The sequence below is a fragment of the Ruegeria sp. N11 genome, assembly GCF_056531525.1.
The window spans coordinates 1-56,475 of sequence record NZ_JBQFLX010000025.1; the positions used below are offsets into that span (position 1 = coordinate 1).

A 56,475-nucleotide genomic window follows, 5' to 3' on the forward strand; every position below is an offset into this window, starting at 1 on the left:
CGGTCAACCAGAAAAGACCAGACATGTTCACCGCTCGTTTTTCAGCCGTGAATCATGCCGACCGCTGGAAATCAATGGGTCCTGACCCTAGAAAATGGATGACTAAGAACACCACCAAAAACAACAACATGGTTGACAACTAGATCAGGTCCTCAAAAAAGACGGAGGAAAACGGGTTAATGAAACTGGCGTCGCTGTCCGTCGCGACGCTTTTCCGTTCAACGAGATGGGCCTCAATTGAAAACCAACGCCTTGACGGGCAGCAAAATTGTCTGCGCGCGCAAGACGATCGCGTTTGCGATACCCATCCCGTCCACAATCCGTGCAAGAAAAGCCGAAAAACCCGTTATTTCACCGGCATCAATTTCCTTCGCCCGGCTTGTATAGGCAACGCCGACGCATGAACTTCCCGGGGGGATATCTTCCAGATGTTTCGGGAAGATTGGCGCAAGAAAGGCTGTCACAGTGCCGGGGCGCGCCCGATCCTGCTGATCCAGCAGCGCGTCCCCCGGCCTGAATTGCCCCGCAGCAATCGCGTCTTGCACCTCGTCCACGACCATCGGGATTATGGTCAAGGGTTTGGATGCGCAGGTGATTTCCACCAGCATGCCAGGCTTGAGCACGCTGGCTGAAATCTGACCGAAAGCCGCTATGAAACGCCCTTGTCCTGAGACGTCTGGCACCAGAATGCCAGCGGGACGCAGAATTGGGTTAACGATGTCGCCCGGCTTCAGGAGGAATTGCGTCACAACCCCGTCCACCTCGGCGAATACGGTTGATTTCGAGATCTCGTTTTCGGCCTCCCGAAGCACGGCGCGCGCGCTTTCAAGCTGCGCAGGAAGAAGTGAGGTTTGGCGAAGCTTGGCACCATCGAGTGCCGCGAGTGCGGCTGCGCGACGGCTCTCCGCCCCGGACACTGCCGTCTGCAACCGCTCCAGCTCCTGCTCGCTCACAACAGTATCGTTTCGCTCGGCAAGCTCTAGGCGTCGATCCAGATCGCTTGTGGCCTGCGCAAGATCTGATTCTGCCGCCTCAACACCAGCGGCGGCTGCCGCGATTTCTGTTGCGGTCAGACCCAAAGCGGCCTCGATCTCTTCTATACGGCGTTGAGCGGTATCTGCTGCTGCTTCCTGTCGGGTCGTGTCCAACCGGAAAATGGCGTCACCGGCATCAACCGCATCATTGTTGGCGACATACACCTCTGAGACGCGGCCACCGCGATCTGACAGTATGGTAACCGTGCGAAATGCGGCGGACACGTTCCGCGTTGAGGGGTGAAAATAGAAGATCACTGTGATCAGCGTAACGGCCAGTATTGCGCAGGCGGTCAAACCCCACCGCAATTCATACCAGACGTTGAACAGGGTTATTTCATGGCCCCATCTCTTGCCCTGCTTATAGCGACGGTACAGGTAATCCGGGACAATCGTGATCAATGCAGAGAATACCAACTCAAGCATCGTGGTTCTCCGAAAGGTCCACTTCGGTCCTGAGCGGGAATATCTCGTGCAGAGGCACAGCGGCAATCAGAATGGCGGCGATCCAGAAGGCATTGTTCAGTGTGAACAGCGAGATCAACCCAAGCACACCAACCAGTTGCATTTGAACCTTGTGCGCGCCTGCCGCCATGCGGTCGGGGATAGCCTGCACGGTAAAATACAATGCGCCGAAGCCCAGCAGGACAACGACAAGAAGAAACCCAACAACGATCAAAAAGCCGTCTGTTTCCCCCGGAGGTGTCACCCAAAACGGGAGCCGCGCCATCGCCTCATCAGAGATAGAGCTGTTCACGTGAACCTCCTGTTTCCAAATGATCCCCGGCAAGGATAAGCGATTGAAATCAAAAAAACCAATCCTGCACGAGGCAACTCTGATCAGCCCCCGGCCCGATAGCGTGAACATAATGACGGGCCAGTGCCCGATATGACGTTGGACGGAATCCAGTTCGAGGTTCTCAAGCCTCCTGAGAAAGTGGTGCGCACGTCACTTCAAGCCATTTCAAGAAAGCACCTACCTGATCGGAAATGCGCCCCTTTCGGTAGACCGCAAAGTAGCAGGCCACCCATTTCGGCGGCACGTCGATAGCTTCCAGTCTGCCTTTATCCAGGTACTTTTTGACGGTCACTAGAGGGCTTAGATGCAATCCGTAGCCTTGCAAGGCGGCGTCCAGCTCGAACTTCGATCCCCCCGGATCAACAAGCTGAACGTCGTCGACGCGCAGGCCGAAGTCCCGGACGACACCTTCAAAGACTTGGGAACCGATGCTCTTGTCCTGTATCCACGGCACATCGGTCAGGTTTTTCGCACCCAACCTGACAAGCTCTGGTGTGCCGCATAATACGAACGGCGACTTTAGAAGCAGTTTCTGGGCCGCGCCGCTCCAAACATGGTTTGGCGGGCCTCCGCGTATCGCAATGTCAAAGGCTTCGAGATCGACGTCCCACGAATTTCCTTCCGCAGCGAAGGACACCTGGATGCCGGGGTGTTCCGCCCAGAAGCCGCCAAGACGTGGCATGATGACCGCGTCGACAAATCGGACAGTCGTAGACACACTCACACCGCGAGCGGCCTCCTGAGCCGTCACATCATCAATGCCTTTTGCGATCTGCTCGAATGCGTCGTTGAGGGTGCTGGCCAGCGTCCGACCGGCCTCGGTCAAAGCAAGTCCACGTCCCTCTCGGCGCACAAGTGGAATCCCCAGATCAGCCTCAAGCTTTCGCACCTGTTGGGCAATTGCGGCAGTGGTTACGTTCAGTGAACGCGCCGCAGCAGAATAGCCGCCTAAACGGCCGGTCGCCTCAAACGCCCTGAGGGTCGAAAGCGGCGGCAACTTATGCCAGTCAATAAGGTCATTCAGTAGAAATACTTAATGATTGCTATTTTTTCCTGCCTCGCAAGGTACACCAAACGTAACTATTGTCGAGAAATACACCCGATACGAGTTGAACAATCAGTGGTGTAGCTATCTGAAATTGCGATTGCCCTAAAAGCCTGTCGAATTGCGTTGCAATACGATCGTCCTGCAATGCGTTTTGCGTTGATAGGCGGGTTTGAACAACCGGCAAGGTCCAATCGCCGCAAATGCTTGGAGGCCGATATGACTATCAGGATAACCATGCTTTTTACTGGAATAGGGTTGGCTATCGCGACACCGGCGCTGCCCGACACCAGAGCCGACACTCCGCAAGCCGCACACGTAGCGTATCTTGCAGCGATCAACTCGAACAAACTGGATCAATTCCTTGAGACGGTCACTGATGACGTGGTCTTCATCGCACCCGGTGCGCCTGTTATGGAAGGCAAAGCCAAGGTCGGGCCTTGGGTGCGCGGGTATTTCGACGCCGTTCACACCAGTTGGAAAAAGCAATCGCTGGAATTTGTTGTGGCGGCGGACTGGGCGTTTGAGCGTTATGAGTTTACCGCCACCGATGTTCCGCGTGACCCGGGCCCTGCCACTGTTTCCACGGGCCATGGCATCAATATCTACCATCTCGAAGATGACGGAACATGGCGCGTGGCGCGGGATATCTGGTCCAACGCGAATACCTTCAGCGCCGGCAGATCAATCGCGCCCGCGTGTTCGGGGCGTGCCGAACCTTGCTGATCAAAAGATTTGATTGGTTGGCACGCCGCCCAGATGGCTTGGACACATACTGGATCGGCCGCTTTTAACCGGGTTCCGTCCACGGCCAACTACATTGGCCTCAGGACGGAACCAGGCAAGTACTTTTCTCGGCAACCGAAAGGCCCAACCCGCAGACCGGGCATTAGCGAATTACTGGGCCACAACTTCCTTGCAGCTGCCTTTGCCCCATCCGGATTTGCTGCCCGAAGCCGAATAGTCAAACGTGCCAGTCTTGAGATTCACGTTGTAATTCAGGGTAAAGCCGTCACCGATATACAGGTAAGTCAGGGTGTCGAGGCCGGGATACACCTCAGCCTTATTGTCAATATCACCAATGGTAATATGCCCTTTGTTCTGGCCTTCGTATTTGACCAGCGTGGCCGCCATTTCCGGATATTTTGCATCCGGCGCTTCACACTCGAACACCCGGTCTTCCGCAACTGCAGCGACGGGTAAGAACACAAGAAAAGCTGCTAACTTTTTCATTTTTTTGTTTCCTGGCATATTCTGTTCGCCGACGCCCGCTAAGGACAGTTTGAGGCATAATTTTGCAAAAATTCTGGCTACTCTGTGCACGGCAAGACGGCCATCAGATTCGATCTCGAAGCGGTCGTTTTTGCCGGGTCTTGCGCGAATACTGAAATGGAGTACCCCGAGCCGGTCGGAACGGCGGCTACTTAATCAACGAAACCCCAATCCCTCGGTTTAGCGATGCTCGGAGATGACGGTCGATTGGTCGCCGCAACGTCCACACACGGCCTGCCCCAGTGGCTCTGAAGCCGAATCTGCCCCGCCTGGCCGGGTCCCGCCGACCCCTTCCAAAATCAGCGAACATCACACTGAACCCCTCAATCACGCAGGATTTCCGGCGCAGCAAGCGCCCGGCGATGCCGCTGAGTGACCACCTCAGGTCGCTTTTCCCTTCCGGCGGCAAAACCGCGCATCCTGAAGCTTGACAAGTCCCCCGCCTGTGCCGCATGTCCGACCCGTTGGTGTCCATCCCTGGATGGATGAAAAGGGAATGCGTCAGCGGTTTTTCCGTCAAACGCAGCCGCCCCCGCGACCGTGACCGGAGAGGGTGCCCATAGCCACTGGCCGAAAGGCCGGGAAGGCGGGACATCTGCCAGAGCAAGCCTCTGACATCCGCAAGCCGGGAGACCTGCCAGCACCCGAAGAAGAAACCGGGCGGGGTGTTCCGGTGTCGGGTCCATGTGCAGACGCGTGGCCCGCATGAAACCCCGTCCCCCGCGAAGAGGATTTGGGGGGATGAGAGACATGACCGAGACCGCACCAGTCGAGTTGCTGGTCTGTACCACGTGCCGCCGTGGACTGCCCGTCGAGGATGATGAAAAACGCCCCGGCACATTGCTGCACAAAGCGCTGCAACAGGCCGACCTGCCCGAAGGCATCACGCTGAAACCCGTCGAATGCCTGTCGAACTGCGATCAGGGCTGCTCGATCGTGCTGCGCGGTGGACCGGGTCGCTGGACCTTTGTCTATGAGAACCTGAACGAAGCCGAACACGTTGACGTCATTGTCGACGGTGCGACCAAATATCTGGCGACCGAGGACGGCTTGGTCAAATGGCGTGAGCGCCCCGAACATTTCCGCAAAAACTGCGCCTCCCGCATTCCCCCGATTGGAGCCCTGAAATGAGCACTCTTGAGAAACTTCCCGTCACTGTGATCACCGGCTTTCTGGGCTCAGGGAAGACAACGCTGGTCAAGCACCTGATGCAGAACCCGCAGGGCAAACGTCTGGCGGTCGTGGTCAATGAATTCGGCGACGTGGGCGTCGACGGCGATATTCTGAAATCCTGCGCCATTCCCGATTGTCCGGCAGAGAACATCATGGAACTGGCAAACGGCTGCATCTGCTGCACCGTGGCCGATGATTTCATTCCGACCATCGAAGCGCTGATGGCGCTGGACCCGCGCCCCGATCACATTCTGATCGAAACCTCCGGCCTCGCCCTGCCCAAGCCGCTGCTGAAAGCCTTTGACTGGCCCGATATCCGCTCGAAAATCACTGTGGACGGCGTGATCGCTCTGGCCGATGCCGAGGCGGTCGCGGCAGGTCGCTTCGCTCCGAACGTCGAGGCGGTGGATGCCCAGCGCCTGGCCGATGACTCGATCGACCACGAAACGCCTCTTTCCGAGGTGTTCGAGGATCAGATATCCTGCGCCGATATCATCCTGCTGACCAAGCCCGATCTGGCAGGGCCAGAGGGTGTTGCCAAAGCCAAAGAGGTCATCGCAGCCGAGGCCCCGCGCCCGCTGCCCGTCGTAGAGGTTGCCGAAGGCGTCGTAGACGTCCGCGTCGTGCTCGGTCTGGAAGCTGCAGCCGAGGATGACATGGACGCGCGTCCGTCGCATCACGACGGTCATCACGACCACGAACATGACGACTTCGAAAGCATCATCGTCGAACTGCCGGAGCAAAGCGATCCACTCGATCTGGTTGCCAAGATCGAACGTCTGGCCAGGGAATTGAACATCCTGCGCGTCAAGGGCTATGCGGCAGTTGCCGGCAAACCGATGCGTCTGCTGGTTCAGGCTGTCGGTGCCCGGGTGCGTCATCAGTACGACCGCCCCTGGGAACCCGGCGAGGAGCGCCGCTCGCGTCTTGTGGTCATTGCCGAGCACGACGACATCAAAGAGGCCGAAATCCGGGATATCCTCGTGGGTGTGACCGAGGCCGCCGAGTAAGCCATGCACGTCGTCTTCCGCGAAAGCCACGGGCTTGAAGAAACCGAGACCCCGACCGATCTGGGCCAGAGCCCGGCGGATCTGGTGATGTTGTCCTTTTCGGACAGTGATCTCGGTGCTTTCGCGGCAGGCTGGCATCGCGGCGGTGGGCCGGAAGGGCGAATGCCGACGATGCGTTTGGCCAATCTGACGGCGCTGAAACACCCTCTGTCCGTTGACACATATGTGGAACAGACGCTTGACGGCGCAAAAGGTATCCTGATCCGCCTGATTGGTGGGGTGCCTTACTGGTCATACGGGCTGCAGCAGGTTCTTGCGCTGGCGCAGGCCAAAGGCATCGCGCTGGCGGTTCTGCCTGCCGACGGGCGTGAGGATACCCGGCTGGACGACTATTCCACCCTGCCCGTCTCGACCCTGCGGCGACTGGCGCATCTGTGCGACACCGGCGGCGAGGTCGCGGCGCAGGCCGCTTTGGCGCAGATGGCATTGGCGGCAGGTCTTTATGCCGGGCCGGTGATGGGGGCCAAAACCCTTCCGGAATGCGGTGTTTGGTGCCCTGACCGCGGCGTAACCCCGGTCGAAACCGCATTTACGAACGATGCGAAACGCATCATCGTCACTTTCTATCGCGCCTACCTGACCTCCGCCGACACCGCCCCGGTCGCCGCGCTGATCCACAGCCTGCGGGCGCGTGGGTTCGAGGCAATGGGCATGTTCGCCCCTTCCCTCAAGGCACCTGCCGCCGCCGATTGGTTGCGCCGAAACATCGTTGCACTGGAACCTTCTGCGATCATCAATGCCACCTCCTTCTCGGGCAAAGGTGCGTCGGGAACCTCTCCGCTTGACGCGGCGGGTGTGCCGGTTTTCCAGGTCGCTCTGGCAACTTCACGCCGCAAAGCGTGGGCCGAGGCCGAACGCGGTCTTTCCCCCGCCGACCTTGCCATGCACGTCGTGCTGCCCGAAGTGGATGGGCGGATCTCGGCAGGCATCGCCTCATTCAAGGAACCGGGCAAACGCGATCCGCACCTGGAATATTCCCGCTTTGCCCACCGCGCTGAACCTGAACGGATCGAAGCGATCATTGATCGTGTAACCGGCTGGCTGAATCTGAACGACCGACCCAAAGCGGAACAGGTGCCGGTTCTGGTTCTGTCCACCTACCCCGGCAAGGACTGGCAGATGGCCCATGCCGTGGGCCTTGACGCGCTGGCATCAGCCGAAGCGATGCTGTCAGATTTGCAATGCGCCGGGTATGATACAGCCCCAGCCGAACCGATCGCCGACACATTGCTGGGCGCCCGGATTTCCTGGTCGCTCGAAGATTACCAGGCCGCGCTTGCACACTTGCCGGATCAACTGAATACGGACCTGCAAACAGTCTGGGGCAAGCCCGAGGATGATCCGACCTTTGTTGATGGCGCGTTCCATTTCACCGCGCTGCACCGGGGCAAGGCGCTGGTCGCGCTGCAACCCGAACGTGGCACGCCTGAACTGCGCGATGACGACTATCACGACCTTTCGCGCACACCGCGTCACAGCTATGTCGCGTTTTACCTTTGGCTGCGCAAAAGCCTGCACGCCGACGCACTGATCCATATTGGCGCCCATGGCACTCTGGAATGGCTGCCGGGAAAATCCGTTGCCCTGTCCGCCAAGTGCTGGCCCGAAGCGCTGATCCGTGATTTGCCGGTGATCTACCCCTTCATTGTCAACGACCCAGGCGAAGCCGCACAGGCCAAGCGTCGCATCGGAGCCGTCACGCTGGGTCACATCCCGCCCCCGATGAAGGAGAGCGGCACGCCGGACAGGATGGTGCGGCTTGAATCGCTGCTGGACGAATTCTCGAACGCCGACGGGCTTGACCCCAAACGACGCGACCGCTTGCAGGAAGATATCCGGGAAGAAGCTCAGGCCATCGGGCTGGAAAGCGATCTTGGTCTTGACCAGGCCACCTGTATCGCCGAGGCAATCACCCGCATCGACCGCTTTGTCTGCGACATCAAGGAAAGCCAGTTTGGCAACGGGCTGCATATTTTTGGCCGCGTGCCTGAAGTGACCGGCAATTTCGACCCCGCGCCATCTGCACACGCCGAACGCACTGCCTTGCTGGACGCGCTGGCCGGAAACCGGATCGAGGCTGGCCCGTCGGGTTCGCCCTATCGCGGACGATCGGATGTGCTGCCCACTGGGCGGAACCTCTACACCACTGATCCCCGGTCGGTCCCGACCCGCGCGGCTTATACACAAGGCGTGAAACTGGCCGAGGAACTGGTTCGGCGGCACCTGCAGGAGGAAGGCGATTATCCGAAAGGCCTGATCGTCGATCTATGGGGGTCGGCCACCATGCGCACGGCAGGCGAGGAATTCGCGATGGCGCTGCACCTGCTGGGCGTGAAACCGGTCTGGGACAAGGGATCAGAGCGGGTATCAGGCATCGAAGTGCTTCCAATCACCGACCTCAGCCGTCCGCGTCTGGACGTGACCCTGCGTGTTTCGGGCCTGTTCCGGGATGTATTCCCAACGCTCTCCGCTCTATTTGGCCAGGCCGTTCGGGCGCTGTCCCAGCGGGACGAAGCGCCGGACTGGAATCCCTTCGCGGGGCAGACCCCGAACCCGCGGGTTTTTGGCCCGGCTCCGGGCAGTTATGGCCTGAACATGACACACTTGTCGGAAACCTACACCGACGAGGCCCGCGCGCAGGCGGGTGAGGCCTGGCTACAGGCCAGTTCATTCGCACTGGAAGGCGAACACGTCGCACAGGATATCGACGGCATTACCCGACAAGTCGCCAATGCGGACAGCTTCGTGCACCTTCAGGACCTGACCGAAACCGACCTGCTGCTGGCCAACGACTATGCCACGCATGAGGCCGGTTTTGCGGCGGCCAAGAAGATTACCGGCGGCGGGGTGCAACTTTACCATCTCGACAACACCAATCCGGATAAACCCCGCGCCCGCACCCTGCCGGAAGAGATCAGCCGCGTCGTCCATGCCCGGGCCGCCAATCCCGCCTGGATCGCGGGGATGCAGCGCCACGGTTTCCGCGGGGCGGCCGAGATCGCGGCGACGCTGGATCACATGGCTTCTTTTGCCCACCTGTCCGGTACGGTCGCGCCACACCTCTTCGACCTCTACCATGACGCGACGCTGGGCGATGCCGAGGTGGACGCGTTCCTGCAACAGGCCAACCCGCAAGCGCATCAGGCCATGCAGGACCGGTTCCGCACGCTGCTGGAGGCCGGGCTTTGGAACACGCGCCGGAACTCGATCCGGGCCGATCTGGAGGGGCTGAGATGAGCGCGCCGATCGTACAAGGCTGGTGCCCCGGGGCGCATCGACCGATGATGTCCGGCGACGGGCTGGTCGTTCGTGTGCGCCCTCGGCTGGCGCGGCTGGATGCCAAACAGGCATTGGGCCTGTGCGATCTGGCAGGGCAATTCGGCAACGGCACCATCGACCTGACCAACCGGGCCAACTTGCAATTACGCGGCGTGAGCGAAGCTGATCACCAGCCTCTGCTTCAAAAACTCTCTGCACTGGACTTGCTGGATGCAGAGCCCGGCATTGAAGTGCGGCGCAACATACTCGTCTCGCCGTTGTATCAAACCGGCGATCGGACCAGCCGTCTGACTACGGAGTTGATTGACCGGCTGGGTCAATTGCCCGACTTGCCCGCCAAGTTCGGCTTTGCCATCGACACCGGCCCGAACCGTCTGCTTGCAGCGGATTCAGCGGATATCCGGCTGGAGACCGGTCCTGACGGCCTGATCCTGCGCGCGGACGGGTCTGACACCGGGCGACGTGTCACCGAGGCCGAAGCGATCGACCAATTGATCGCGTTGGCACAATGGTTCTCAGGGAATTTCACCCCGGAAAATCGCCGCATGTCGCGGGTCGTGGCAGCACTAGGCCTGCCGCAGGAGTGGCAGGGCAGCAACCCTGCCCCGACTGGCGAACCGCTTCAGCCTGGCACTCACGATCTGGGTACATTCTATGGCGCGGCGTTCGGGCAACTGCCCGCCCAGCCACTTGCCGAACTGATCGCGGTGACTGGCGCGACTGCTCTGCGTGTCACACCCTGGCGGCTGATCCTGCTGGAAGGCGGGGCGTCGATACCTGCTGCAGAATTTGTCACCGATGACGCCGACCCACTCATGACCACAGATGCCTGCCCCGGTGCGCCGTTCTGCCCTCAGGCGCAGGCAGAAACCCGCGACATTGCCCGTGCCCTGGCCCCGCGCGTGGCCGGCACACTGCACGTGTCCGGCTGCGCCAAGGGATGTGCCCGCATGGGCCCGGCCGACGTCACTTTGGTTGGCCGGAACGGCCGATTTGATCTTGTAAATCAGGGCCGCGCGGGGGATGAGCCCAGCCAGCGCGGGCTGAGCCCCGAAACACTCATGACTATGGACCTGACCTGATGCCCTATGAATACGAAACCGATGGTGCGGCGATCTACAAGGAAAGCTTTGCCACCATCCGCTCTGAGGCAGATCTGGCCCGGTTCGACGCTGACGAGGAACAGGTCGCCGTTCGCATGATCCATGCCGCCGGAATGGTGGGGCTGGAAGAGTTCGTGCATTTCTCGCCGGGATTCGTGACCGCGGCCCGCACGGCGCTGGAAAGCGGCGCCCCAATCCTGTGTGACGCGCGCATGGTCAGCGAAGGCGTGACCCGTTTTCGCCTGCCCGCCGACAACCAGGTGATCTGCACCCTGCATGACGAACGCGTGCGCCCGTTGGCCGCCGAGATGAGCAACACCCGGTCTGCCGCCGCGCTGGAATTGTGGCGCCCTCATCTGGAAGGCGCTCTGGTCGCCATCGGCAACGCGCCCACCGCCCTGTTCCATCTGCTCAACATGCTGGAAGACCCCGGCTGCCCCCGTCCCGCCGCCATCATCGGCTGCCCCGTGGGGTTCGTCGGCGCGATGGAATCCAAGGACGCCCTGTGGGAAGCACAGCCCGTGCCGTCCTGCATTGTCAAAGGCAGGCTGGGCGGCAGCGCCATTACCGTGGCCGCAATCAACGCCATCGCAAGCCGGGCGGAATGAAGATGGGCACAATATACGGTGTGGGCCTTGGCCCCGGCGATCCCGACCTGATGAGCGTTCGGGCGGATCGCCTGCTGCGCAACGCAAAACACGTCGCCTTTTTCCGCAAGCCGGGCCGCAGTGGTCAGGCCCGCAAGATCGTAAACGGGATGATCCCGGAAGGGGCAGTTGAATTCCCGATGGAATACCCCGTCACCACGGAAATTCCCGTCACGGACCCGCGCTACAACGAATTGCTGTCTGAGTTCTACGAAGACTGCACCGCGCATCTTAAGGCGCTGTCTGAAAACGGCGAAGACGTGGTGGTTCTGTGCGAAGGTGACCCGTTCTTTTACGGCTCGTTCATGCATCTATACAGCCGCTTGCGCGACAACGCTCCGGTCGAGGTGGTGCCCGCCATCACCGGCATGTCGGGCGCGTGGACCGCAACCGGCGATCCGATCACCTGGGGCGATGACGTGCTGACAGTACTGGTCGGCACCCTGCCCGAGGACGATCTGGCCCGGCGCATGGCCCAGACGGATGCGCTGGTGGTGATGAAAATCGGCCGCAATATCGACAAGGTAAAACGCGCACTGCAGACAGCCGGGCTTTATGACCGTGCCTGGATCGTCGAATACGCGCAAATGCCGAACCAGACCGTGTCTAAGCTGTCCGAAGCGTGCGGCAAGATCACGCCCTATTTCTCGATCATCGTTGTACATGGCCAGGGTCGCCGTCCATGAGTGGCTGGGTCAAAATCGCGGGGCTGGGCCCGGGCAATGCGGATCTGGTCACACCCGAGGTTTCGGCGGCATTGGCCGAAGCGACCGACGTTGTCGGGTACATTCCCTACGTCGCCCGGGTGGCAGAGCGCACCGGCCTGACGCTGCACGCAAGCGACAACCGGGTCGAGATCGACAGGTCGCAGCACGCGTTGCAGATGGCGTCAGAGGGCAAGCGCGTGGTGGTTGTGTCCTCGGGCGATCCGGGTGTCTTTGCCATGGCCGCCGCTGTGTTCGAGGCATTGGAAAACGGCCCCTCGGAATGGCGTGAAATTCCGATTGACGTGCTGCCCGGGATTACGGCGATGCTGGCCGCTTCGGCCCACGCTGGAGCGCCGCTGGGCCATGATTTTTGTGCCATCAACCTCAGCGACAATCTCAAGCCGTGGCCTTTGATCGAAAAACGTCTACGACTGGCCGCGCAAGGGGACTTCGCGATGGCGTTTTACAACCCTCGCTCCAAGTCCCGCCCCGAAGGCTTTGTAAAGACACTGGAAATCCTACGCGAGGAATGTGAGCCCGAGCGGCTGATCCTGTTCGCCCGAGCGGTTACGCGGCCCGACGAGGCCATTCGCATCTCGACCCTTGCCGAGGCGACACCTGACATGGCCGACATGCAGACCGTGGTGATTGTCGGATCTTCGCTGACCCGTGTGATTGACAGGGACCACGGGCCAATTGTCTACACGCCCAGGTTTACTCAGGCCAGCGATCAGGCCAGGGATCAGGAATGACCCAGCCAGTCCAGAACGTCAGCAACATTCGACAATTCGGTTCGCTGCGGCAGGACCGGACGGTCGATCATCAGCACCGGCAGGCCCAGCGCCCGCGCGGCGTCCAGCTTGGCCCGTGCGCCGGTTCCGCCCGCGTTCTTGGACACCACCAGTTCTGTACCGTGCTGCGCCATCAGCGCCCTGTCGTCCTCCACCGTAAACGGTCCGCGGGAAACGACGACGTCGCAATCCGGCAGCGGCAGGGAGTCAGGCTTATCCACCAGCCGCAGCCGGTAATGATGCTGGGGCTGGGCGGCGAAATCCCCGAGATGCATCCGGCCTACCGCAAGAAAAACGCGCTGAGACGCCCCGGACAGGGCATCCACCGCCGCGGCGATGTCTGCCACGTTTGTCCAGCAATCCCCGTTTTGCGGGGTCCAAGCTGGCCTGGTCAGCGCGGCCAGCGGAATACCTGTTTCATCACATGCCTGAACCGCATTCCGGCTCATCTGCGCGGCAAAGGGATGGGTGGCATCAACCACATGGCTGACACCGTGATCACGAATGTAACGCGCCAGCCCTTCCGCCCCGCCAAACCCGCCCACCCGGACCGGCAATGGCTGCGGTCGCGGATTGTCCACCCGGCCTGCGTAGGAGTAGGTTGCAGCTATGCCCCGGTCGGCAACCGCCTTGGCCAACGCGTTGCCCTCGGTCGTGCCGCCAAGGATCAGGAGGTGGGACATGCATGAAGCTCCGTGGCTGACCGTTCTTGGACTGGGCGAAGATGGACTGGATGGCCTGTCGCCGGCAAGCCGTCAAGTGCTGGACCGCGCCGAAGTCGTCATGGGGCCACCGCGCCATCTGGCGCTGGTTCCCGAAAACGGGGCCGAGCGGATCGCGTGGCCCGTGCCATTTGCCGATGGGTTGCCCATGCTGACCGGGCTGCGCGGTCGCGCCACCGTGGTACTGGCCTCGGGTGATCCGTTCTGGTTCGGTGCCGGGTCGGTGATCGCGCGCAATTTCGATCCCGGTGAGTGGTTGGCCTTGCCTGGTCAGTCGACTTTTTCCCTGGCTGCCGCGCGGCTGGGCTGGCCCTTGGAAAGCACTTTGACCTTCGGGTTGCATGCCGCCCCTCTGACCCGCTTGCGCCCGCATCTGTCCCCGGGATTGCGTGCAATCCTGCTGCTGCGCAATGGCGCGGCGGTGGCCGAATTGGCCAATTACCTGACCGAGACCGGCTTTGCCGACACGCAACTGCACGTGATGGAGGCGCTTGGCGGCCCGCGTGAACGGGCCCGCAGTGTCTCGTTGACCGAGGCGCTTTTGGGAACCTTCGAGCACCCGGTTTGCGTCGGACTTGACGTCGCGGGTGCAGGCCGCGCCCTGCCCAAAGCCTCGGGCAAGCCGGATGAGATATTCGAAACCGACGGGCAAATCACCAAGCGCCCCATCCGCGCGCTGACCCTGTCTGCGCTGGCCCCTCAACGCAGCGAACATCTGTGGGATATCGGTGGCGGCACAGGCTCGATCAGTATCGAGTGGCTGATGTGCGACCCGAGCCTGACGGCGACCACGATCGAGCCTCGCGCCGACCGGGCCGAGCGTATCCGCCGGAATGCCGATACACTGGGGCAGGATCGGCTGAACGTGGTTCACGGTACGGCCCCCGGGGCGCTTTATGGTTTGACCCCGCCTGATGTTGTTTTCATTGGCGGCGGGCTGAGCGTTGACCTGCTGGAATGGCTGCGGAGCAATTTGCCCCAAGGTACGCGATTGGTGGCCAATGCGGTCACACTGGAAAGCGAGGCATTGCTGGCCCAATGGCACGAGGAACTCGGCGGCGACCTGTTGCGCATTGACCTGTCTCATGCGGCACCGCTTGGCCCGCGTCGCGGCTGGAAGGCCGCTTATCCGGTCGTGCAATGGAGCGTGACACTATGATCGTCGCGGGCCTGGGCTTTTCGTCCTCCGCCACGGCGGACAGTTTGCAGGCGGCGTTCAAGGCTGCCGCATCCGGGCATCGTGTGGATGCGCTGGCCACTGTTGCCGACAAGCAAGGCCACCCTGCCCTGACTGATTTTGCCCAAAAGCTGGCCTTGCCCGTGCATTTCATCTCGCCCGCCGATCTGGCCGGGCAGCGGACCCTCACCTGCTCGAACCGCAGCCGGGCCACGTATGGCACCGGCAGCGTGGCCGAAGCATCCGCCCTTGCCGCCGCCGGTTCCGGGGCGCGGCTTCTCTCACCCAGACTGATTTCGGACGACCGGCTTGCGACCTGCGCCGTCGCCATCGGAGGATAGACATGACCGTTCATTTCATTGGCGCCGGGCCAGGCGCCGCCGACCTGCTGACGCTGCGCGGGCGCGATATCATCGCGTCCTGCCCGGTATGCCTGTACGCCGGATCACTGGTGCCCGAAGAAATTCTGGATCATTGCCCCGAAGGCGCGAAGATCGTGAACACCGCACCGATGGATCTGGATCAGATCATGGCGGAGATCGAGACCGCGCATCAGGCTGGTCACGACGTGGCGCGGCTGCATTCCGGCGACCTGTCGGTCTGGTCGGCAATGGGCGAACAGATCCGGCGCATGAAACAGATGGGCATCCCGGTCAGCGTCACCCCCGGCGTTCCGTCCTTTGCCGCGGCCGCCGCGGCGCTTGGCACGGAACTGACCCTGCCCGGACTGGCACAATCTGTTGTTTTGACCCGTACGCCGGGCCGCGCATCGTCCATGCCCGAAGGCGAGACGCTGGAAAACTTTGCCCGCACCGGCGCAACACTTGCCATCCACCTGTCGATTGGCAATCTGGACAAGGTGATCGCCGACCTTACACCGGCCTATGGCGCGGATTGTCCGGTCGCCGTCGTGTATAGGGCAAGCTGGCCGGATGAAAGGATCATCCGCGCGACGCTGAACACATTGAAAGAGTCTCTGGACGAGAGCATTTCGCGTACCGCGCTGATCCTTATCGGTCCTGCCTTGGCGGGTGAAGGATTTGACGAAAGTTGCCTGTATTCAAAGACCTATGATCGTCGCTACCGCCCGCAAAGTGCGGAAAGCCCCTGGTCGAGCTGGAGCCACGGCGATGACTAGCCCCCCGGGATTGCTGATTTCCGCCCCTTCTTCGGGAACCGGCAAGACAACAGTCATGCTGGGCCTTTTGCGTGCGCTGGCCGAAGATGGCTTGTCAGTTCAGCCGTTCAAAAGCGGGCCGGATTATATCGACCCGGCGTTTCATCGGGCGGCAGCCGGGCGGGCCTCGTTCAATCTGGACAGCTGGGCGATGGGCGACCCCTTGCTGAACGCGATTTCAGCCCAGGCCGAAGGCGCGGATATCGTTGTGGCCGAAGGCTCGATGGGCCTGTTCGATGGCGTCGCAAAACCCGGAGAACTCGGGCACGGGTCCAGCGCTGAGACAGCGCAGCGCATGGGCTGGCCCGTTGTACTGGTGCTGGATGTAGGCGGTCAGGCGCAATCTGCGGCGGCGACAGCACTTGGGTTCCGAATGTACAATCCGGACCTGCCCTTTGCCGGAGTAATCCTGAACCGCTGTGCCAGCCCACGGCATGAACGCCTGACCCGTCTGGGGATGGAACACGCGGGTCTGCCGGTGCTGGGCGTCCTGCCGCGGCGCGGCGATCTGACCCTGCCTGAACGCCATCTTGGCCTGATTCAGGCGGTCGAACACCCGGATCTGGAAAGTGCCATTGCCGGGTATGCAGTATTTCTGCGTGAACATGTGGACCTTGAGGCGATCAAGGCTGCAGCTTCCTCAGGCCCGAAAGGGCCATCGTCAGCCGCGCTGCCGCGCCCTCCGGCACAACGGATCGCATTGGCACAGGATGCGGCGTTTTCGTTCACCTACCCGCATCTGCTGGAAGGGTGGCGCGTAGCAGGGGCTGAAGTTCTGCCATTTTCGCCACTGGCGAACGAAGCTCCGGCCGCGGATGCTGATCTTGTGTGGCTGCCCGGCGGGTATCCGGAATTGCACGCCGGAACGCTGGCGGCGGCTGATACGTTCCTGTCAGGGCTGCGCAAACATGCCGATACAAAGCCCGTTCACGGGGAATGTGGGGGCTACATGGCCTTGGGCGAAGGGTTGATCGACAAGGACGGTACCCGGCACCGGATGGCCGGATTGCTGGGTCTGGTGACATCATACGAAAAGCGCAAGTTCAATCTGGGCTATCGGCGGGCGGAATTGCTGTCGCCGATGCCGGGGCTTGCCGCTGGTACGGCTTTGCGCGGGCATGAGTTTCATTATTCGTCGATTGTCGAACAGCCAGACCCCCCTTTGGCGCGCGTGTTTGACGCGGAAGGCACCGAAGGACCGCAGACCGGATCGGTACGTGGACACGTGACAGGCACCTTCTTTCATCTGATAGCCGAGGCCTCGGAATGAGCGGTTTTGTTTCCTTCATCGGCTCTGGCCCGGGCGATCCCGAGTTGCTGACGCTCAAGGCGGTGAATCGGTTGCAAAAGGCGGACGCGGTGCTGTTTGACGATCTCAGCAGTGGCCCAATCCTGTCCCATGCGCGCGATGATGCCGATCTGGTCGGGGTAGGCAAACGGGCTGGTCGCCCGTCGCCGAAACAGGATCATGTCAGCCGCTTGCTGGTGGACTATGCCCGTACTGGCCAGCATGTTGTGCGCCTGAAATCCGGTGATGGCGGCTTGTTCGGTCGCCTGGAAGAAGAGCTTGTCGCGTTGCGGGATGCTGGTATCGACTATGAAATCATTCCCGGCATTCCGTCAGCCGTTGCGGCCGCTGCAGCAGCGGGCATCCCATTGACCCGTCGTCTGACCGCCCGCCGCGTGCAATTTGTGACCGGACACGATGTCAGCGGCCAGTTACCGGAAGATCTGAATCTGCCCGCACTCGCGGACCCTTCCGCGACAACAGTGGTTTTCATGGGCAAACGCACCTTCCCCTTGCTCGTCGAGGCACTTCGCTCCCATGGCTTGCCGCTGGATACTCCGGCATTGATGGCCGAGTCCGTCTCGACCCCCGACCAGAAGCTTCGCCGTGCCACCATCGGCGCTTTGGCGGAACAGTTGCAATCCGAAATCGGCACAGCCCCGGCCCTGATCCTGTATGGCCCGCTGGCGGAGTTTGACAATGTATGAGCTGTCCCTGATCGGCATTGGCACGGGCAACCCGGATCACGTGACTTTTCAGGGGGCAAAGGCAATCCGTGATGCCGATCTGATCCTGATCCCGCGCAAGGGCGAGAACAAGGCCGATCTGGCAGGACTGCGTGAAGAGATCATCGCGCAGGTGACAGATACCCCGCCCCGGATCGCTTATTTCGACATTCCCGAACGCCGGACGGAGGACGGCTATCTGCGCGGTGTTGATGAGTGGCACGACGCCATCGCCCTGCGCTGGCAGGAGGCAATGCAGGCTGATCCAGAGGCCCGGAATGTGGCGCTATTGATCTGGGGTGATCCGTCGCTTTATGACAGTTCTTTGCGCATTGCCGCGCGACTGACCCCGCAGCCACGAAAACGGGTAATCCCCGGCATCACCGCTTTGCAGGCGCTGACCGCAGCGCACGGAATTCCGGTCAACGATATTGGGGCGCCTTATGTTGTCACGACTGGCCGAAGGCTTCGCGAACAGGGCTGGCCCGAAGCCGCGACCAAGGTGGCGGTCATGCTGGATGGTGAATGCTCGTTCCAGTCTCTGGAGATGAAGGATTATGACATCTGGTGGGGCGCGTTCGTCGGCATGAAGGAAGAGCTGCTGATCCATGGCCAACTTTCCGAGGTGGCGCAGGCGATTCTGGATACCCGGGCCCGCGCACGGGCCGAGCATGGCTGGATCATGGATATCTATCTGCTGAAAAGGCGCGCGGTCTGACGCAAAGTGGCATAGCAGGTGAGTTTGCCTATCAGGCGGGAAGCTTCGATGCGAAAAGCCTCATGGCTCAATCGAACCACTAATGGACGGCGCACTCCTCCGACGTTCCACCCCACAAGAATGTGAATGCGTCGGTGCTGAATTTCTGGCATCACAAGGTCGTCCACACCAAATGAGGCAATGCTATGAGATTGCTCCGGGTCCTGTTCTGTCTGCTGGCCTATCCCGTTTGGGCTGATGATCCCGACATCCCCGAAGGCTGGGCGGTTTACGTGACCGACAAGTCATATGAGGACCTGGTGGACGCCACCAAAACAGCAGTCAAGGAAAATGGGCTGATCGTGGTGACGCAAGCCGGGCCAACAAAGGCCGCCGCTGCGCGCGGGATCACCATTCCCGGCAACCTGGTGATCGGCGCATTCAACAACGATTTTGCTGTGCGTGTTTTGGAAACATCGACCAACGCGATGATCGAGGCGCCGATCAGGTTTTACGTGACCGAAAACGAAGACGGAACTGCCACCCTGTCCTATAAAACGCCCGGATTTGTGTTTGCTCCTTATGCCTCAGAAGGTGGCGCAAAGCTGAGCGAAATTGCCCGGGAATTGGACGAAAAGTTTCAGGCCGTGGCCGAAGCTGCAGTCAAATAGTCACACTGCCGTGATCTGCCTTGCGTCCGACGGCGTCCTCCGCAATCTGCTGTGCAACTTGTGTATCGGAGCATGACGGATGCAGGACTTTTCACCCCGCGCGGCGGATATTCTGGCCCAACGCCTGTACGAGGCCGGTTGTCGCCATGCTTTCGGTATGCCCGGAGGAGAAGTTCTGACGCTGGTCGACGCGCTTGAGAGGGCGGGTATCACCTTTCATCTGGCCAAACACGAAAACTCGGCCGGTTTTATGGCCGAGGCGGTACATCATCGCGATGGTGCGCCTGCAATTCTGGTGGCGACATTAGGCCCCGGTGCGATGAACGGAATCAACGTGGTGGCGAACGCGTTGCAAGACCGGGTTCCCATGATCGTGCTGACCGGCTGCGTCGACGCGGACGAAGCGCTGACCTATACGCATCAGGTTATGGACCACTCCCGGGTCTACCGCTCGATCACGAAGGGCACGTTTGTAATGACCGCCGAGGGCGCGGATATCGTCGCAGACAAGGCCGTGTCGCTCGCCAATCAGCCACGTCTTGGCCCCGTGCATATCGACGTGCCGATCTCGGTTGCCGATACGCGTGTCAGCAACACGAAACGGCGCCGGCTGACCAAGCCCGCCGCCGTTGCCCCCGAAGGGAACTGCCTTGAAAAGGCCCGGCGCTGGGTCGCCGACGCCGAGCGTCCGCTGGCCATCATCGGGCTTGATGTCCTCTATGACGACTCGCGCTGTGTAGTGCGGGCCTTTCTTGAGCACTTCCGAATTCCTTTTGTAACCACCTACAAGGCCAAGGGTGTGGTGCCCGAGGATCATCCCCTGTGTCTGGGCGCTGCAGGGCTGTCCCCGCTGGCGGACAAGCATCTGGTGCCATTGGTGGAGCAGGCCGATCTGGTCCTGTGCCTGGGTTATGACCCAATCGAAATGCGCCCCGGCTGGCGCGAGATCTGGGACCCCGAGGAAAAGCGCGTGATCGACATCTCGGCGGTCGTCAACGATCACTACATGCATCAGGCCGGGCTCAATCTGGTTGCCGACACAGCGGCCACGCTGGAGGCCATCGCCAAGGGCAATCCCGCGCGCGCGACGTGGCCTGGTGGTGAGCCCGAACAAGTGAAAGCGGCACTGGCGCAAGCGTTCCCGATGGATGACGACTGGGGACCCGCCGCAGTGATCGCGGAATCCCGCGCAGCGCTTCCACCTGAAACCCTGGCGACGGCCGACAGCGGCGCGCATCGCATCCTGCTCAGCCAGATGTGGGAATGTTCTGAGCCGCGCGGGCTGATACAATCCTCGGCCCTGTGCACCATGGGCTGCGCCGTGCCGATGGCCATAGGCCTGAAACTGGCAGAACCGGACCATCCCGTGATCAGCTTTTCCGGCGACGCCGGTTTCCTGATGGTCGCCGGTGAGCTTTCGACGGCTGCTGAAATGGGTGGCAATCCGATCTTTCTGGTCTTTGTCGATGCCAGCCTTGCGCTGATTGAGCTAAAGCAGCGCCAGCGTCAGATGGGCAACCGGGGCGTTGACTTCGACCGCCACGATTTTGCCGCCATGGGGCGCGCCTTTGGCGGCAATGGCCACACTGTTCGCAATCGCGCCGAATTGCGCGCGGCACTGGATGCCGCCATAAAAGCCGACACATTCACGGTCATCGCCGCTGAGATTGAGCGCGGAGGTTACGATGGCCGCATCTGAAGGGCCGCTGAAAGGCGTCAAGGTTCTGGATCTCAGCCGTATTCTGGCCGGGCCGACCTGCACGCAATTGCTGGGCGACTTGGGCGCCAGTGTCATCAAGATCGAAAACCCGGCAACGGGTGGCGACGACACACGGCAGTGGGGCCCGCCATATGTCGAGGATGCGGACGGAAACCGCTCGGACCTGAGTGCTTATTTCATGGCAGCCAACCGCAACAAGAAATCAGTGGCGATCGATATCACGACCGCCAAGGGTCAGGCCGAAATCAAGCGACTGGCTTCGTACGCGGATATTTTGATCGAGAACTTCAAACCCGGCGGGCTGGCCAAATACGGGCTGGACTATGTATCTCTGTCACAGGAGCTTCCGGGGCTCGTGTACTGCTCGATCTCGGGCTATGGGCAAACCGGACCTAATGCGAGCAAACCCGGCTATGATCTGATGGCGCAGGGCTATGGCGGGATCATGTCGCTGACCGGCGACCCCGAAGGCGCGCCGATGAAAGTTGGTGTCGGCATTGCCGACGTGATGTGCGGCATGTACGCCACCGTCGGCATACTGGCGGCTTTACGGCACCGCGACCAGACCGGCGAAGGACAGCAGATCGATCTGGCGTTGGTCGACGCGCAGATCGCATGGCTGATCAACGAAGGTGTGAACTACCTGACATCCGGCAACGTTCCGCAACGGCGAGGCAACGGGCATCCCAATATCGTGCCCTACGACGTCTATGAAACGTCAGACGGCCACGTCATTCTGGCAGTCGGCAATGACACACAGTTTCAAAGATTCTGCCGTTTCATCAACCGCGAAGACCTTGCCGACGATCCCCTTTTTGCAACAAACCCGGCCCGCCTTGAAAACCGCGATGCCCTGAACGCAGTGCTGCGGCCTGCCCTGAAAGGCATGGACACCGCAACGGTGATCGCGGGTCTGGAAGACCAGAAAGTTCCCGTTGGTCCGGTACAAACATTGGATCAGGTTTTTGCCACCGATCAGGCGGCGGCCCGCAACATGCAGATCGCCATGCAAGCGCAGCCCGGGCCCGTGCAACTGATCGGAAATCCGCTCAATTTATCGCGCACGCCGGTCACCTATCGTGCGGCTCCGCCAACATTTGGCGCCGATACCCAGGCCGTTCTGAGCGCCGAAAATCCCTTCGACGATTGAAACACAGTGCCCGTTTCGGCGGCATGTTGCTGAAACATGTCCTTGAATCGGCGGTTTTTTTCGCGTTTTACACACACAGCCTTTCACCAATTCGAGAGCAGGGTCGATACTGTTACGTCCCGTCGGCACACTCTGATAAATCGAACAGTGTCAAATATCGCAATCAGATTGGACCCAAGTATGAAACAAGACGTTTTTGGACAAATGAACACTTTGACCCAGCCGGCAAGCGTCGAAGCGTGGAATGGTGTTCTGCTTGGGTTCATGGCGCATTCAGCGGTCACGCCCCAGCACTTGGGCAAAGTGCTGGAGCTTGAGCCGGATTTTGCGCTGGGTCATGCCATCAAAGGATTGTTCATGGCATTGCTGGGCCGGCGTGAAATGATGCCTGTCGCAGTCGAAGCGCTGACGGCTGCAAATGCCGCAATGGCGCGGCAGCCGATCTCGGCCCGCGAACGTCTTTATGTCGATGCACTGGCGCTTTATCTGGCCGGTCAGTTAGAGCAGGCGGTTCAGAAGTTCGAAGCGGTGCTGCGCGACCATCCGCAGGATACGCAGGCCATGAAACTCAGCCACGCAACCCGGTTTGTGCTGGGCGATGCTCCGGGCATGCGCCGGTCGATCGAACGCATCCTGCCCGCTTATGCGCCGGATCATCCAGGGCGCGGATACCTGCTGGGCTGCCACTCGTTCGCGCTTGAGGAAACCGGTGCCTATGAAAAGGCCGAAATCGCGGGCCGTCAGGCACTGTGGATGGTTTCGGACGACGCATGGGGTCTGCATGCGGTCGCGCATGTGCATGAGATGACCGGCAACGCGCAGCTGGGTCTGGACTGGCTGGCCGGTCGGGAAAACGCCTGGTCGCACTGCAACAACTTCCGCTATCACGTGTGGTGGCACAAGGCGCTGATGCATCTTGATCTGGGCCAGATCGATCAGGTGATGGAGCTGTATGATCACCATATCCGCCAAGACAAGACCGACGATTACCGCGACATCTCGAACGGAACCTCGTTGCTGATGCGGTTGGAGCTTGAGGGCGTAAATGTCGGAAATCGTTGGGAAGAACTGGCCGATTTGTCCGCCGCGCGAACCGAAGATGGCTGTTTGATTTTCGCGGACCTGCATTATCTTCTGGCGCTGACCGGCGACAACCGCGCAGACGCCACGGCAAAGATGCTGAACCGCATCCGGCAAGACGCAAAACGCGCCAAGGATGACACTACCCGCCGCATGGCCGATCCCGGCGTAGCCGCGGCACTGGGTCTTGAGGCATTCGCCGACGGACAGCATGGCACCGCCTTTGACCATCTGTGTGCCGCGCGCGGATCAATGCAACTGGCAGGTGGCAGCCATGCGCAACGTGATGTTTTTGAACGTATTACAATCGATTCCGGCCTGCGCGCCGGACGTCTGGATGAGGTTGAGCACATTCTTGACGACCGTCGTGCCAAGCGGGCCGGAGGCGAGGACAACTATGCCCTCGCGCGCCGGGCACTGATCGCAGCGGCACGCGACAGCGGTGACATGCAAAGCGTGCCCGCCGAATAACAATAAAAAGACCAGGAAGGACAGAGAACGTATGGCGACTGTTTCGCCCGCTACTGATTTTGCATCGGTTGCAGCTTCGGCTGCGACCCCTGCCAGCACGCGCGATCCGCGGCTGGATTTCTATCGCGGCATCGCGATGTTCATCATTCTGATCGCGCATATCCCGAACGATCCGTGGGCCAAATGGATTCCGGCACGCTTCGGCTTCTCGGACGCGACAGAGATTTTTGTGTTCTGTTCCGGCATGGCCTCGGCGATTGCCTTTGGCGGGGCCTTTCTGCGCAAAGGCTGGTGGCTGGGCACCGCCCGGGTCGCCTACCGTATCTGGCAGGTCTATTGGGCACATATCGGCCTGTTTTTCTTTGTCGCCATGACCATGGCCGCACTGGACCAGACTGGCACGTTCGAGAAAACATATGTCTCGTCTCTGAACCTGCAGCATTTCTTCAACGATCCTGCGCCGCAGATGGTCGGGATTTTCACACTCACCTATGTACCGAACTATTTCGACATCCTGCCGATGTATCTGGTGGTTCTTGCGATGATGCCCTTGTTCATGGGCCTGTCCCGGATCGGTTTCTGGGCGGTTGCGGCAACCTCGATCGCGATCTGGCTTGTCGCCCAGTTCGGAGTGCTGGCCCTGCCCGCCGAGCCGTGGTCCGACCGCCAATGGTTCTTCAACCCATTTGGCTGGCAATTGCTGTTCTTTACCGGTTTTGCATTCATGCGCGGCTGGATTCCCGCGCCGCCTGTCTCAAAAACACTGATCTGGATCGCGGCGCTGTTCCTGATCTTGTCCGCGCCCTTTGGGTCGTGGAAGGTGTTCCTTTGGGTGAATTCCGCAGCACCGGAACTGGGCGCGCTGATCCGCAAGGCCTGGCCCCTGACCGAGGAATTGCGGAGCAAAACCGAATTCGGACTGTTCCGTTATCTCCATTTCCTGTCACTGGCCTATCTGGGCTGGGTCGCCGCCGGGGAACACGGGCATCGCCTGATCGCCTCGGGTCACGGCGTGGCGGCGCGGATCTGGCATTGGCTGCTGACCGTCATCACCAAGGTGGGTCAGCAATCGCTGGCAGTGTTCGTATTTTCGATGGCAGCGGCACGACTTATCGGCGTTGGACTGGACCAGACCGGGCGGGATTCCGCCGCTGTCTTTGCCGCCAACATAATTGGCTTTGCCATGATCATCGGTGTGGCCTATCTGGCCGCATGGTTCAAATCGCAACCATGGAAATCTAAGAAATGATTCTTACACGCCGCGCATTTCTGACCTTATCGACGGCACTGGCATTTGCCCCATCCGCGTTTGCGACTGGCGGTGAGGTTCCGTTTGACCGCAATGATGTGATTAAGCTTGCCCGCGATCTGGCCAGCCGCCCCTATACGGACCGCGAGATGGTGCCGCAGGAATGGCAGGACCTGACATATCAGCAGTATCGCTCGATCCGGTTCCGGCTGGACCGGGCGCTGTGGTACGAGACCGAGACACCCTTCAACGTCGATTTCTTTACCCCGGGCCTTTATTTTCCGCGCACTGTTCAAGTCTCGACCGTTGAAAACGGCATGACGACGCCGGTCGCGTTCGATCTAGCGATGTTCGACAAATCCGAAGACGTGCCACACCTGCCCGTGGACGACACTCTGGGCTTCTCCGGTCTGCGCCTGCGCACCGAGATGCACCGCCCCGGTAAAACCGATGAGTTCTGCGTCTGGCAGGGTGCCAGCTATTTCCGCGCCATTGGCCTGCACGAAGTTTACGGCCTGTCAGCCCGCGGGCTGGCGCTGAAGACCGGCGATCCGGATGGCGAGGAATTCCCCGAATTCATCCGTTTCTGGCTGGAGCGCCCCGCGCCTGGCCAACGCAACATGATCGTCCATGCGCTGATGGACAGCCCCAGCGTAACCGGCGCTTACCGCTTTGATGTCACCGCAGGCGCGGATTGCGTGATGGAGGTAGAGGCGACCCTCTTCCCGCGCGAGGATCTGACCCATGTAGGCATCGCGCCCGGAACCTCGATGTTCCTGTTCGATCAGACCAATCACAGCCGGTTCGACGATTTCCGGCCCGCCGTGCATGACAGCGACGGGCTGATGGTGCGCAACGGCGCGGGTGAAGTGCTGTGGCGGCCGCTGGCAAACCCGACGAGGTTGCAGATTTCTTCCTTCGTCGACACCAACCCCGTCGGCTTTGGCCTGATGCAACGGAAACGTGAGTTCTCGGATTACGCTGATCTTGAAGCGAACTATCACAAACGCCCCGGCCTGTGGGTCGAACCCAAAGGCGACTGGGGCAAAGGCTCGGTCACGCTGGTCGAAATTCCTGCGGATCAGGAGATCTACGACAACATAGTTGCCTATTGGCGACCGGCTGCCCCGTATGCTGCGGGCAGCCAGATCGATATATCCTACCGCCTAATCTGGGGCGACAATCCACAGCGTACGCCGATGGCCCGCGTAATCAACACGGCAATGGGCGAAAATACGTTCGGCGAAGGGCGTCTTGCCGTCATCGACTTTGAGGCCAGCGACTTGTTCGACGACCTCGAGGCGATTTCGATCTTTGTGGATTCGCCTCATGCCGAAACCTCGGACGGTGTGTTGCAACGCAACCCCGATACCGGCGGAATGCGGTTGGCATTTTCATTTGAACCCGCCGAACGGGATCATGTCGAACTGCGCGCGCAGTTGCTTGTCGGAAAACAACCGGCCTCCGAGGTCTGGCTGTACAGATGGACCACATGAACCGCGATCTGCATATCATGCCCCCCGAGGCGCCTCTGGCCATGCCGGCGCAGGATTTCAGCGCCGGGTTCCGTGACGCACAGGTTCCGTCCCGGACGGACAATCCGTCTGCCGGGTTCTGGCGCGCCTTGGCTTTTTCACCCGCGATGGCCGCAACGCTGGGCCTGTTGTGGGTGATGTCCGACTGGTTCGGGGCCGAAGGGATCAACCTGATCGAGGGCATTCTGCTGACGCTGATCTCGTTCAATTTCTTCTGGATTTCGTTCACGGTCTGCACAGTTCTTCTGGGCATGGCGTCGCTTGCGCGGCAGGAGCAGCCCAAACACCAGACCCGCCCGACCCCGCTGCGCGTCGCGTTGTTGATGCCGGTTTATAACGAAGTGCCGTGGTTCGTTCTGGGCAATGCCCGGACAATGCTGGAAGAATTGCGTGCGCGCGGCGGCCAGCATCACTATGCCATGTTCATCCTGTCCGACACGCGCGACCCCGAGATTGCAGCGCAGGAACAGGCCAGCGTCGAGGCGCTGCGAACCTCGCTCGCACCCGGGCTGGAGTTGTATTACCGCCGCCGCGAACAGAATACCGACCGCAAGGTCGGCAACATCGCCGACTGGGTCAGCCGTTGGGGCGCGGACTGGGACGCGATGCTGGTGCTGGATGCCGACAGTCTGATGACCGGCCGCGCCATCGCCCGCCTGACGGATTCTCTGGCGCGTGATCCCGGCGCGGGCCTGATCCAGAGTTATCCGCAACTGATCGGTGCGCAGTCGGTCTTTGCCCGGATGCAGCAGTTCGCCAACGGAGTTTATGGCATTGCCTTTGCCGAAGGTTTGGCCCGCTGGTGTGGGCAGGAAGGCAATTACTGGGGCCACAATGCCATCATTCGTACCCGTGCCTTTGCTTCCTGCGCCGGGCTGCCCAAACTGCGATCTTTCAGCGGGCAGGACCAACTGATCATGAGCCACGACTTTGTCGAGGCCGGGTTGTTGCGCCGCGCCGGCTGGGGTGTGCGATTCCTGCCGCGTATTCGCGGATCGTATGAAGAGACACCGCCCACCCTGATTGACCACGCCATGCGCGACCGCCGCTGGTGTCAGGGTAACCTGCAGCACCTGAAACTGCTGGGCTCTGCCGGATTCCGCTCGGTGTCCCGCTTCCACATGTTTCATGGTGCGGTCGGCTATCTGATGTCGCCGCTGTGGTTTGCGCTGCTGGTCATGTGGGCGCTGATCGGTCAGGGCGAAGACGCGTCGGTTCTGCATTACTTCAGCCCCGACAACCCGCTATTTCCGCAATGGCCGGAAATGACTGAAACCCGCCACGTGCTGATCATTCTGGTCATGTATGCAATGTTGCTGGCGCCCAAGGTACTGGGCGTCGTAGCCCTGCCCCTCAGCGGTGTTCGCTATTCCGATTTCGGTGGCGGGCGGCGGTTTTTCATCTCGTTCCTGTCCGAGGTGATCCTGTCGATCCTCTATGCCCCGATCCTGATGGTACAACAGATGATCGCAGTCTTCCGAACTGCATTGGGCATCCAAAAAGGTTGGTCCCCGCAAGCCCGCGACGGCTGTAGCTATAGCCTGCGCACCCTTGTTCTGTGCCACGCTCTGGAAACGATCAGCGGTATCGCACTGAGCGTTGGGATTCTGGCCGGGCTGGTATCGGTCTGGCTGGCCCCGATCGCCATCAGCCTGGCCCTGGCTATACCGCTGTCCGCGCTTAGCGGTGTGTCCGCAGGAACGGCCCGGCGCATGGTCGGTATGCGCGAGGACTTCGCCGAACCCGCAATCACCCGTTCGGCCCGCCGCCACCGTGACGAACTGAAACGCCTGATTGAGGGCAAGGGGACGATGACTCCGGCGGAATGATCAGCTTCCGGACAGGCCTTCGTACCAGTCCACCATCATGTCCGCCCAACCTTTGGGAACACCGTGACCACCGGGAAACAGCGCAAACTCCAGCGCGCTGTTTTCGGCGCAGCCCGTCCAGTTTCGGCGCATGAAATTGCCCGTGATCGAAAACCCGGATGGTTTGGTATCCGGGCATTCATTGGCTTCCCGCCAGATTTCAAACCCAGCAAAGATATCCCCCTGATGGAACCGGCCCCCACCCAGTATGCGCCCCTCCAACGGGACTACATTGTCTGCCCAGCCATGGGTGTGAAACAGCTTGACCGGCCCTGCGCAGCTTTCCGGATTTGGCCGCCAAAAGCCTCCTGACACGGGCACATAGGCCGAAAACGTCTCTGGCGCATCGCAGGCCAGATAGTTCACCATGAACCCGCCTGCGGAAAACCCGCCCAGCACGACCCGGTCACTGTCGATGCCAAATCGGTCGGCTGCGTCCTGCACCACTTCGGTCAGAAAGGCGGTATCGTCCCGCCCCTCCCAGCCGGGATAGAAGTTCCAGCTTTTGCGCCCGTTGCTCATTGCCCCTTCGGGTGCCATCACCGCATAGCCACGCGCGAGCAAGGGATCGACCATATCGCGGTTTTTCATCGCACCGCTGCCGCTGCCGCCATAGCCGTGCAGAAACACGACCAGCGGCGGGTTTTCGGCCTTTGGCAATTCGATGTGGTATTCGCCGGACGTGGTCTCGCACGGACCTTCAGATTCGGCACAAGTGGCCAAAGCCGTTTGTCCGGCGAATGAAAGGCTCAGCGCCAGCCAGAATTTCGCTTTCATCAAATGTCCTCTTTGTAAGCTTCGACCGGCAGCCCTGCGCGCAGCCAACCCGGCCCGGCGGCCGAGCCCAGCATGCCTTCGGGGACGTCGATAACATTGGTAAAACCGGCAGCCGTCAGTTGATTGCTCAGCCGCGCCGACCGGACGCCACGAGCGCAGATTAGTGCAACAGGCGCAGACCGATCGCCATCGGCAAGCTGCGTGAGCACCTGCAAGAAGTCCTCGCGGCGCATATCAAGCGGATGCGCGCCCCTGCCAATCCCGGTTGCGCGCCATTCCCGGGGTGTGCGGATATCCACCAGCAGGATGTCCCCCGAAACTGCCTTCTGATACGCGCCGGCGGCCTGAATCCGTCCACCGGAATAATTCTGTGGAATCAGACGGTACTGCCGTATCGCAAAGCCGGCGGCGATGGCGGCACCAACACCCAAAACTACCCGCCTTCGCGTTCGGTTCACTTTTTCTGCCACGCCGCGCTCCCATGCCGACAAATCGGTTTTATCACAGGGCGAAGCACATTGCCGCGTCGAATTGGCATCGACCGGATCAAGTTCGCGTCATTTTCGCCCCAAAGGAAAATCCGCGCGCCCTTCACGCCGAAACGGGCGCATAATCTTGCAATCGCTGGACAGTCAGAGAATTATCCTTACAAAATCAATACCACTTTGACCGCCCAGACCGGAGTATCGCACTTGTCCCTATTCCTTATCGCGGCCCTTCCCTTCCTCGGAGCTGTGTTCCCAGCCCTTCTGATCCGGGCGGGACGAAACGCGGCGGCCTCGGCTGCCGGACTGACCACATTTCTGGCACTGATGGGGCTGCTGATCCACATTCCGTCCGTCATGCGCGGCGAGGTGGTGACCGCCAGGTTCGACTGGATACCGGGGCTGGGACTGAACGCGAATTTCATGCTGGACGGGCTGGGCTTTCTGTTTGCCCTGCTGATCCTGGGGATCGGTTTGCTGATTATCCTCTACGCGCGGTTCTACCTGTCCCGCGAAGACCCGATGGGGCAGTTCTATACCTATCTTCTTCTGTTCCAGGGCGCGATGGTGGGCATCGTTCTGTCCGACAACATTCTGCTTTTGTTGATTTTCTGGGAACTCACGTCGCTCAGTTCCTTCCTGTTGATCGGATACTGGCGGCACCTGCCCGAGGGGCGTCAGGGCGCGCGCATGGCGCTGGCTGTCACCGGATCAGGCGGGCTGGCGATGATCGCTGGGATGCTGATCCTTGGTAATATCGTGGGGTCCTACGACCTGAGCGTTATCCTCCAGAACAAGGAGCTGATCCAGTCGTCGCCCTACTACATGCCCGCGCTGATCCTGATCCTGCTGGGTTGTTTCACCAAGTCAGCGCAGTTCCCGTTCCATTTCTGGCTGCCGCACGCGATGGCCGCACCAACACCGGTTTCGGCCTACCTGCACTCAGCCACGATGGTAAAGGCCGGGCTGTTCCTGATGGCGCGGATGTGGCCGGTTCTGGCCGGGACCGAGGCCTGGTTCTACATAGTGGCAACAACCGGTCTGGTAACGATGTTGATCGGTGCCTGCATTGCGCTGTTCAAGGATGACCTCAAGGCCTTGCTGGCGTTTTCGACCGTGTCGCATCTGGGTCTTGTGACCATGCTGCTGGGTTTTGGCACCAAGATTGCCGCCGTGGCCGCCATCTTCCACATCATCAACCATGCAACGTTCAAGGCCGCCCTGTTCATGACCGCAGGGATTGTCGATCACGAGACCGGAACCCGTGACGTCAAACGGCTGGGCGGGTTGCGGCACCTGATGCCGATCACCTTCACCATCGGGACGATCGCAGCCCTGTCGATGGCTGGCCTGCCACCGCTGAACGGGTTCCTTTCCAAGGAAATGATGCTTGAGGAAACAGTCCATACAACATGGCTGAACTCGCATTATCTGGTGCCCGGGCTGGCCTTGTTGGCGGCGCTTTTCTCGGCGGCCTATTCCTTCCGCTTTGTGGGCCACGTTTTTCTTGGCCCCGAGCGGGACGATTACCCCGCGCATCCGCATGATCCGCCCGTCGGGCTGTGGTTGGCCCCCGCATTTCTTGTGGTTCTGGTTGTGCTGATCGGTCTGTATTCCGCCGCTATTGTTGGCCCGCTGGTCGCCGTTGTCTCCAGCGCGGTGATCGGCGGAGAGAAGCTGCCCTACTATTCGCTCAAACTGTGGCACGGCTTTACTCCGGCGCTGTACATGTCCATCGTGGCAACGCTGGGAGGTCTTTTCCTAGTGTCGCTGCACAAGCGCGGAGAACAGGTCTGGAATGCGCTGCCCCGGCCCGAGGCAAAAGACATCTTCGACGCAGTGATCGGCGCGCTGACAAAGCTCAGCCAATGGGTCACGGACGAGTTGCACAATGGCGTCATCTCGCGTTACGCCGTTATCTTGATCGCTTTTACCGTGGGGATGGGTTTTTACGCCTATTCGACCGGAACGATCGGGCTTGAAACCCGGGTGCCGCTGCCCGCACCAATCATACCGATTATCGGCTGGATCTGTCTGGTGGGCGCTACGCTGGCGATCATGTGGTTCCACCGCAACCGCCTGTTGTCACTTGTGCTGATCGGTGTTGTGGGTCTGATCGTGTCAATGGCGTTCAACTACCTGTCCGCCCCGGATCTGGCACTGACGCAGATCTCGGTCGAAGTGGTCACGATGATCCTGCTGTTGCTGTCGCTGAACTTTCTGCCAACCGAAACCCCACGGGACAGCAGCGCCCAGCGCCGCTGGCGGGATGCAGCGATCTCTGTCGTGGCCGGGATCGGCAGCGGCGCCTTGATCTATGCGCTGATGCTGCGTGATTTCGCTTTTCCGACAATATCGGATTTCCATCTGGCGAACTCGTACAAGGGCGGCGGTGGCACCAACGTGGTCAACGTCATTCTCGTCGACTTCCGGGGCTTTGATACCTTTGGTGAGATCATCGTTCTGGGCATTGCCGCGCTTATCATCTTTGCCCTGACCGAGGCGGTTCTGAGCACCAATGTCCGCGGCTATCTTCTGAACCGCAAACCGCACTGGCCGCAATCGGGCGACTCGCACCCGCTTATGATGGTGGTTGCAACCCGCGTGATGATGCCGATTGCCCTGATGGTGGGCGCCTACATCTTTTTCCGCGGCCACAACCAGCCCGGCGGCGGCTTTATTGCCGGTCTGATCGTCGCGATCGCCTACCTGATGCAATACATGGCCAGCGGATACACCTGGGCCATTGAACGGCAGAGGTTCTTTTACCACGGAACAATCGGCTGGGGCGTTCTGATAGCCGCTGCGACCGGACTGGGCGCGTGGTTCAATGAAAGGCCGTTCCTGACCAGCGATTTCGGCTACATTCACTGGCCGCCGCTGGAAGAGTTCGAATGGGCCACCGCCATCTTGTTCGACACCGGCGTATTCCTCGCCGTTCTGGGTGCTGTCATGCTGGCGCTGGACAGCCTGTCACGGTTTGCTTGGCAACCGGGCATGGCGCAGGAGTTCCCGATGGATATCAACCCGCTTCGGGATGATCCGCCAGAAGAAGACCAAGAGAAGGAGCAGGCCTGATGGAAGCGCTCGTAGCCTCTGCCGTAGGCGTCATGACCGCAGCCGGGATCTTCCTGATCCTTCGTCGCAGGACTTTCCCCGTCATTCTGGGCCTGTCTTTGCTGACCTATGCAGTCAATGTGTTCCTGTTTGCCACCGGGCGGCTGGCGCTGAACGCGCCGGCGGTTCTGAACAAGTACAAGGACGTGCCCTACACCGATCCGCTGCCGCAGGCACTCGTGCTGACGGCCATCGTGATCTCGTTCGGTATGACGGCGGTGATCGTGATGATCGCCCTGTCCGCCTATCTGTCGTCCATGGATGACCACATCGACATGAGCGCGCAGGACAGCGTGGACGGCGCAGGAGAAGACGCATGAATCACTGGATCGTTGCGCCGATCGTCCTGCCCGCGATCCTGGCCCCCTTCATCATCATGGTACTGCGATTCCATCTGGACCTGCAGCGCATCTTTTCGGTTGCCGGTGTCGTAGGCCTGCTGGGTATCGCCCTGACCATCACCGCAAAAGCATCGGGCGGCGACATTCAGGTCTATGAACTGGGCAACTGGCCCGCGCCATTCGGGATCGTGCTGGTGCTGGACAAACTGTCGGCCATGATGGTGCTGCTGACGGCATTGCTGGCCCTTCCCATCGTGCTGTATTCTATTGCCTCCGGCTGGGACGACAGGGGAAAGCACTTTCACGCCCTGTTCCACTTCCAGCTTATGGGTGTTTGTGGTGCCTTTCTGACCGGAGACGCGTTCAACCTGTTCGTTTTCTTCGAAGTTCTGCTGATCGCCTCTTACGGCCTGATGACGCACGGTGGTGGTTCTGTACGGCTGAAAGCCGGGGTTCAGTACGTCACCTACAACCTGCTTGGCTCGACCCTGTTCCTGTTTGCACTTGGCACCATCTATTCCGTGACCGGCACTTTGAACATGGCCGATCTGGCGCTGCGCGTGGCCGAAATTCCACCTGAAGATACAGCTTTGCTGCGGGTCGGCGCGGTACTGCTGCTGCTGGTCTTCTGCATCAAGGCCGCCGTTCTGCCGCTGCATTTCTGGCTGCCCGCCAGCTATGCCAACGCGCCTTTGCCTGTGGCCGCGCTGTTTGCGATCATGACCAAGGTGGGCGCATACTCGATCCTGCGGGTCTATACACTGGATTTTGGTCCCGACGTCGCAGTGACAGAAGGCCTGGTCGGAGCTTGGCTGCAACCAGCTGCATTGGTCACTCTGGCGGTCGGAGCAATCGGCATTCTGGGAGCACAGCACATCGCGCGCCTGGTCGCGTTCTGCGCGATTGCGTCGATGGGCACTTTGCTGATCGCGATTTCGCTGTTCTCGCCCGGCGCAACCGCTGCCGCGCTATATTACATTTTCCACTCGACACTGGCGACGGCGCTTTTGTTCCTTGTCGCCGACCTTGTGATGCAGCGGCGCGGCGGTGCCATTGAGCCCGGCACTCCGATGCCGCAAAGCGGGTTGATTTCGGCGCTGTTCTTCGTGGGCGCAATTGCGCTGGCCGGTATGCCGCCACTGTCCGGTTTTGTCGGTAAACTGCTGGTACTGGACGCCGCGCGGGATGCCCCGGACGCCAACGCAATCTGGGCGGTGATCCTGATCGGGTCTTTTGTGACCATCGTTGGACTGGCCCGGGCCGGGTCGCTGATCTTCTGGAAAAGCCACGACGCGCAGCTTAACACCACAGCAGAGACCGAAAATGAAGATGAAGATGAAGATGAAGACGTCGTTCTGCCTGCGCCCGAACCTCAACCGGCGCTGGCATTCACGGCGGTATTCGGATTGGTCCTTGGCCTGATGCTGTTGACCTTGTTCGCTGGCCCGGCGCTGACCTACGCTGAAGGCACGGCAGGACAATTGTTCTCGCCCGAAAATTACATCTCGGCCGTCATGGGAGGTGAAGAATGATCAAACTGCTACACCGGATATTTCCGCACCCGCATCTGACCATTCTGCTGACGTTTGTGTGGATGTTGCTTGCCAACCAACCCTCGCTGAATTCGCTGGTGTTTGGTCTGATTCTGGGGATCATCATCCCGTTCATCACGCAGCCCTACTGGCCGGACCGTCCCATACTGCGCAACTGGCCGATGATCGTGGAATACATGCTTGTCGTTCTATGGGACATTGTGATGGCCAATATCGCGGTCGCCCGGATCATCCTGTTCAAGCGCGACAGTGATCGGCAACCAAACTGGGTCTGTATTCCGCTTGAACTGCGCACACCCGAGGCGATTACCGTGCTGGCCGGAACGATCACCATGACGCCGGGCACCGTCAGCTGCGATCTGTCTGCGCAGGGGCACAACCTTTTGGTCCATTGCCTTGACGCCCCGAACCCTGACGAGGTTCGGGACCAGATCAAGCAACGCTATGAACGTCGCCTCAAGGAGATTTTCGAATGATCACCTATGCCATCTACTTTACTTTTGCCTGTTTTGGCGCGGCGATCATGATGTGTCTGTGGCGGATCGTAACGGCCGACGGTGTCGGCACGCGGGTACTGGCGCTGGATACCATGGTCATCAACACCATCGCGTTGATGATCCTTTACGGTCTCAGGCTGGGAACCGAGATCTTCTTTGAATCCGCCATGATCATCGCCATGCTGGGCTTTGTTTCAACGGTGGCTTACGCACGCTTCATGCTGCGTGGCAACATTATCGAGTGAGGGCGACATGGGTTTCATTTTCGAATTTCTCATCGCTTTCTTCCTGATCGTCTCGGGCATATTTGGTTTCGTGGGATCGTTTGGCATGATCAAGCTGAAGGATCCGATGTCCCGGCTGCACGCGCCGACAAAGGCCACAACTCTGGGCGTGGGGGGCGTTCTGCTGGCGTCGATCTTTCATTCCGTCCTACTGGAGGATCACGCGTCGCTGCACGAGCTGCTAATAACGCTGTTTTTGTTCCTGACCGCGCCGATCACGGCCCTGTTCATTGCCAAATGGCACATTCATCGCCATGAATCGCCCGGCGATCTGCCGGATGCAGGCGAGGATGAGCTTTGGGCCACCCACGCGGTCGAGCAGGTCGAAGACGTCCCGGATCACACAGCGAACTGACCCTGATGCATACACCTTCGTTGCCGCTGACCCGCGATCTGGTTCTGATCGGCGGGGGCCACACGCACGCGCTTGTGCTGCGCAAGTGGGGAATGAACCCCTTGCCCGGCGCGCGACTGACCATCATCAATCCCGGCCCGACCGCGCCTTATTCCGGCATGTTGCCGGGTTATGTGGCCGGGCATTACAGGCGGGACGAGCTGGACATCGATCTTATAAAGCTGGCGCGATTTGCAGGGGCGCGCATCATTCTGGGCGCGGTAAACGGCCTGGATCCAGCAAGCCGGGTTGTTCACGTATCAGGACGCCTGCCTGTTTCGTTTGATGTTGCTTCGGTCAATGTGGGCATAACTTCTGACATGCCCGCTTTGCCCGGATTTGCAGAATACGCGGTGCCGGCGAAGCCTCTGGGCCTATTTGCGGCACGATGGGCCGACTACCTGAAGACGCCCGGGTCCGCGTCAGTCGCTGTCATTGGCGGCGGTGTTGCCGGGGTCGAACTGGTCATGGCGATGGCACACGCGTTGCGGGAACAGGGCCGTGACGCCCGGGTCGCGCTGATCGACAACGCCAAGGCTTTGACGGCCACAGGCCCCAAGGCCGGGGAAACCATCCGACAGGCGATGGAAAGCCTGAGGATCGCGATCTTCGAAAACGCTTCCATTCGCCAGATCGGCAAAGATTATGTTGAACTGGAAGATGGCCGCCACATCCCAGCCGCGTTCGTGACCGGAGCCGCTGGTGCGCGACCCTATGACTGGATCGCTGAAACAGGGTTGGAGGTGCAGGATGGCTACATCAGGGTCAACGCGCATCTGCAGTCCAGCGACACCTTGATCTTTGCCGCCGGTGATTGCGCGCACCTGTCCGACAACCCGCGCCCCAAGGCCGGTGTCTATGCGGTCCGTGAAGCGCCGGTTTTGTTTGACAATCTGCGCGCGGCATTGGGAGCAGGACGGATGCGGCGGTACGTACCGCAGAAAGATTATCTGAAACTGATTTCGCTGGGCAAGAAGTCCGCCCTTGCGGAAAAGTTGGGAACGTCATTCAGCGGTCCGTTGATGTGGAAATGGAAAAACCACATCGACCAGAAATTCATGAACAGATTTCGTGACTTGCCGCAGATGGCAATACCGAAACTGCCCGGGCATCATGCGGACGGTTTGCGCGAAGCATTGGGTGACAAACAGATGTGCGGCGGTTGTGGTGCCAAGGTTGGGCGTGGCGCCTTGCAGCAAGCCTTGCAGACGTTGCCTGCGCCCGAACGCACGGATGTCACCCCCCTGCCCGGCGATGATGCGGCCCTGCTGACAACGGGTGGGGCGCGTCAGGTCATCACGTCGGATCACTTGCGCAGCTTCACCGCAGACCCCGTGTTGATGACACGCATCGCGGCCGTGCACGCGCTTGGTGATATCTGGGCGATGGGTGCGGCGCCGCAGGCGGCGACTGCAACTGTGATCCTGCCCCGCATGTCCGCTACGTTGCAGCACCGCACGATGACGGAAATCATGACAACCGCCAGCGACGTTCTGCGGCAGGCTGGTGCCGAGATTGTTGGCGGCCACAGCTCTATGGGCGATGAGATGACCATCGGCTTCACCATCACCGGTCTTTGCGCCCAGGAACCTATTACTCTGGCCGGTGGTCTGCCGGGGGATGCGTTGATCCTGACCAAACCCATTGGCAGCGGTGTTTTGATGGCCGCTGAAATGGCTGGTCAGGCCGATGGCGCGTGGGTCGCGGCCGCATTTCGCCACATGACCCACCCACAGGGCACAGCCGCCGAAATCCTCAGGCACGCGCATGCGATGACGGATGTCACGGGTTTTGGTCTGGCCGGCCACCTGAAGGGAATGTGCGAGGCTTCGGGTTGCGGTGCAGCACTGGATCTTGAGGCCGTGCCTGTAATGGTCGGCGCTGAAGAGTTGTATTCGAACGGCATCCGGTCGAGCATTTTCGCTGACAACAGGGCAATAGCTCCGGAACTGCCTGCGGAAGGTAAAGCAGGCTTGTTATTCGACCCCCAAACCGCCGGAGGATTGCTGGCTGCGGTCGCCCCGGACCAGGCTCAGGACCTGTGCGCGGTACTTCGTGATGCGGGATATCCGGCAGCTATTGTCGGTCGGTTGTCCAAGGCTCCGGTCTTGCGTCTTTAAAGCCGGGCCAGAACCTGTTCGATCCGGGCGGCAACATCGGCAAGACTGTCGGTATCCAGCCGGTCGGCCTGAAGCTCCGCAATGACCTGAGCACCCCTACCTTTCTGCGACTTGGCGTAGGCCGGATCATAGTGCTGATCCATCAGCGCCCGCGTCAAACCACGTTTATCTCCGGCCTCCATTAGGGACAGCCAGTTATCGACGACGTCATGGCCGCGATGAAAGCGCAGCGGTGACAGCCGGTCACGCATCCGCTCGTGATCTGAAAGAATGTCATCATAGGCAGCGACCAGATAATCTGCCCGCGCTGCAAGCGGGGCATCAATTCGGATACGTGGAGCCGCACGCAGCCCGTTCCAAAGGCTTGGCGGCAGGATCAGACTTCCAATTTTGGACGACTCGGCCTCGACGACCACAGGCCGACTGGCGTCCATCCGGCAAAGCGCTGCGGACAATGCGGATTCAAACCCTTTCTGGTTGGGTTGTCCTCCGGGCATTTCACCCAGCAACGAGCCGCGATGATTGGCCAGCGCCTCAAGGTCCAGAACCTGCACGCCTCGCTTTGCAAGATGCGCCAGCAATTCGGTTTTTGCCGTTCCGGTATATCCGTCCAGCGCTACAAGGCGGTTCGGCAGGACGTCATCGTACAGATAGCGGTTCACCAGCCGGCGGTAGGTGCGGTAGCCACCTTCAACCACGTCGGCACGCCACCCGATTTGCTGCAGCATCCAAGTAAACGACCCTGACCGCTGCCCTCCGCGCCAGCAGTAGACCAGAGGCCGCCATCCTCCCTCGTAATGGCTGAGGCTGTTTTCGATATGCGCGGCGGCATTGCGAAACACCAGAGCCGCGCCCAGCTTGCGGGCCAGGAACGGACTTTCCTGAACGTAGATCGTGCCGACTTTCGCCCGTTCTTCATTGTCCAGAACCGGCAGATTGATGGCACCCGGCAAATGATCCTCGGCGTATTCTGCAGGGCTTCGCACATCGATCACGGTATCGAAGTCGTGTGTGTAGAGGTCAGGCAGGGTGGTGAATTTCAGAACCATATCTGCGGTCTATCTTGGGCTTGGCTGAAAGAAAAGCCAGCTCACTCCTCGACTGGTTCGATCAGTTCTGCGCCGCTGGCCCGGTTCGAGTTCACCGCAGGATCAACCCGATGGTAGTTCAACACATCTTCCGCACCGGGACGCATCAGCCGGGCCGCCCCTTTACCCGCCTCACCCAGCCAAAGCGCCCAGTCGTCGGATTCTAGGATCAATGGCATCCGATGATGGATCTTGCCCAGATTTTCGTTGGCCGCAGTGGTGACGATGGCGCAGGTGCTTTGGCGTTCACCGTCAGGACCCCAGTCCTGCCAGACACCGCCGAAGGCAATCGGTTCGTTGTTGCGGCGCGAGATATACCAAGGCAACCGCTGTCCTTGGTCGGATTTGGTCCATTCATAGAACCCTGTCGCCAAAATCAGGCAACGCCGCTCGCGGCAGGCCGCGCGAAACGCGGCTTTCTGGGCCAGGGTTTCAGCGCGCGCATTGATCAGCAACGGGCCATCATTTTGCGCCTTGTACCAATGCGGCAGAAACCCCCAACGCATCGGATCAAGCTGGCGGCCTCCTTCACCGGTCCGCACGACATGCACCTGATTGGTCGGGCACACATTGAAATTGGGAACGCCCGGAAGGCTGTTCGCCGGGCGCGCAGAAAACAGCTGCGCCATTGCGTCGTTGGGAAGAGTTATTGCAAACCGTCCGCACATAGGTAATGAACCACTGACATTTTTTCTCCAGGCTCAAGTTCACACGAGGTCACATGGCAAATCAAACAGCTAAATCCCTTAAGGGCAAAGCGCTTGGTGATCTCGAGGCAGGTAAGTTGCCGCAGGCACTTAAAAAAGCGCAGTTGGGGATCAAGAAGTTTCCAAAGGATACGGACTTTCAAGCCATTGCGGGTTTTGTTTTCACCGAATTGAAACAGTACAAGAAGTCCATTCCCCATTTCGTCGAAGCCGCGCGTCGCAAACCCGATGACCCTCAGTTTGCTGAAAACCTTGCAAACGCTCTGATGCAGACGGGCCAGATCCCGCGCGCGCTGGCTTATGCCGAGAAAATGCTGGAGCAGTTTCCCAATAACGCAGAGCTTGTTCGCGTTGTGGATGAGATCCAACTAAAAGGATCCAACTGGCGCGAGATTGTTGAACATGCGACCGAAAAACTCAAAAAAACTCCGGACGATGTCACGCTGTTGACGACCCGAGCCCGCGCTTACGACAGAATTGGGTTCAGCGACAACTGCAGGCAGGACGCCTATCGCGCCTATGAACTGGCGCCAGACGACAACGCAGTCGCATTCCAAAAAGCATCGATTCTTCATCAGGAGGGCAAGAAAAAGGATGCCGCCGAGATTCTCGACCGGATCATCACCAATGATCCCGCTCATGTGGCGTCACTATTGCAGTTGTCCAACATGGCCGACGAGGACCGCGCGCGCGACCTGGAACCGCTTGTAGCTGCTGCCATCGACAACAGCGATCATCCTGTCTCGCAGCTTGAGTTCGCCAAGGCGCAAATCACATCCGTTCTGCATGGGCTGACTGCTGCAATGCCCGGGTTCGCGCGGGCCAACGAACTGCAACACGAGTTGAATCCGTACAAATTCGGCGACGAAAGGCAGAAACTTCGGCGCATCGTGCAGTTGTTCCCCGAAATGGACACTCCGATCTCCTCCGAGGTGGTCGATGGGCCGACCCCGATTTTTGTCATCGGCCAACCGCGCTCCGGGACGACGCTCATGGAAATGATGCTGAGTTCGATTCCGGATGTCGCAGGGTGTGGGGAACTGACTGTAGGGCCGGACTTGTCCTACGACTTTATCCATGAAGGCAAAGCCTATGACGCGAAAGACGCGGAGGAGTTTGCCCGAGATTTCCGCCGCCTGATGCCACCGGTCCCGGAGACATCAATCGCGTTTGTCGACAAGTTGCCTCATAACTACCAGCAGGTAGGATTCTTACTTTCCGCATTCCCGAATGCGAAAGTTATCAATATGATGCGCGATCCGCGCGATGTCGGTTTGTCGAAATGGATCAGGCGCTTCCCGGCACCGGGTATGAGATATGCGTCCAATCTGGAAGCAATCGGGCATTCCGCGAACATGTACCGCAAATACATCGCCCATTGGGAAACCATTTTCGGCGACCGGATTCTGACCGTGCCGTATGAAAAACTCGTCGCTGACCCCGAAACCTATAGCCGGCAGGTTGCGGACTTCCTTGGCCTCGAATGGCACGAGACGATGATGCACCCGGAAAAGAACAAAAAGCAGGTGCGCACCGCCAGCATTGATCAGGTTCGAAAGAAGATTTCGACCAAATCAATCGGCGGCTGGCGTCAGGTCGCAGACCACATCCAACCGATGCTGAACGGCTTCGATCCCGAGCTTTGGCCGGAATACGATCTCAGCTGACACAAATCACACCGAACAGAAAAGGCCGCATCGGGGATGCGGCCTTTGTCGTTGGTGCCGGGATGCTTACTTCTGCTTGATGCGTCCGTCCAGATAAGGCTGGTACGGCGCATTTGCGGCCAGATATTCAGCGGTGACATCCGCCAGATCCGGTCCGAAGTCATACGCTTTCTTGTCGTCGCCCTCGAACATGGAATAGCCATCACCACCGTTGCGGACATAGTTGTTGGTCACGACCAGATATGTCGCCGCCGGGTCAATCGGCACGAAGCCATCGCCATCGGCCACCATCACCTCAGTTACGCGTCCCTCGTTCGGGGCAACCGACGGATCCCATGTGAAGGCCAGACCGGCCACCTGCGGGAAGCGGCCTTTGACTTCTTCAACCTGGCTCACGCCGTTTTCCAGGGCGTCGATGACCCCCTGACCGCTGATCTGGAAGGTCGACAATGTGTTCTGGAACGGCAACACCGTCAGAACCTCGCCCATGGTCACCTCGCCCGGATCGATCGAGGCCCGCAAGCCACCGGAATTGGCGATGGCGATCTGAACGCCCTGATCCGCCACACGGGCCAGCATTGCATCGGCAACCAGATTGCCCATCTGGCATTCCTGCACGCGGCAGATCGCGCGGTCGCCTTCAATCGCATCGGCAGCATTGGCCACAACCTTGTTGCGGATTTCATCCAGGGGAACCGCCAACTCGGCGATCCGGTCCAGCGCGGACTGATCCTCGGTCACGGTGTTGTCCATGATCAGCGGCTCACCAACGGCCTCGATCACATTTCCGTCGTCGTCGAATGTCACATTCAACTCGCCCAGGAATTTACCATAGGCGTAGGCCTGAACGATCTGAACGTCATTCACGACGGTCGGGTAAGGCCCGACGGCCCTGTCGGACACGTTCGACAGGTACGTGTTGGAATGCCCCCCTACGATCACGTCAACGCCGGTGGTTTCCTGCGCCACGCGCTGGTCCACACCATAGCCCGAGTGGCTTAGAACAACGATCTTGTTGACGCCTTCGCTGGTCAGCTTTTCCACTTCAGCCTGTACGGCCGGAACCGGGTCGGAAAATGTAACGTTTGGCCCGGGTGAGGCCAGTTCGTCCGTATCCTGAGGCGTCAGGCCGATCAGGCCGATCTTTTCACCGCCAACCTCGATAACCGTCGACTTCGCGATCTTGTCGGTCAGCAGTTCTTCGTCAGCAATGTTCGCGTTGGACATCAGAACCGGAAAATCGACGGAGTCGACGAAACCGCGCAGCACTTCGGGGCCGTCGTCAAATTCGTGGTTGCCCACGGTCATCGCGTCATAACCCAGCCGGTTCATGAACTCGGCCGCGACTTTGCCCTTGTAGTAGGTATAAAACAACGAACCCTGAAACTGATCTCCGCCATCCACCAGAATCGAATTCTCAGCGCGGCCGCGGGCTTCTTCCACTGCGGTCACAAGGCGCGCAGAACCGCCGAAACACTTGCCTTCGGCATTGTCTTCGGCGTCGCAGCCGCTGTCATATTTGTTGATCGGCTCAAACCGGGAATGGAAGTCATTGGTGTGCAGAATGGTCAGTTTGTAGTCGGCAGCCGCAACACCTGCGGTCAGGCCCACAATGGCAGTAGATGCCAGAAAACGGATCAACATTAATGAAACTCCCTGTCGTTGATTGCAGGGATCGTGCGCCGACTGAAACAAAGAGTCAAAGGGGGAAATCCGCCTTGATTCCCCACGCCGTGCAAGGCATCACCACCTCATGCTGATTTACAAGATTTTCAGGTCCGATGAATGGACCACGCTGCAGGATCAGGGCGCGTCAGACGGCGCGCCGATTGACGTTACCGACGGATTTGTCCATTTCTCGACGGCCCAACAGGCCGCCGAAACCGCCGCCAAGCATTTTGCCGGAGTTGATTGCCTTGTCCTCTTGGCCTGCGACGCCGACGCCATGGGCGATGATCTGAGATGGGAAGTTTCGCGCGGGGGTGCCTTGTTTCCCCACCTTTACCGGCGGATCCGGATGACCGATGTGATCTGGACCCGCGCCCTGCCCTTTGACGGGGCGCTACACCAGTTCCCCAAGGAGATGGTATGACCGGCTTCATCGATCCTGATCGTGAGCAGTTCGAGTTGTTCAAGGCACTGGATCGCAATCAGCCGATCGAGATGCTCAACCTGGTCAGGTTTCGCGCGCAGGCTGAATATCCTTCCGGACACGCGCTGGCAGATGTCGGCCTGTCCGGCGCTGAGGCCTACCAGAACTACGGGTCGGAAACCGCGCCCATTGTCTCCCGCATCGGCGCGTCCATTTTGTGGCGCGGTGGATTTGAAACCACTTTGATAGGCCCCGCCGACGAAATCTGGGATGCTGTGTTCATCGCCCGATATCCCAGCGCGCACGCCTTCCTTGAGATGGTAACCGACCCCGTTTATCGCACCGCCGTGGTGCATCGTCAGGCGGCTGTTTCGACCTCGCGGCTGATCCGTTGTTCGCCAGCACAGGTCGGAGGGACCTTCGGATGAAACTGATCGAAAAGCTTGGGCTGTCAGCCTTACACAGGCTGGACCCCGAAACTGCCCATGGGATGTCGATCCGGGCTTTGAAAGCCGGATTGGTCCCGGCTGCCGGCCCTGTCACGTCACCACGCCTGCGTACGCAGATCGCCGGTCTGACGCTGGCCAATCCGGTCGGCCTGGCCGCTGGATTCGACAAGAATGGCGAGGTTCTGGGCCCTTTATCGCGGGCCGGGTTCGGGTTTATTGAAGTCGGTGCGGTGACACCGCGTCCACAACCGGGCAACCCGAAACCGCGCCTGTTTCGCCTGACCGAAGACAAGGCGGCCATCAACCGTTTCGGCTTCAACAACGAAGGAATGGACGTCATGGCTCGCCGTCTCCTGAGCCGTCCCCGCGATGCGGTCACCGGATTGAACCTTGGCGCCAACAAGGACAGCGACGACCGCCCCGGTGATTTTGCCAAAGTACTGGCCCATTGCGCCGCCCATCTGGACTTTGCCACGGTCAACGTGTCGTCCCCCAACACCGAGAAACTGCGAGACTTGCAGGGTAAGGCCGCGCTTGGCGCTTTGCTGGAGGGTGTTGTCAAAACGCGAGACGCGCTGCCGACACCGATTCCCGTATTCCTGAAAATTGCTCCGGACCTGACGGCTTCAGAGATACAAGATATCGCCGATATCGCGCTGGAAACCGGAATTGACGCGGTCATAGCCACGAATACCACCTTGTCCCGCGACGGACTGAGAAGCGCACACAAGGATGAGGCTGGCGGCCTGTCTGGCGCGCCATTGTTCGAAAAATCGACCCGCGTTCTTGCGCAGCTCAGCCAACTGACCGAAGGACGCATTCCCTTGATTGGCGTGGGCGGCATCAGCAGCGCGGAACAGGCCTATGCCAAGATTTGCGCCGGAGCCTCGGCCGTCCAGTTCTATACGGCCATGGTTTACGGCGGCATGTCGCTGGCATCGGAAATCGCCCGGGGTCTGGACGAACTTCTGGCCCAGGACGGGTTTGAAAATGTCGCACAGGCGGTTGGCAGCAAACGAGAGGATTGGCTGTGATGGAATACTGGCACAACCCGCGGTGTTCGAAATCGCGTTCGGGGCTTGCACTGCTTGAAGAAAACGGCGCAGAACCCCGTGTCCGGAAGTATCTGAAGGACGCACCGTCAGAAGACGAATTGCGGGCCGCGCAGGCGAAACTGGGCATTGCTGCAATCGACATGATGCGCACAGGTGAAAAGCGCTTCAGGGAACTGGGGCTGAACAATGCGACGCCGGACGATACCTTGATCCGTGCCATGGCCGAAAACCCGATCCTGATCGAACGCCCCATTGCCATTCGCGATAACAAGGCCTCAATCGGGCGTCCGCCCGAAAACCTGCTGACCCTGCTTTAAGCGACTTGCGCCTCTAGCTTCGGATAGCGCCATCCCAGCGTGACGCCACGCGCGATGTTCAGAACCATCAACGCGGCCCACAGCCCGTGATTGCCAAATGCAGGCACCAGAATGAACAGGGACAGGACGTAGATCCCGACCGAGTGAATCATCGCCTGGCGCATGTCCCGGGTCCAGGTCGCGCCGATGTAGATACCGTCGAACATCCAGCTGGCCACGCCAATCACCGGGGCAATCGCAGCCCAGATCAGAAATTCGCGCGCGGCCTCACGCACCTCGGGCGAGGTCGACATCACATCGATCAGCGCGGGTCCTGCCAGATAGAAAACCAGACCCAGCGCGAAAGCGCCGCCTACGCCCCATTGTGACGCCATCACGGACGCGCGCCGCACCTGAAAGCGGTCCTTTGCCCCGACCGCCCCGCCGACCAGCGCCTCGGCCGAAAAGGCGAAGCCGTCCAGCGCAAAGGCCGTGATTTCGAGGAACTGCAGCAGAACCTGATTGGCGGCCAGATTGACGTCGCCAAGATCCGACCCGACAAAAAGAAAAGTGGTGAACGATCCGGTCAATAGGACGGACCGCACCATGATGTCACCGTTCACCTGCATCATCCGCCGCAGCCGTGCGCCGTCGAAAATGCGCGGCCAGTCTCTCCACTGATTGCCGGCAAATGCCTGCCGGCAGAGCCATAGCCCCAGGGCCAACCCGGTCCATTCGGCGATCAGTGTCGCCAGTGCGACGCCCTCGACGCCCCATCCCAGCCCAAGCACGAACCACAGATCCAGCAGGATATTCAGGCCATTCATCCAGACCTGAAGCACAAATACGCCCCGCGTCCGCTCGATCGCGATCAGCCAGCCTGTAACGGCATAAAGCGCAATTGTGGCCGGGGCACCCCAGATCCGGATTTCCAGGTATTGCCGGGTCAGCGCTTCGACTTCGGGGCTTGCGGGGGACAGGGCAAATGCCCCCCACAGCACCCAGACCTGCGTCAGAATGAAAAACAGCCCCGCCGCGCCGCCCAACAGCAAACCGCGCATCAGCAGCGCGCCGGTTTCAGCCGTGTCGCCAGCCCCGCGCGCCTGTGCAGCCAATCCCGTGGTGCCCATCCGCAAAAAGCCGAATATCCAGTAGATGGCCGACAGGATGACCGCGCCCATACCGACAGCGCCGATCGGGGCGGCCAGCCCCATCTGCCCGACAACACCAGTATCAACCGCCCCCAGTATCGGGACAGTGGCATTGGACAGAACGATAGGTGCTGCGATCTTCAGCACCCGTCTGTGCGTGATGGGTGCCGAGGCATCCCGCATCCAAGGCTATCCTTCGTCCGAATCCGATTGCGGCATCAGGAAATGCCCCGAAGCCTGCGCGAACAGGCGCGCATGGTTGTCCTGCCACGCCTCAACCCGGACCGAAGCATAACGCCGCCCGGAACGGCTGATGTAAGCGCGGGCGTAGGCATCGCGCGGCAAGCCCGAACGCAGGTAGTCGACCGTGAAATCGATGGTTTTCGGGTATCGGAGCAAACTGGCATCCCGAATGTCTTCGGCACTCATCTCTCCGCTTTCGATGCGGTGAAACACGGTCTCCCAGCACAGGGTGATCACGCCGGTCACCTCCAAAAACGCGGCAGTGACCCCACCGTGCAGCGCGGGCAGCAGCGGATTGCCAATCAGTTTTTCGTCAAAATTCAGAACACCCGTCAGTTCATCCCCACGCCGGTCGAAGGTGATGTTGAGAAACCGGATATACGGCACCCCATCGACCATGGCGTTCAGTGCGGCGTCCCGGCGGTTCTTGACCACCTGCATCGGCTCCGGTCGATTGCGCGCCATTTACCTGCCCTCCACGGTGAAAGACCCCGATGCGGTTGCGACAGGATGTTCCTGATCGTCATCCGTTGCGGTCGCACGCACGAAGGCCACATTGCGCGTGATGTGATAGCATTTGGCGCGCGTTGTAATGTTCTGCCCCGGCGTAGCCGCCCGCATGTAGTCTATGCGCAGGTCAATTGTCGCCGTGGCACCCGGCGCGGACGGATGGCTCATGACAGCCGCACCGCTGCAAGTGTCCAGCAAAGCGAACACCGCCCCACCATGAATGACACCGGTGCGCGGATCCCCGACAAGGTCCGCGTTGTACGGCATGGTGATCTCGGCTTCTCCGGCACCGATATACGTCAGCTCCATGCCCAATGCCCTGGCATGTGGAATCGCCTCGATGAACTGGCGCGCGAAACCCAATTTTTCTACCATTCGGTCTTTTCCTTCTTCCGCGCCCTTTATGATCGCCAGTTCAGCGAAAGGGCAAGCCCGACTGTTGCGCTTGCCGCTACGACTCCATAGGTTGCAGGCAAGGAGATGAGGAATGTCCGACACCCGTTTGTCATTCAAAGAAATGTGCGCCGAGTTCGACGTAACGCCCCGTACCCTGCGCTACTACGAATATATCGAATTGCTGCAACCTGACCGCGAGGGCCGCTCCAGGTATTACGGCCCCCGTGAGCGAGCACGCATGACGCTGATCATGCGCGGACGCAAATTCGGGTTCCCGCTGGAAGAGATCCGGCAGTGGCTGCTGATCTATGAACATCAGGGCAACCAGGCCCAGATGGCGACATTTGTGGAAATGGCTGACCGGCAAATGGAGGAGTTGCGCCAGCAAAGGCAGCAACTGGACGAAGCCATGGACGCCCTCAAGCAACTGCGCGACCAGACGGCCAATTCTCTAGGCTGACAACCTTTCAAGCGTCATTTCGGTCGAAACTGAAGCTCCCGTGGTCCCGCTGCGGGATTTTTCTTGTGGAGAACGTCGATATACGCAGCGCGGAATCGCGAGATTTCCCCTTACCTGAGGGAAAGAAGATTACCGAAACACGGATTTACGCGAACGGATGTTACGTCAACTTTTTTGTGACGTAGCGTTCGCATTACGTAAACGTCATCTGCATGTTGTAAGAAGCCCATCAACTGCGCAAATCTTTTTCACGACGCCAGTGATGAGAGTTTGAACCATGACCGAAGACCTGATGACAATCCGCGAAATGTGCGAGACCTATGATGTCACACCACGTACCTTGCGGTTCTACGAGGCCAAGGAACTTTTGTTTCCTATCCGTGAAGGCCAGAAACGTCTGTTCACCAAACGCGATCGTGCCCGTCTGAAACTGATCCTGCGTGGCAAGCGCTTTGGCTTCAGCCTGGAAGAAATCCGGCAGCTTCTGGACCTGTATCACGTCGGTGACCAGCAACTGACACAGATGTCCCGCACCTATGAGATCGCGTGCGAACGCCTGGCAGACATGGAAGCACGCCGCGAAGAACTGACACAGGCCATCGACGATCTGGAAGAGCAGTTGCGCTGGGGCGAAAAGGTCATCGTCTCGATGAAACAGGAAAAGAAGGCGGCCGAATAATCTCGCCCGCCCCCGGACATCTGAATTAAGGGAGCTTCACATGCCCGTCTACAACGCGCCAATCAAAGACGCACAGTTCATTTTGCATGATGTACTGAAAGTCTCGACCTCGGACATTCCGGGATATTCCGATCTGGAGGCCGAGTTCACCGGCGCCGTGCTGGAGGAAGCGGGCAAGATCGCCACAAATGTTCTGCACCCGCTGAACGTGGTTGGCGATACCGAAGGATGTCGGCTGGAAAACGGTATCGTCTATACGCCATCCGGGTTCAAAGATGCCTTCGAGCAGATGAAGGAAGGCGGCTGGACGGGCCTCGACATGCCGGAAGAATATGGCGGTCAGAATATGCCCTATGTTCTCGGAACTGCCGTGGGCGAGATGTTCTCGGGCTCCAACCAGGCATTCACCATGTATCAGGGCCTGACGCACGGCGCGGCGTCTGCGATCTTGGCGCACGGAACCGACGAGCAGAAGAACATGTACCTGCCCAACATGGTCAGCTGTGAATGGACTGGCACCATGAACCTGACGGAACCGCATTGCGGCACCGATCTGGGTCTGATGCGCACCAAGGCGGCACCGCAGGGCGACGGCTCTTACAAGATTTCCGGCCAGAAGATCTTTATCTCGGCCGGCGATCACGACATGGCCGACAACATCATCCACCTGGTGCTGGCAAAAATCCCCGGCGGCCCCGAAGGGATCAAGGGCGTGTCGCTTTTCATCGTGCCCAAGTTCATCGTCAACGAAGACGGCAGCCTGGGCGAGCGCAACGGCGTTTCGGTCGGCAAGATCGAAGAGAAGATGGGCATCCACGGCAACTCAACCTGCGTCATGAACTATGACGAGGCGACCGGCTGGCTGCTGGGAGAGGAACACAAAGGCATGCGCGCCATGTTCACCATGATGAACGAAGCGCGTCTGGGTGTGGGCATGCAAGGCCTGTCTCAGGCCGAAGCTGCGTATCAGAACGCTGTCGAATATGCCAAAGACCGCCTGCAGGGCCGCGACGTAACAGGTGTGAAGAACCCGGACGGCCCCGCCGATCCGCTGATCGTGCACCCGGACATCCGCCGCAACCTGATGGATCAGAAAAGCTTCACCGAGGGTGCACGTGCGTTCATCCTGTGGGGCGCGACCATGATCGACAAGGCGCACCGTTCGCGTGACAAGGATGCGGACGGGCTGATTTCGCTGCTGACCCCGGTCATCAAAGGCTTCCTGACGGACGAAGGCTATGACATGACCGTTCAGGCCCAGCAGGTCTATGGCGGCCACGGCTACATCGAAGAATGGGGCATGTCGCAATACACACGCGATGCCCGGATCGCGATGATCTACGAAGGCGCGAATGGCGTTCAAGCGCTCGACCTTGTAGGCCGAAAGCTGGCACAGGATGGCGGCAAGCATGTCATGGCCTTCTTCGAGATGGTCAAAACCTTCTGCAAAGAGAGCGGCGGCAAGGATGAAGCCTATGACAAAGCCTTCATCGAACCGCTGAAAGCCGCATCCAAGGATTTGCAGGCCGCTGGCATGTACTTCATGCAAGAAGGCATGAAGAACCCCAACAACGCCTTGTCCGGGTCATATGACTTCATGCACATGTTCGGTCATGTCTGCCTGGGTCTGATGTGGGCGAAAATGGCAAAGGTCGCACAGGAAGCTCTGGACGGTGGTGCCTCGGACAAAGAGTTCTACCAGACAAAGATCAACACCGGTCGCTTCTATATGGCGCGCCGTCTGTCTGCCACATCCATGCATCTGGCCCGGATACAAACCGGCGCGGATACTGTAATGGCGCTGGACGCGGCAAATTTCTGAACTCAGTCTGGTTTCGGGTGCTTTCGCCCGGAACCAGATACCCGGAGGACAAGACATGCCGAAACGTTTTCGCTTAACCCGCCGCTTTCCGGTTGCAATGACCGAAGACGGGTATCGCCGTCTCAAGGGTTTCGCCCGCGAAGCGGGGCTGGACGAGGGTGAAGCGCTGTCTTTTCTGTTCGAGAATTTCAACAGTGTTATTGACGAGGAGAACCTGACTCACCGGCTACGCATATTCAATTCCGAACTGGAAGCGCGAAAGCGGTGAGGCAATACACCAATTCTTCGCCTGCTATCGCATCGAGGCCGGACGCCTCCGGCGGGAGTATTTTTGAAAAGATGAAGGCCTGATGCGCCCCTGCCACCGGGCGCACTCGCCATCAGGACAGGGACGACTTCACCTTTTGCGGTCATCGGCTCTACAGCCTGTACCGCTCGTTGATTGAAACAGACCAAGGTTGATCAAAGGTAAACGTCGGCTCTTCATCTTTTCCAAAATACTCAATTCCAACCTGACCACATGCGCCTTGGGAGGGGTAATCGCATGACTATCAAACTGCATTGTTTCGGAGAAAGCGGGAACTCCTACAAAGCGGCGCTGGCCTTGGAGATGTCGGGGCTGGAGTGGGAGCCGGTCTTTGTCGATTTCTTCAATGGCGAGACCCGCACGCCAGAATTTCGCGCGGAGGCCAACGAAATGGGCGAAGCGCCCTTTCTGATCGATGGCGATTTCCGCACCAGTCAGTCCGGCGCCATTCAGGCGTATGTGACTGAGAAATCAGGGAAGTTCGGCGGCAGGAACCGGGAAGAGAACTACGAGATTTTCCGTTGGGTGTTGTGGGATAATCACAAACTCAGTTCAATGGCTGGCCTCACTCGTTTTCTGATCAATTTCCTGCCGGAAAAGCACCGCAACCCGGATGTGATCGCGTTCAATCAAGGTCGGCTTAAGGCGGCATACGAGATTCTGAACCAGCATCTGGCCGGTCGTGACTGGATCGTCGGCGACGGCGTGACAAATGCAGATCTCAGTTGCTGCGGCTACCTGTATTATCCGGAACCATTCGGTTTCGACCGCGCCGACTGGCCAAATATCGACGCCTGGCTGACACGTCTCAGTGAACAGCCCGGTTGGAAACACCCCTATGACCTGATGCCCGGCAACCTGTCGGATCGAGCTTGAGGAGAAGACCCATGACCGAAGCCTATATCTATGACGCCCTGCGCACCCCGCGCGGCAAAGGCCGCAAGGATGGCAGCCTGCACGAGGTAACCTCGGTGCGCCTGTCCGCCCTGACCCTGAACGCGATGAAAGAGCGTAACAACCTCGAAGGCCACGCCGTAGAGGACGTGATCTGGGGCAATGTCACGCAGGTGATGGAACAGGGCGGTTGTTTGGCACGTTCGGCCGTGCTGGCGTCCGATCTTGACCAGTCGATCCCCGGTCTCGCGATCAACCGTTTCTGCGCCTCTGGGATGGAAGCGGTGAACCTGGCGGCTAACCAGGTGAAAGGCGGTGCTGGCGACGCGTACATCGCTGGCGGCGTCGAGATGATGGGCCGCGTGCCCATGGGCAGCGATGGTGCCGCCATCGCCGTTGATCCGTCTCTTGCGATGAGCACATATTTCGTCCCGCAGGGCATTTCGGCCGATATTATCGCGACGGAATATGGCTTCAGCCGGGATGATGCAGATTCGCTGGCGGTTGAATCGCAAAAGCGCGCAGCAGAAGCATGGGCAGACAACCGGTTCGAAAAGTCGGTTATCACCGTCAAGGACCAGAACGGGCTGACCATTCTTGACCGCGACGAATACATGCGCCCCGGTACGGACATGCAGAGCCTTGGCGCGCTGAACCCCTCATTTGCGATGATGGGTGAGCAGATGCCCGGCTTCGACAAGGTGGCCATGCTGAAATACCCGCATCTGGAAAAAATCAATCACATTCATCATGCAGGAAACAGCTCGGGCATCGTGGACGGTGCGGCCGCGGTTCTGATCGGCAACAAGGAATTCGGCGAGAAATACGGCCTGAAACCACGTGCGCGCATCAAGGCAACCGCGAAGATCGGCACCGACCCGACCATCATGCTGACCGGCCCGGTTCCGGTCACCGAAAAAATCCTGGCCGACAACGGCATGAAGATCAGCGATCTGGACCTGTTCGAGGTGAACGAGGCTTTCGCCTCGGTCGTGCTGCGCTTCCAGCAGGCGTTTGACGTCGACCCGGCGTTGGTCAACGTCAACGGCGGCTCGATCGCGATGGGTCACCCGCTGGGTGCGACCGGTGCGATGATCATCGGCACGCTTCTGGATGAGCTGGAGCGTCAGGACAAGGAAACCGGATTGGCCACGCTTTGCATCGCGTCCGGCATGGGTGCGGCAACGATTATCGAGCGTGTCTGATGCCCAAGCTGGATCTCTCTCGAATCCCTTTCCGGGGCGGTTCGGGTTACCCCGGCAAGCTGGCCAAAGCTGGCGATGGCCGCTTTGTTCAACCGGTCGGAGATGCCGGCGGGCTATCCCAATACGGGGTCAACATCGTGCGGCTTGAACCGCAAGGCATGTCCTCGCTGCGCCATTATCATATGGAGCAGGACGAGTTTGCGATCATGCTCACTGGCACCTGTGTGCTGATAGATGACGATGGTGAGCATGAGATGCAGCCCGGCGATTGCGCCGCCTGGCCCGCAGGTGAGGCCAATGGCCATCACCTTGTAAACAAAACCGATGCGCCCGCGACCTTTCTGGTGGTGGGCACACGGACCCCGACCGAGACCGGATATTATAGCGACATAGACATGATGGTGAAGTTCGATGCCCACGGCTTTCGCTTCACCCGCAAAGACGGCAGCCCGCTGACGGCTGACCAGATCGGAGACGAGACATGACTGATTTCACCATGAAAGTGGACGCCGACGGCGTTGCCATCATCACCTGGGACGTACCCGAGAAAAGCATGAACATCCTGCGCGTCGAGGCGCTGGCCCTGATCGAAGAGATGATCGATCAGGTTCTGTCAGATGACAACATCAAGGGTGCGGTTATCACCTCAGCCAAGGACAGTTTTGCCGCCGGTATGGACCTGAACGTACTGGGATCGATCCGCGAGAAGTCGGGCGATGAACCGGCGCAGGCCATGTTCGATTTCACCATGAACGGACATCGCATTCTACGTAAGATCGAACTGGCGGGAATGGACCCGAAGACCAAAAAGGGCGGCAAACCGATTGCCGCCGCCCTGCCCGGCACCGCGCTGGGGATCGGGCTTGAGGTGCCACTGGCCTGTCATCGCATTTTCTGCGCCGACAACCCGAAGGCCAAGATCGGCCTGCCCGAAATCATGATCGGCATCTTCCCGGGCATGGGCGGAACCACCCGCATGGTCCGCAAGCTGGGTGCCGTTGGTGCGGCTCCGCTATTGCTGGAAGGCAAAACACTGGAGCCGAACAAGGCCAAGGGTGCGGGAATGGTCGATGAGGTCGTCGAAAACCCGCTGGCCGCCGCGAAGGAATGGGTGCTGAACGCCAGCGATGCGGATCTGGTCAAGCCTTGGGATGCAAAGGGGTACAAGATGCCCGGTGGTGCGCCGTACCATCCGGCTGGCTTCATGAACTACGTTGGCGCGTCGGCGATGGTCAACGGCAAGACACAAGGCGCGTTCCCGGCCGCTCAGGCCCTGCTGAGCGCGGTTTACGAGGGTGCTCTGGTCGATTTCGACACAGCCCTGAGGATTGAGGCGCGTTGGTTCACTTCGATCCTGATGAACCCGTCCTCGTCAGCGATGATCCGCAGCCTGTTCCTGAACAAGGAAGCGCTGGAGAAAGGCGCAGTGCGACCTCAGGGTGTGCCGGACCAGTCGGTTAAGAAGATCGGTGTTCTGGGCGCGGGCATGATGGGCGCGGGCATCGCGCTGGTGTCCGCTCAGGCCGGGATGGAAGTCGTTCTCATCGACCGCGATCAGGAGGCCGCCAACAAGGGTAAGGCCTATACCGAAGCGTACCTGGACAAGGGTATCAAGCGCGGCAAGGTCACGGCTGAAAAGAAAGAAGCCATGCTGGCCCGCATCACCGCAACGCCCGATCTGGAGCATCTGAAAGGCTGCGACCTGATTATTGAAGCGGTATTCGAAGACCCCGCAGTCAAGGCCGACATGACCAAAAAGGTCGAAGCGATCATTCCCGAAGATTGCATCTTTGCCTCCAACACCTCGACCCTGCCGATCACCGATCTGGCCAAGGCCAGCATGAGGCCGGATCAATTCATCGGCATCCATTTCTTCTCGCCGGTCGAGAAGATGTTCCTTGTCGAGATCATCAAAGGCAAGGAAACCGGGGATCGTGCGGTGGCCAAGGCGCTGGATTACGTGCGTCAGATCCGGAAGACACCGATCGTCGTCAACGATGCGCGGTTCTTCTACTGCAACCGATGCATCATCCCGTACATCAACGAAGGTGCGCGCATGATTACCGAGGGCGTCAGCCCTGCATTGGTTGACAACGCCGCACGTCAACTGGGTTTCCCGGTCGGGCCGGTACAGCTGACCGATGAGACCTCGATTGATCTGGGCGCCAAGATTGCCCGCGCAACCAAGGCGGCGATGGGCGATGCCTATCCCGAAAGCCCCTCGGACGATCTGATCTTCTGGATGGAAGAACAGGGACGTCTGGGCCGCAAGGCAAATGCAGGCTTCTTCGACTATGACGAAAAGGGCAAGCGCGTCGGGTATTGGAAAGGTCTGCAAGACAAATACCCGCTGGTCGAAGATCAGCCCGACCTGATCGAGGTGCAGGAACGCCTGATGTTCGCACAGGTTCTGGAAGCGGTCCGCGCGCTGGAAGAAGGCGTTCTCGAGGATATCCGCGAAGGTGACGTGGGTGCCATTCTGGCGTGGGGTTTTGCCCCGTGGTCCGGTGGCCCACTAAGCTGGCTGGACATCATTGGCGCACCTTACGCCGCCGAACGCTGCGACCAGCTGGCAGCGCAATACGGCGAACGGTTCGCGTGCCCGCCGCTGCTGCGCGAGATGGCCGATAAGGGCCAGACGTTCTATGGCCGCTTCGCGCCCGAGGCAAAGGCCGCCTGAACAAGTGATGCAGGCGCGTAATACGCGCCTGCATCGTTTTCTTAGTGTTTGGTTAGGTCTGCCATTCAGGCCGCAAAAACAGGGCTGGCACATTCGGCCTGCCGGGTCTTCCCGGGCGGCGCACTCCCAACTGTGGCCTGACGGGAAAAATCGGTTCTTGCGGGATGGGCGCGGGCAGCGCACCCAACGGGTTTGCAAGGGCTGATAGTTCGCCCTTGTATGCGATCAGATCGACAAGGTGGTCGGCGTCCTGCGCCTCGGCGATCTGGTATGAAGACTGATCCGAGGACCCGCGCGATCCAAAGCGACTTGCCGGGCAAAAGGCCTGCAACCCGCCTTCAAGAAACACCACCTCGTCACAATCGAAAAACAACGTGCTGACATCGAAGGTTGTCGACGGTGCCTGCGAGGTCATCCGGCACATCCCGCTGAGCATCCGGGCCGGGATCACAGACACGCCTTCGGTGCCCGGTTCAATCCGGCTTATGTCCAGCGCGACCCCCTGTTCTGGCATCAGCCAGACAGGACGCCCATTATACGCCGCACGCGACGGCAAGTAGACGGGCAGATATTCTGCGCGCATTTCGCCAGTTGCGATGCTCACCCTGTCAGTCGCAATTCGGCGTACTTCCTTGAAACCATGGTCCAATGTTCGGACAAGATCACCTGCCGCGACGCGCTCCACCGGCTTCCAGCCTCGGGTCGTCGCAATCTTGGTGCCGTGGACAAACCCGCCCCGGCGCGACAACGTTGCAT

The 56,475-nt window shown here is 59.9% G+C and carries 55 protein-coding genes and 1 riboswitch (1 of these 56 only partly in view); of the genes, 41 read left to right on the forward strand and 14 right to left on the reverse strand.

The features are described from left to right. Nucleotides 1–233 precede the first annotated feature (233 nt). From ACR0J8_RS20890 to ACR0J8_RS20900, 3 genes are all read right to left on the reverse strand, one after another. Nucleotides 234–1,460 carry an HlyD family secretion protein gene (locus ACR0J8_RS20890; RefSeq protein WP_480526890.1) on the reverse strand — a complete coding sequence of 409 codons (1,227 nt, stop codon included), beginning with the start codon at nt 1,458–1,460 and terminating at the stop codon, nt 234–236. Next, nucleotides 1,453–1,791 carry a hypothetical protein gene (locus ACR0J8_RS20895; protein ID WP_170808275.1) on the reverse strand — a complete coding sequence of 113 codons (339 nt, stop codon included), beginning with the start codon at nt 1,789–1,791 and terminating at the stop codon, nt 1,453–1,455. Before ACR0J8_RS20895 ends, ACR0J8_RS20890 begins: the two co-directional genes overlap by 8 nt. 163 nt (nt 1,792–1,954) lie before the next feature. Then, nucleotides 1,955–2,830: a LysR substrate-binding domain-containing protein gene (locus tag ACR0J8_RS20900; RefSeq protein ID WP_480892096.1), complete on the reverse strand. Its 876-nt coding sequence runs from the start codon at nt 2,828–2,830 to the stop codon at nt 1,955–1,957. 267 nt (nt 2,831–3,097) lie between these two features. Between ACR0J8_RS20900 and ACR0J8_RS20905 the strand changes: the two genes are divergently transcribed. After that, entirely contained in the window at nt 3,098–3,604 is a 507-nt protein-coding gene (locus ACR0J8_RS20905; RefSeq protein WP_480526894.1) for a YybH family protein, read from the forward strand. A gap of 171 nt (nt 3,605–3,775) precedes the next feature. Here ACR0J8_RS20905 and ACR0J8_RS20910 read toward each other — a convergent pair whose 3' ends face one another. Continuing rightward, nucleotides 3,776–4,111 carry a hypothetical protein gene (locus tag ACR0J8_RS20910; RefSeq protein WP_170808272.1) on the reverse strand — a complete coding sequence of 112 codons (336 nt, stop codon included), beginning with the start codon at nt 4,109–4,111 and terminating at the stop codon, nt 3,776–3,778. A gap of 487 nt (nt 4,112–4,598) precedes the next feature. Next, nucleotides 4,599–4,806, forward strand: a riboswitch (cobalamin riboswitch). 94 nt (nt 4,807–4,900) lie between these two features. Between ACR0J8_RS20910 and ACR0J8_RS20915 the strand changes: the two genes are divergently transcribed. The 7 genes from ACR0J8_RS20915 to cobJ are packed head-to-tail and all read left to right on the forward strand — an operon-like array spanning nt 4,901 to nt 12,881. Continuing rightward, nucleotides 4,901–5,281, forward strand: a complete 381-nt coding sequence (locus tag ACR0J8_RS20915; protein WP_170682400.1) for a DUF1636 domain-containing protein — start codon at nt 4,901–4,903, stop codon at nt 5,279–5,281. Further along, nucleotides 5,278–6,333 (forward strand): cobalamin biosynthesis protein CobW, encoded by a 1,056-nt coding sequence (cobW, locus tag ACR0J8_RS20920; protein WP_480526896.1) that lies wholly within the window; start codon nt 5,278–5,280, stop codon nt 6,331–6,333. The genes ACR0J8_RS20915 and cobW overlap by 4 nt, the downstream gene beginning before the upstream one ends. A gap of 3 nt (nt 6,334–6,336) precedes the next feature. Then, nucleotides 6,337–9,630: a cobaltochelatase subunit CobN gene (gene cobN / locus ACR0J8_RS20925; protein WP_480526898.1), complete on the forward strand. Its 3,294-nt coding sequence runs from the start codon at nt 6,337–6,339 to the stop codon at nt 9,628–9,630. Next, a complete protein-coding gene (gene cobG, locus ACR0J8_RS20930) occupies nt 9,627–10,754 on the forward strand; it encodes a precorrin-3B synthase (RefSeq protein WP_480526900.1) in 1,128 nt (375 codons plus the stop codon). The genes cobN and cobG overlap by 4 nt, the downstream gene beginning before the upstream one ends. After that, nucleotides 10,754–11,383: a precorrin-8X methylmutase gene (locus tag ACR0J8_RS20935; protein WP_170609609.1), complete on the forward strand. Its 630-nt coding sequence runs from the start codon at nt 10,754–10,756 to the stop codon at nt 11,381–11,383. The genes cobG and ACR0J8_RS20935 overlap by 1 nt, the downstream gene beginning before the upstream one ends. Further along, on the forward strand, nt 11,380–12,108 hold the full coding sequence (locus ACR0J8_RS20940) for a precorrin-2 C(20)-methyltransferase (protein WP_480526902.1): 729 nt from the start codon (nt 11,380–11,382) through the stop codon (nt 12,106–12,108). Before ACR0J8_RS20935 ends, ACR0J8_RS20940 begins: the two co-directional genes overlap by 4 nt. Further along, nucleotides 12,105–12,881 (forward strand): precorrin-3B C(17)-methyltransferase, encoded by a 777-nt coding sequence (gene cobJ / locus ACR0J8_RS20945; RefSeq protein WP_480526903.1) that lies wholly within the window; start codon nt 12,105–12,107, stop codon nt 12,879–12,881. Before ACR0J8_RS20940 ends, cobJ begins: the two co-directional genes overlap by 4 nt. Here the strand turns inward: cobJ and ACR0J8_RS20950 are convergent. Continuing rightward, nucleotides 12,872–13,603: a cobalt-precorrin-6A reductase gene (locus ACR0J8_RS20950; RefSeq protein WP_480526904.1), complete on the reverse strand. Its 732-nt coding sequence runs from the start codon at nt 13,601–13,603 to the stop codon at nt 12,872–12,874. The genes cobJ and ACR0J8_RS20950 overlap by 10 nt on opposite strands. Between ACR0J8_RS20950 and cbiE the strand changes: the two genes are divergently transcribed. The 13 genes from cbiE to mdoH all read left to right on the forward strand — a co-directional run bounded on the left by cbiE (nt 13,602) and on the right by mdoH (nt 28,411). Next, nucleotides 13,602–14,801 (forward strand): precorrin-6y C5,15-methyltransferase (decarboxylating) subunit CbiE, encoded by a 1,200-nt coding sequence (gene cbiE, locus ACR0J8_RS20955; RefSeq protein ID WP_480526906.1) that lies wholly within the window; start codon nt 13,602–13,604, stop codon nt 14,799–14,801. The genes ACR0J8_RS20950 and cbiE overlap by 2 nt on opposite strands. Then, nucleotides 14,798–15,160: a cobalamin biosynthesis protein gene (locus tag ACR0J8_RS20960; protein ID WP_480526973.1), complete on the forward strand. Its 363-nt coding sequence runs from the start codon at nt 14,798–14,800 to the stop codon at nt 15,158–15,160. The genes cbiE and ACR0J8_RS20960 overlap by 4 nt, the downstream gene beginning before the upstream one ends. 2 nt (nt 15,161–15,162) lie before the next feature. Next, nucleotides 15,163–15,957 (forward strand): precorrin-4 C(11)-methyltransferase, encoded by a 795-nt coding sequence (cobM, locus tag ACR0J8_RS20965; protein WP_480526908.1) that lies wholly within the window; start codon nt 15,163–15,165, stop codon nt 15,955–15,957. After that, entirely contained in the window at nt 15,950–17,266 is a 1,317-nt protein-coding gene (locus ACR0J8_RS20970; protein WP_480892105.1) for a cobyrinic acid a,c-diamide synthase CobB, read from the forward strand. The genes cobM and ACR0J8_RS20970 overlap by 8 nt, the downstream gene beginning before the upstream one ends. Beyond that, nucleotides 17,263–17,991: a uroporphyrinogen-III C-methyltransferase gene (cobA, locus tag ACR0J8_RS20975; RefSeq protein ID WP_170808263.1), complete on the forward strand. Its 729-nt coding sequence runs from the start codon at nt 17,263–17,265 to the stop codon at nt 17,989–17,991. The genes ACR0J8_RS20970 and cobA overlap by 4 nt, the downstream gene beginning before the upstream one ends. After that, on the forward strand, nt 17,984–18,727 hold the full coding sequence (cobF, locus tag ACR0J8_RS20980; protein WP_480526911.1) for a precorrin-6A synthase (deacetylating): 744 nt from the start codon (nt 17,984–17,986) through the stop codon (nt 18,725–18,727). The genes cobA and cobF overlap by 8 nt, the downstream gene beginning before the upstream one ends. A gap of 185 nt (nt 18,728–18,912) precedes the next feature. Next, on the forward strand, nt 18,913–19,377 hold the full coding sequence (locus ACR0J8_RS20985) for a DUF302 domain-containing protein (RefSeq protein ID WP_480526913.1): 465 nt from the start codon (nt 18,913–18,915) through the stop codon (nt 19,375–19,377). A gap of 79 nt (nt 19,378–19,456) precedes the next feature. Continuing rightward, on the forward strand, nt 19,457–21,076 hold the full coding sequence (locus ACR0J8_RS20990) for a thiamine pyrophosphate-binding protein (RefSeq protein ID WP_480526914.1): 1,620 nt from the start codon (nt 19,457–19,459) through the stop codon (nt 21,074–21,076). Further along, on the forward strand, nt 21,063–22,247 hold the full coding sequence (locus ACR0J8_RS20995; protein WP_480526915.1) for a CaiB/BaiF CoA transferase family protein: 1,185 nt from the start codon (nt 21,063–21,065) through the stop codon (nt 22,245–22,247). Before ACR0J8_RS20990 ends, ACR0J8_RS20995 begins: the two co-directional genes overlap by 14 nt. Nucleotides 22,248–22,427: 180 nt before the next feature. Then, on the forward strand, nt 22,428–23,798 hold the full coding sequence (locus ACR0J8_RS21000; RefSeq protein ID WP_480892110.1) for a tetratricopeptide repeat protein: 1,371 nt from the start codon (nt 22,428–22,430) through the stop codon (nt 23,796–23,798). Between the two features lie 31 nt (nt 23,799–23,829). Then, a complete protein-coding gene (locus tag ACR0J8_RS21005; protein ID WP_480526919.1) occupies nt 23,830–25,047 on the forward strand; it encodes an OpgC family protein in 1,218 nt (405 codons plus the stop codon). Beyond that, on the forward strand, nt 25,044–26,543 hold the full coding sequence (locus ACR0J8_RS21010) for an OpgD/OpgG family glucan biosynthesis protein (protein ID WP_480892112.1): 1,500 nt from the start codon (nt 25,044–25,046) through the stop codon (nt 26,541–26,543). Before ACR0J8_RS21005 ends, ACR0J8_RS21010 begins: the two co-directional genes overlap by 4 nt. After that, nucleotides 26,540–28,411 carry a glucans biosynthesis glucosyltransferase MdoH gene (gene mdoH, locus ACR0J8_RS21015; RefSeq protein WP_480526974.1) on the forward strand — a complete coding sequence of 624 codons (1,872 nt, stop codon included), beginning with the start codon at nt 26,540–26,542 and terminating at the stop codon, nt 28,409–28,411. The genes ACR0J8_RS21010 and mdoH overlap by 4 nt, the downstream gene beginning before the upstream one ends. On the opposite strand, the gene ACR0J8_RS21020 is transcribed toward mdoH, so the two are convergent. Continuing rightward, entirely contained in the window at nt 28,412–29,227 is an 816-nt protein-coding gene (locus ACR0J8_RS21020) for a CE1 family esterase (protein WP_480526923.1), read from the reverse strand. Further along, nucleotides 29,227–29,697: a rhodanese-like domain-containing protein gene (locus ACR0J8_RS21025; RefSeq protein WP_480892115.1), complete on the reverse strand. Its 471-nt coding sequence runs from the start codon at nt 29,695–29,697 to the stop codon at nt 29,227–29,229. Before ACR0J8_RS21025 ends, ACR0J8_RS21020 begins: the two co-directional genes overlap by 1 nt. 222 nt (nt 29,698–29,919) lie before the next feature. On the opposite strand from ACR0J8_RS21025, the gene ACR0J8_RS21030 reads away from it, so the two are divergent. The 7 genes from ACR0J8_RS21030 to selD are packed head-to-tail and all read left to right on the forward strand — an operon-like array spanning nt 29,920 to nt 38,018. Continuing rightward, complete coding sequence (locus ACR0J8_RS21030) at nt 29,920–32,790, forward strand: monovalent cation/H+ antiporter subunit A (RefSeq protein WP_480892117.1); 2,871 nt, start codon at nt 29,920–29,922, stop codon at nt 32,788–32,790. Beyond that, entirely contained in the window at nt 32,790–33,149 is a 360-nt protein-coding gene (locus tag ACR0J8_RS21035) for a Na+/H+ antiporter subunit C (protein ID WP_170609578.1), read from the forward strand. The genes ACR0J8_RS21030 and ACR0J8_RS21035 overlap by 1 nt, the downstream gene beginning before the upstream one ends. After that, entirely contained in the window at nt 33,146–34,702 is a 1,557-nt protein-coding gene (locus ACR0J8_RS21040) for a monovalent cation/H+ antiporter subunit D (protein WP_480892120.1), read from the forward strand. The genes ACR0J8_RS21035 and ACR0J8_RS21040 overlap by 4 nt, the downstream gene beginning before the upstream one ends. Further along, nucleotides 34,702–35,199 carry a Na+/H+ antiporter subunit E gene (locus tag ACR0J8_RS21045; RefSeq protein ID WP_170682411.1) on the forward strand — a complete coding sequence of 166 codons (498 nt, stop codon included), beginning with the start codon at nt 34,702–34,704 and terminating at the stop codon, nt 35,197–35,199. Before ACR0J8_RS21040 ends, ACR0J8_RS21045 begins: the two co-directional genes overlap by 1 nt. After that, complete coding sequence (locus tag ACR0J8_RS21050; RefSeq protein WP_170609575.1) at nt 35,196–35,465, forward strand: K+/H+ antiporter subunit F; 270 nt, start codon at nt 35,196–35,198, stop codon at nt 35,463–35,465. The genes ACR0J8_RS21045 and ACR0J8_RS21050 overlap by 4 nt, the downstream gene beginning before the upstream one ends. A gap of 7 nt (nt 35,466–35,472) precedes the next feature. Continuing rightward, nucleotides 35,473–35,859 (forward strand): Na+/H+ antiporter subunit G, encoded by a 387-nt coding sequence (locus ACR0J8_RS21055; protein WP_170609573.1) that lies wholly within the window; start codon nt 35,473–35,475, stop codon nt 35,857–35,859. A 5-nt stretch (nt 35,860–35,864) separates the two neighbouring features. Beyond that, nucleotides 35,865–38,018, forward strand: a complete 2,154-nt coding sequence (selD, locus tag ACR0J8_RS21060) for a selenide, water dikinase SelD (protein ID WP_480526929.1) — start codon at nt 35,865–35,867, stop codon at nt 38,016–38,018. On the opposite strand, the gene mnmH is transcribed toward selD, so the two are convergent. Both mnmH and ACR0J8_RS21070 read right to left on the reverse strand, forming a co-directional pair. Continuing rightward, nucleotides 38,015–39,067, reverse strand: coding sequence for a tRNA 2-selenouridine(34) synthase MnmH (mnmH, locus tag ACR0J8_RS21065; RefSeq protein WP_480526931.1), 1,053 nt, complete (start codon nt 39,065–39,067; stop codon nt 38,015–38,017). The two genes, selD and mnmH, sit on opposite strands and share 4 nt — an antisense overlap. 41 nt (nt 39,068–39,108) lie before the next feature. Beyond that, a complete protein-coding gene (locus tag ACR0J8_RS21070; protein ID WP_480526933.1) occupies nt 39,109–39,774 on the reverse strand; it encodes an SOS response-associated peptidase in 666 nt (221 codons plus the stop codon). A 53-nt stretch (nt 39,775–39,827) separates the two neighbouring features. Between ACR0J8_RS21070 and ACR0J8_RS21075 the strand changes: the two genes are divergently transcribed. Then, entirely contained in the window at nt 39,828–41,480 is a 1,653-nt protein-coding gene (locus tag ACR0J8_RS21075) for a tetratricopeptide repeat-containing sulfotransferase family protein (RefSeq protein WP_480892124.1), read from the forward strand. A 66-nt stretch (nt 41,481–41,546) separates the two neighbouring features. Here ACR0J8_RS21075 and ACR0J8_RS21080 read toward each other — a convergent pair whose 3' ends face one another. Then, nucleotides 41,547–43,124 (reverse strand): bifunctional metallophosphatase/5'-nucleotidase, encoded by a 1,578-nt coding sequence (locus ACR0J8_RS21080; RefSeq protein WP_480526936.1) that lies wholly within the window; start codon nt 43,122–43,124, stop codon nt 41,547–41,549. A gap of 109 nt (nt 43,125–43,233) precedes the next feature. Here ACR0J8_RS21080 and ACR0J8_RS21085 point away from each other — a divergent pair, with 109 nt between their 5' ends. Genes ACR0J8_RS21085 through arsC form a run of 4 tightly spaced genes read left to right on the forward strand, consistent with a single transcriptional unit; the run spans nt 43,234 to nt 45,393 of the window. Further along, complete coding sequence (locus tag ACR0J8_RS21085) at nt 43,234–43,572, forward strand: DUF952 domain-containing protein (protein ID WP_480892128.1); 339 nt, start codon at nt 43,234–43,236, stop codon at nt 43,570–43,572. After that, nucleotides 43,569–44,000 carry a DUF1330 domain-containing protein gene (locus ACR0J8_RS21090; protein ID WP_480526938.1) on the forward strand — a complete coding sequence of 144 codons (432 nt, stop codon included), beginning with the start codon at nt 43,569–43,571 and terminating at the stop codon, nt 43,998–44,000. Before ACR0J8_RS21085 ends, ACR0J8_RS21090 begins: the two co-directional genes overlap by 4 nt. Next, on the forward strand, nt 43,997–45,055 hold the full coding sequence (locus ACR0J8_RS21095) for a quinone-dependent dihydroorotate dehydrogenase (protein WP_480892132.1): 1,059 nt from the start codon (nt 43,997–43,999) through the stop codon (nt 45,053–45,055). Before ACR0J8_RS21090 ends, ACR0J8_RS21095 begins: the two co-directional genes overlap by 4 nt. After that, the gene (arsC, locus tag ACR0J8_RS21100; protein WP_480526940.1) at nt 45,052–45,393 is read left to right on the forward strand and encodes an arsenate reductase (glutaredoxin); all 342 of its coding nucleotides are present in this window, start codon (nt 45,052–45,054) and stop codon (nt 45,391–45,393) included. The genes ACR0J8_RS21095 and arsC overlap by 4 nt, the downstream gene beginning before the upstream one ends. On the opposite strand, the gene ACR0J8_RS21105 is transcribed toward arsC, so the two are convergent. The 3 genes from ACR0J8_RS21105 to ACR0J8_RS21115 are packed head-to-tail and all read right to left on the reverse strand — an operon-like array spanning nt 45,390 to nt 47,651. Then, complete coding sequence (locus ACR0J8_RS21105; protein WP_170808244.1) at nt 45,390–46,706, reverse strand: MATE family efflux transporter; 1,317 nt, start codon at nt 46,704–46,706, stop codon at nt 45,390–45,392. The two genes, arsC and ACR0J8_RS21105, sit on opposite strands and share 4 nt — an antisense overlap. 6 nt (nt 46,707–46,712) lie before the next feature. Continuing rightward, nucleotides 46,713–47,231 (reverse strand): PaaI family thioesterase, encoded by a 519-nt coding sequence (locus ACR0J8_RS21110; protein WP_480526942.1) that lies wholly within the window; start codon nt 47,229–47,231, stop codon nt 46,713–46,715. Beyond that, nucleotides 47,232–47,651 carry a PaaI family thioesterase gene (locus tag ACR0J8_RS21115; protein WP_170808242.1) on the reverse strand — a complete coding sequence of 140 codons (420 nt, stop codon included), beginning with the start codon at nt 47,649–47,651 and terminating at the stop codon, nt 47,232–47,234. A 112-nt stretch (nt 47,652–47,763) separates the two neighbouring features. Here ACR0J8_RS21115 and ACR0J8_RS21120 point away from each other — a divergent pair, with 112 nt between their 5' ends. The 8 genes from ACR0J8_RS21120 (at nt 47,764) to ACR0J8_RS21155 (ending at nt 55,719) form a co-directional block, all read left to right on the forward strand. Further along, nucleotides 47,764–48,132, forward strand: coding sequence for a MerR family transcriptional regulator (locus tag ACR0J8_RS21120; RefSeq protein WP_170619491.1), 369 nt, complete (start codon nt 47,764–47,766; stop codon nt 48,130–48,132). A 277-nt stretch (nt 48,133–48,409) separates the two neighbouring features. Beyond that, a complete protein-coding gene (locus ACR0J8_RS21125; protein WP_480526944.1) occupies nt 48,410–48,811 on the forward strand; it encodes a MerR family transcriptional regulator in 402 nt (133 codons plus the stop codon). 40 nt (nt 48,812–48,851) lie between these two features. Then, nucleotides 48,852–50,633: an acyl-CoA dehydrogenase C-terminal domain-containing protein gene (locus ACR0J8_RS21130; protein WP_480526946.1), complete on the forward strand. Its 1,782-nt coding sequence runs from the start codon at nt 48,852–48,854 to the stop codon at nt 50,631–50,633. A 55-nt stretch (nt 50,634–50,688) separates the two neighbouring features. Next, nucleotides 50,689–50,901 carry a hypothetical protein gene (locus ACR0J8_RS21135; RefSeq protein ID WP_170609554.1) on the forward strand — a complete coding sequence of 71 codons (213 nt, stop codon included), beginning with the start codon at nt 50,689–50,691 and terminating at the stop codon, nt 50,899–50,901. 276 nt (nt 50,902–51,177) lie between these two features. Next, complete coding sequence (locus ACR0J8_RS21140) at nt 51,178–51,816, forward strand: glutathione S-transferase family protein (protein ID WP_480526947.1); 639 nt, start codon at nt 51,178–51,180, stop codon at nt 51,814–51,816. A gap of 11 nt (nt 51,817–51,827) precedes the next feature. Then, nucleotides 51,828–53,039: an acetyl-CoA C-acetyltransferase gene (locus ACR0J8_RS21145; RefSeq protein WP_480526949.1), complete on the forward strand. Its 1,212-nt coding sequence runs from the start codon at nt 51,828–51,830 to the stop codon at nt 53,037–53,039. Continuing rightward, the gene (locus tag ACR0J8_RS21150; protein ID WP_480526951.1) at nt 53,039–53,524 is read left to right on the forward strand and encodes a cupin domain-containing protein; all 486 of its coding nucleotides are present in this window, start codon (nt 53,039–53,041) and stop codon (nt 53,522–53,524) included. Before ACR0J8_RS21145 ends, ACR0J8_RS21150 begins: the two co-directional genes overlap by 1 nt. Then, a complete protein-coding gene (locus tag ACR0J8_RS21155; RefSeq protein ID WP_480526953.1) occupies nt 53,521–55,719 on the forward strand; it encodes a 3-hydroxyacyl-CoA dehydrogenase NAD-binding domain-containing protein in 2,199 nt (732 codons plus the stop codon). The genes ACR0J8_RS21150 and ACR0J8_RS21155 overlap by 4 nt, the downstream gene beginning before the upstream one ends. 52 nt (nt 55,720–55,771) lie before the next feature. On the opposite strand, the gene ACR0J8_RS21160 is transcribed toward ACR0J8_RS21155, so the two are convergent. Beyond that, nucleotides 55,772–56,475, reverse strand: partial view of a Hint domain-containing protein gene (locus ACR0J8_RS21160; protein ID WP_170808235.1) — the 3' portion only. It continues 22 nt past the right edge of the window; the window shows 704 of its 726 coding nt (coding positions 23–726); its start codon lies off the right edge, out of view; the stop codon is at nt 55,772–55,774.

Excerpts from the sequence above, each read along its gene's own strand:
- ACR0J8_RS20890 (WP_480526890.1), bottom strand. The coding sequence starts at position 1,460 with ATGCTTGAGTTGGTATTCTCTGCATTGATCACGATTGTCCCGGATTAC.
- ACR0J8_RS20905 (WP_480526894.1), top strand. The coding sequence starts at position 3,098 with ATGACTATCAGGATAACCATGCTTTTTACTGGAATAGGGTTGGCTATC.
- ACR0J8_RS20910 (WP_170808272.1), bottom strand. The coding sequence starts at position 4,111 with ATGAAAAAGTTAGCAGCTTTTCTTGTGTTCTTACCCGTCGCTGCAGTT.
- ACR0J8_RS20915 (WP_170682400.1), top strand. The coding sequence starts at position 4,901 with ATGACCGAGACCGCACCAGTCGAGTTGCTGGTCTGTACCACGTGCCGC.
- cobW (WP_480526896.1), top strand. The coding sequence starts at position 5,278 with ATGAGCACTCTTGAGAAACTTCCCGTCACTGTGATCACCGGCTTTCTG.
- cobN (WP_480526898.1), top strand. The coding sequence starts at position 6,337 with ATGCACGTCGTCTTCCGCGAAAGCCACGGGCTTGAAGAAACCGAGACC.
- cobG (WP_480526900.1), top strand. The coding sequence starts at position 9,627 with ATGAGCGCGCCGATCGTACAAGGCTGGTGCCCCGGGGCGCATCGACCG.
- ACR0J8_RS20935 (WP_170609609.1), top strand. The coding sequence starts at position 10,754 with ATGCCCTATGAATACGAAACCGATGGTGCGGCGATCTACAAGGAAAGC.
- ACR0J8_RS20940 (WP_480526902.1), top strand. The coding sequence starts at position 11,380 with ATGAAGATGGGCACAATATACGGTGTGGGCCTTGGCCCCGGCGATCCC.
- cobJ (WP_480526903.1), top strand. The coding sequence starts at position 12,105 with ATGAGTGGCTGGGTCAAAATCGCGGGGCTGGGCCCGGGCAATGCGGAT.
- cbiE (WP_480526906.1), top strand. The coding sequence starts at position 13,602 with ATGCATGAAGCTCCGTGGCTGACCGTTCTTGGACTGGGCGAAGATGGA.
- ACR0J8_RS20950 (WP_480526904.1), bottom strand. The coding sequence starts at position 13,603 with ATGTCCCACCTCCTGATCCTTGGCGGCACGACCGAGGGCAACGCGTTG.
- ACR0J8_RS20960 (WP_480526973.1), top strand. The coding sequence starts at position 14,798 with ATGATCGTCGCGGGCCTGGGCTTTTCGTCCTCCGCCACGGCGGACAGT.
- cobM (WP_480526908.1), top strand. The coding sequence starts at position 15,163 with ATGACCGTTCATTTCATTGGCGCCGGGCCAGGCGCCGCCGACCTGCTG.
- ACR0J8_RS20970 (WP_480892105.1), top strand. The coding sequence starts at position 15,950 with ATGACTAGCCCCCCGGGATTGCTGATTTCCGCCCCTTCTTCGGGAACC.
- cobA (WP_170808263.1), top strand. The coding sequence starts at position 17,263 with ATGAGCGGTTTTGTTTCCTTCATCGGCTCTGGCCCGGGCGATCCCGAG.
- cobF (WP_480526911.1), top strand. The coding sequence starts at position 17,984 with ATGTATGAGCTGTCCCTGATCGGCATTGGCACGGGCAACCCGGATCAC.
- ACR0J8_RS20985 (WP_480526913.1), top strand. The coding sequence starts at position 18,913 with ATGAGATTGCTCCGGGTCCTGTTCTGTCTGCTGGCCTATCCCGTTTGG.
- ACR0J8_RS20990 (WP_480526914.1), top strand. The coding sequence starts at position 19,457 with ATGCAGGACTTTTCACCCCGCGCGGCGGATATTCTGGCCCAACGCCTG.
- ACR0J8_RS20995 (WP_480526915.1), top strand. The coding sequence starts at position 21,063 with ATGGCCGCATCTGAAGGGCCGCTGAAAGGCGTCAAGGTTCTGGATCTC.
- ACR0J8_RS21000 (WP_480892110.1), top strand. The coding sequence starts at position 22,428 with ATGAAACAAGACGTTTTTGGACAAATGAACACTTTGACCCAGCCGGCA.
- ACR0J8_RS21005 (WP_480526919.1), top strand. The coding sequence starts at position 23,830 with ATGGCGACTGTTTCGCCCGCTACTGATTTTGCATCGGTTGCAGCTTCG.
- ACR0J8_RS21010 (WP_480892112.1), top strand. The coding sequence starts at position 25,044 with ATGATTCTTACACGCCGCGCATTTCTGACCTTATCGACGGCACTGGCA.
- mdoH (WP_480526974.1), top strand. The coding sequence starts at position 26,540 with ATGAACCGCGATCTGCATATCATGCCCCCCGAGGCGCCTCTGGCCATG.
- ACR0J8_RS21020 (WP_480526923.1), bottom strand. The coding sequence starts at position 29,227 with ATGAAAGCGAAATTCTGGCTGGCGCTGAGCCTTTCATTCGCCGGACAA.
- ACR0J8_RS21035 (WP_170609578.1), top strand. The coding sequence starts at position 32,790 with ATGGAAGCGCTCGTAGCCTCTGCCGTAGGCGTCATGACCGCAGCCGGG.
- ACR0J8_RS21040 (WP_480892120.1), top strand. The coding sequence starts at position 33,146 with ATGAATCACTGGATCGTTGCGCCGATCGTCCTGCCCGCGATCCTGGCC.
- ACR0J8_RS21050 (WP_170609575.1), top strand. The coding sequence starts at position 35,196 with ATGATCACCTATGCCATCTACTTTACTTTTGCCTGTTTTGGCGCGGCG.
- ACR0J8_RS21055 (WP_170609573.1), top strand. The coding sequence starts at position 35,473 with ATGGGTTTCATTTTCGAATTTCTCATCGCTTTCTTCCTGATCGTCTCG.
- selD (WP_480526929.1), top strand. The coding sequence starts at position 35,865 with ATGCATACACCTTCGTTGCCGCTGACCCGCGATCTGGTTCTGATCGGC.
- mnmH (WP_480526931.1), bottom strand. The coding sequence starts at position 39,067 with ATGGTTCTGAAATTCACCACCCTGCCTGACCTCTACACACACGACTTC.
- ACR0J8_RS21070 (WP_480526933.1), bottom strand. The coding sequence starts at position 39,774 with ATGTGCGGACGGTTTGCAATAACTCTTCCCAACGACGCAATGGCGCAG.
- ACR0J8_RS21075 (WP_480892124.1), top strand. The coding sequence starts at position 39,828 with ATGGCAAATCAAACAGCTAAATCCCTTAAGGGCAAAGCGCTTGGTGAT.
- ACR0J8_RS21080 (WP_480526936.1), bottom strand. The coding sequence starts at position 43,124 with ATGTTGATCCGTTTTCTGGCATCTACTGCCATTGTGGGCCTGACCGCA.
- ACR0J8_RS21085 (WP_480892128.1), top strand. The coding sequence starts at position 43,234 with ATGCTGATTTACAAGATTTTCAGGTCCGATGAATGGACCACGCTGCAG.
- ACR0J8_RS21090 (WP_480526938.1), top strand. The coding sequence starts at position 43,569 with ATGACCGGCTTCATCGATCCTGATCGTGAGCAGTTCGAGTTGTTCAAG.
- ACR0J8_RS21095 (WP_480892132.1), top strand. The coding sequence starts at position 43,997 with ATGAAACTGATCGAAAAGCTTGGGCTGTCAGCCTTACACAGGCTGGAC.
- ACR0J8_RS21105 (WP_170808244.1), bottom strand. The coding sequence starts at position 46,706 with ATGCGGGATGCCTCGGCACCCATCACGCACAGACGGGTGCTGAAGATC.
- ACR0J8_RS21110 (WP_480526942.1), bottom strand. The coding sequence starts at position 47,231 with ATGGCGCGCAATCGACCGGAGCCGATGCAGGTGGTCAAGAACCGCCGG.
- ACR0J8_RS21115 (WP_170808242.1), bottom strand. The coding sequence starts at position 47,651 with ATGGTAGAAAAATTGGGTTTCGCGCGCCAGTTCATCGAGGCGATTCCA.
- ACR0J8_RS21120 (WP_170619491.1), top strand. The coding sequence starts at position 47,764 with ATGTCCGACACCCGTTTGTCATTCAAAGAAATGTGCGCCGAGTTCGAC.
- ACR0J8_RS21125 (WP_480526944.1), top strand. The coding sequence starts at position 48,410 with ATGACCGAAGACCTGATGACAATCCGCGAAATGTGCGAGACCTATGAT.
- ACR0J8_RS21130 (WP_480526946.1), top strand. The coding sequence starts at position 48,852 with ATGCCCGTCTACAACGCGCCAATCAAAGACGCACAGTTCATTTTGCAT.
- ACR0J8_RS21135 (WP_170609554.1), top strand. The coding sequence starts at position 50,689 with ATGCCGAAACGTTTTCGCTTAACCCGCCGCTTTCCGGTTGCAATGACC.
- ACR0J8_RS21140 (WP_480526947.1), top strand. The coding sequence starts at position 51,178 with ATGACTATCAAACTGCATTGTTTCGGAGAAAGCGGGAACTCCTACAAA.
- ACR0J8_RS21145 (WP_480526949.1), top strand. The coding sequence starts at position 51,828 with ATGACCGAAGCCTATATCTATGACGCCCTGCGCACCCCGCGCGGCAAA.
- ACR0J8_RS21150 (WP_480526951.1), top strand. The coding sequence starts at position 53,039 with ATGCCCAAGCTGGATCTCTCTCGAATCCCTTTCCGGGGCGGTTCGGGT.
- ACR0J8_RS21155 (WP_480526953.1), top strand. The coding sequence starts at position 53,521 with ATGACTGATTTCACCATGAAAGTGGACGCCGACGGCGTTGCCATCATC.